This is a genomic window from Enterobacter sp. BIDMC 29 (assembly GCF_019378755.1).
GTDB lineage: Bacteria > Pseudomonadota > Gammaproteobacteria > Enterobacterales > Enterobacteriaceae > Enterobacter > Enterobacter ludwigii.
Genome location: NZ_CP080000.1, coordinates 1,299,440 through 1,355,337, shown reverse-complemented (window position 1 = coordinate 1,355,337; position 55,898 = coordinate 1,299,440). Strand labels below are relative to the sequence as shown.

The following is a 55,898-nucleotide window of genomic DNA, read 5'->3' as shown; positions in this document are numbered from 1 at the left end:
CTGGTGATTCCGGCCCTCAGCGGCAAGCTGAAAGGCCACGCCCAGCGCGTACCGGTGAAAACCGGTTCAGTGACCGAGCTGGTCTCGATTCTGGGTAAAAAGGTCACCGTTGAGGAGATCAACGCCGCGCTGAAAAAAGCGACACAGGGGAATAAATCTTTTGGTTATACCGATGAAGAGATTGTTTCGTCTGATGTGATCGGCTCCCACTTTGGATCTGTCTTTGACGCCACACAGACCGAAGTTTCAGAGGCTGGCGATCTGCAACTGGTGAAAACCGTCGCCTGGTATGACAACGAATACGGTTTCGTCACCCAGCTGATGCGCACGCTGGACAAATTCGCCTCGCTGTAATGCCTGTCCCCTCTCCGCGGAGAGGGGAAAACCGCAAACGGCCTCTGCTCAGAGAAGCGACCGGTGATTCAGGGCATCCGTAAGCACAGGATCCTGCTTTAACCGTGCCCACGCTGCAGTCACCTCGTCGGGGAATTCAACGTGTGCAATAAAATCACGCCCGGCCGGGCCATAGCCGTTCATGTCATCACAGAGTCGCGGAAGCTCGCCTAAAATGAGCGAGAGATAACGCTCTACCGGCCAGAGGCCAGCGCTCTCCCCGCTGAACACCAGCCCGTTTTCGCCATTTTTCAGCACCGGTGTATAGCCCGGGTGGCTGACCCACTGCGGCGAAGCAGACTCGTCACGGCACACGCGGGCAAAGGTTGCCATCGTGCGGCGTTGCATGGTCGGATCCTGCACGACCAGCACGCGCCCGGACGTCTGATGATGCTGTTTGAGCATGTTCCAGCTAAAACGCGCGTTTTCTCCGCAGTTGGTTGATTGATCGTCAACCCACACGTGCGCATCAGGGATCTGCCAGAACTGGCGGGCAATATCGGCCAGAATGCTTGCTTCCGCTCGCCCCGTTACCGGGACAGTGTGATAACGCGGATGCTGAGCGATGGCCGCATACAAAAACGCGGTCGAATGGCCAATCCCTCCGCTAATCAGTAACGGAACGTCGTGTTCAGCGGCAATACGGCAGGCAGCGTCGATGGTCGGCATCACCGCGTTTCCGGCCAGAATAACCCTGTCAACCGCCGCCACGTCGCGGGTATCGCCCAAATCATCCTGTGCCAGCCACTGGCCGACCGTGTTGATTGCCGCCAGGGTTGACTCCGGCAGAAGGGGAAAATGCGTCTGAACCATGGTGATGTCCTCAGTTGCTCAGGTTCAGATTAACGACTTCAGATCGACAAAACAACGGCCTTCCGGGCCGCTCTTTTTCCTTAACCTGTTCTTCAACATTTGATTAACCTGCGAAAATCATATTCACTTGAATTATCATTTGCGGCAAACGTAGAATCGTTAGCCCACTCATTATTCAATTTTTTCTAAGGTAAAAGACGTTATGCGCCTGCCCGAACGCGACCCTTATGCTCCTCGCGAGTGGCAGCCTCATGAGAAACCCGCCCTCTTGGGTTCGCCCTCCACGCCAGAACACAGCACGCCAAAACGGATTGCCTACGGGGTTGTCGGTCTGCTGGTGTGCCTGACGGGGGCGCTGGGTAATGCGGTGGTCACCGCCAATCTGCAAAATCTGCAGGGAACCTTCGGGGCCTGGTCGACAGAAATCGCCTGGCTCCCGGCGGTGTATGTGATGACCAACATCTCCATCAACCTGCTGCTGGTGAAATTCCGCCAGCAGTATGGTTTGCGCGCCTTCACGGAAGGTTTTCTGGTGCTGTATGTGCTGGTCACCTTTTTCCACCTGTTTGTAAACGATCTCAGCTCCGCGCTGATGGTGCGTGCCGCACACGGGATGGTGGCCGCCGCGCTCAGCTCCCTCGGTATTTACTACCAGATACAGGCCTGGCCCGCGAAACACCGTCTGAAGGCGCTGACCATCGGGATTACCGGGTCATCGCTCGCCATCCCCCTCGCCCGCCTCTTTTCGACCGAGCTGCTGCAGCTTGACGAGTGGCGCGGGCTTTACTTCTTTGAGCTCGGGCTGGCGCTCATTTCACTGGCCTGCGTGATAGCGTTGAAACTGCCTCCTGGCGACCGGCGCAAGGTCTTCGAGAAAAAAGACTTCATCACCTTCTTTTTACTGGCCCCGGGGATGGCGCTGCTCTGCGCGGTGCTCTCCTTAGGCCGTCTTTACTGGTGGTTTGAAGCGCCGTGGATCGGCTGGTCGCTGGCATTAGCGCTGGTATTAATCGTGTCTGCGATCGTGTTTGAACATAACCGTTCTAACCCGTTGCTGAATACCCGCTGGTTGTCGAGCGGCAGCATCGTGCGTCTCGGGCTCATTATGCTGCTGATCCGCATCGTGCTGGCGGAGCAAAACACAGGCGTTATCGGCTGGCTGCAGTATGTCGGCCTGCAGAATGAGCAGATGACCCACCTGGCGTGGTCTATTTTTGCCGGTATTGTCTGCGGGATTGTGACCAGCTGTTTGACCATCAAGCCCACAAAACTGGCGTGGCCGATCATTACCTCGCTGGCGCTCATGATTGTTGCCTCCCTGCTGGACAGCCAGTCGAACAACCTGACCCGCCCGGACCAGCTGATGCTCAGCCAGTTCCTGCTGGGCTTCGGCAGCGCCTTCTTCCTCGCGCCCGCCATGCTGGCCGCCATTGGCGGGGTTATCGCCGATCCGCGCAACCTGGTAAGCTTCTCGGTGATGTTTGGCATGAGCCAGAACCTCGGCGGCCTGCTCGGCTCTGCCATCCTGGGGACCTTCCAGACCTGGCGCGAGAAATACCACTCCAGCATGCTGGCCGATCAGCTCACAACCCTGAACCCGCTGGTGAATGACCGTATTCAGGCTTACACCGGGTTGTACCGGAGCCTGATTGGCGACAGCTCGCTGCTGGGCACCCAGGCCATCACCCAGCTGCAAACGGTTTCATCGCTTGAGGCAAATATTCTGGCTTATAACGATACTTATTTACTGACGGCGAGCATTGCCGCCGCCACCCTGGTCTGGATTTTATGGCGCTTGCTGCGCCTGCGCCTGACTGCCCGTATGGCCCTGAAGAAGGCAACAGGCAACAAGTAATGAATATGAAAATGATTTCTCTGGAGATGTTATGAGTCAGCAGGATGCCGCTAAAGAGCAGGCCAACACCCGTAAAAATGTCCGTATCGTTTCGGTTTTCACCGCGGCGGCAATCGGTATTGTCGGCGTACTGGTGATCCTCTACGCCTGGCAGCTACCCCCGTTTACCCGCCACTCGCAGTTTACTGATAATGCCTACGTGCGCGGACAGACGACCTTTATCAGCCCGCAGGTTAACGGCTATATCACTGAGGTGAAGGTGCAGGATTTCGACCGGGTCAAAAAGGGCGAGCTGCTGCTGCAGATTGATGACCGTATCTACCGCCAGCGGGTGCATCAGGCTGAGGCACAGCTGGCGATGAAGATTGCCGCCCTGAACAACAATCTGCAACAGCGCAAAAGCGCCGAAGCGGTGATCGCCAAAAACGAAGCGGCTCTGAAAAATGCCCGCGCCCAGAGTCTGAAATCCCAGGCGGATTTGAAACGCGTAAAGGACCTGACGGCGGATGGTTCACTGTCTATCCGTGAGCGCGACGCCGCGCTGGCAAGCGCAGCCCAGGGCAGCGCCGACATTGATCAGGCGAAAGCCACGCTGGAAATGTCGCGCCAGGATCTGCAAACGGTGATCGTCAATCGCGGCGCGCTGGAGGCGGATGTGGAAAACGCCAAAGCGGCGCTGGAGCTGGCGCAAATTGACCTGCAAAACACGCGCATTGTAGCGCCACGCGACGGCCAGCTTGGTCAGATCGCCGTTCGTCTGGGAGCTTATGTTACCGCCGGAACCCACCTCACCACCCTCGTGCCGCCTCAGCACTGGGTGATCGCCAATATTAAAGAGACGCAGCTGGCGGAGCTTCGGGTGGGTCAGCCGGTGAAATTCACCGTCGATGCATTAAATGATAAAGCCTATCAGGGCCGCGTGGAGAGCATCTCTCCTGCAACCGGCGTTGAGTTCAGCGCCATCACGCCGGATAACGCCACGGGTAACTTTGTCAAAATTGCCCAGCGTATTCCGGTGCGAATTGAAGTATTGGGTGACCAGGAAGCCTATCAGCTTCTGCGTCCGGGCATGTCGGTGCAGGTGACCATTGATACGCGGGAGGCGAAGCAATGACCCTTCGCCCGATAGCCGTTCTGATGATCATGACCGTGCTGGCCGGTTGCCAGTCGGTTGACGTGAAACCGGCGCAGCCGTCGCTGCACATCCCCACGCAATGGCGAGCAACAGCAGGCCCGGCAAGCCCTGCAGAACAGCTCTGGTGGCGTAATTTCCACGACAATAATCTGAACCGCTATGTGGACCAGGCGCTTAAGAACAACAGCGACGTGCTGATTGCCCGCGAACGGATTAACGAGTATCAGGCGCGGGTCTACGCGGCCGACGGCAGCCTGTTTCCGTCGCTGAATGCTGGCGTCACGGGCACCCGCGCGCGGACACAATCTGCTGCCACCGGTCTGCCGATCTACAGCAGCCTGTATAAAGGCAGCCTCACCGCCAGCTATGATGTCGATATCTGGGGCGTAAACCGCAGCACCGCGAATGCGGCTGAAGCCTCGCTGGACGCGCAGAAAGCCGCGGCGGCGGCAGCAGATCTTACCGTGGCGTCCTCGGTCGCCTCCGGCTATATCACCCTGCTGTCCCTCGATGAACAGCTTCGCGTCACCCGCTCCACGCTGAAGTCCCGGGAAGAGGCATTCACTCTCGCTAAACGCCAGTTTGAAACGGGCTACAGTTCACGCCTGGAACTGATGCAGTCCGACTCCGAACTGCGCTCCACGCGGGCGCAGGTTCCCCTGCTGCAGCATCAGATTGCACAGCAGGAGAACGCCCTGAGCCTGCTGCTGGGGAGCAACCCGGGCGAGGTCGCGCGCAGTGAAAGCTTTGCGGCCCTGACGCCCCTGACATTGCCCTCGCAACTGCCCTCCTCGCTGCTTAATCGCCGTCCGGATATTGTGCAGGCTGAAAAGCAACTGGTTGCGGCTGATGCCTCGCTGGCTGCCTCTCGTGCCAGCCTGCTGCCGTCGATCAACCTGACCGCAACCGGATCAATACAGGATCGCACGCTCTCCGGCTTACTCGACAACCCGCTGCAGCTCTGGAGCGTCGGCGGCAGCATTCTTGCTCCGCTGCTCAACCGCCAGGCGCTGAACGCACAGGTGGATATTTCGCAGTCCCAGCGCAACCAGGCGCTTTACAGTTATGAAAAAACCGTCCGTAACGCCTTTGCCGAGGTCAATAACAGTCTTGATGCCATCACGCGCTATCAGGAACAACTGACGGAGCTGCTTGCCCAACAAGATGTGGCGCAAGAGACGCTGCGCATAGCGCAAAACCGCTATCGCAACGGCTATTCGTCGTACCTGGATGTGCTGGATGCCCAGCGCACGCTGTTCTCGGTACAAACCAGCGTCGTGCAGGTCAAAAATAACCTGCTGCTGGCGCAGGTTGATTTGTACAGAGCACTGGGCGGAGGCTGGAGCAACGCGTGACCTGATACCCCACAAGCCCTCTCCGGCATGGAGAGGGCGAAAACCGGATCGCAGCGCAACCCGGTGTTTGCCACTCAGGAGTCAATCTATGCAACAACAGTGGTCTGCAGTCGATAATTACATGATCTCTTCACTCATTCCCGAGGATGATATCCTCCAGCGGGTGCTGGAAAACAACCAGCGAGCTGGTTTACCCGAACACGATGTCGCAGCCAATCAGGGGCAGCTGCTGGCGCTTTTTGTCCGCATGACGCAGGCACGGCGGATCCTTGAAATCGGCACGCTGGGCGCCTACAGCACTATCTGGATGGCGCGTGCGCTGCCACCTGACGGGAAGTTGATCACCCTCGAAGCGGACCCCATCCATGCCCGCGTTGCACGGCAGAATATCCAGCTGGCGGGGCTCAGCGATCGGATTGAGCTCATTGAAGGCCCGGCGCTGCACTCTCTTGAACACATCGGTGATATTCCGCCGTTCGACCTAATTTTTATCGATGCCGATAAACCAAACAATCCGGGGTATCTGGAGTGGGCACTGTACTACTCACGCCCGGGAACGCTGATCGTCGGAGATAATGTGGTTCGGGACGGCGAAGTGATTAACGCGCAAAGCGACGATGCCCGCGTACAGGGCGTCAAACGATTTATTGAGATGATCGGGGATAACCCGCGCCTGACGGCGACCGCGCTACAAACGGTGGGCAGTAAAGGATGGGATGGCTTTACCCTGGCCGTGGTGAATCGCTAAACGCAGATGCCCTCTCTCACAGAGAGAGGGCGAACACCCGACGTTACGCCGAAATCTGCTCCATTGCCTGCAAAATACGCTTATCCGAAATGGGATACGGCGTACCGAGCTGCTGGGCAAAGAAGCTGACGCGCAGCTCTTCGATCATCCAGCGGATCGCCTGCACGTCTTCATCGTCACGGCGCGCTGGCGGCAATTTGTTGAGCCACTGCTGCCATGCCTTCTGCACGCTTTCCACTTTCAGCATCTGCGCGCGGTCACGATGCGGATCGATAGCCATTTTCTCCAGACGTTTTTCGATCGCCTGCAGATAACGCAACGTATCGCCAAGGCGTTTGAAGCCGTTGCCGGTAACGAATCCACGGTACACTAACCCGGCCATCTGCGCTTTCACGTCCGACAGCCCCAGCGCCATGGTCATATCCACGCGCCCTTTCAGGCGTTTGTTGATATTGAACACGGTGGTGAGGATCTGCTCGACCTGTTTCGCAATGTCGACCACGGTGTCGTTCAGTTCTGCCCTGACTTTCTCATGCAGTACCGCAAACTCCGCTTCTGACCAGACCGGACCGCCCGCCTCGTGAATAAGCTTGTCCACGCCACAGGAGATGCAGTCGTCAATCAGATCCAGCACTTTACCGTACGGGTTAAAGTAGAGGCCAAGCTTGGCTTTGTTCGGTAACTTCTCGTGCAGATATTTAATCGGTGACGGAATATTAAGCAGCAGCAAACGACGCAGACCACGCCACATCATCTGCTGTTGTTCCTGTGGATTATCAAAGAGTTTGATGGCCACGCTGTCACGCTCATCCACCAGTGCAGGCCAGGCCTTCACCCTGTAGTTGCCGCGTTTTTGCTCGTAGCTTTCCGGAAGCGCGCCAAAGCTCCAGATGTGCAATCCGCTCTGCTCGATACCATCATCAGCCACCGCAGAAAGCGTCTCCTGGACTTTGCCTTTCAGCGCCTCTTTCAGTTCGGTCAGCGATCGGCCTTCCTGCAGCTTTTTGTTTTTGTCGTCCACCACGCGGAAGCTGATTTTCAGGTGATCGGGCACCTGATCCCAGTGCCAGTCGTCGCGGTCGACGGTTACGCCCGTCATGCGCCTGAGCTCACGCTCCAGCGAATCCAGCAGCGGCAACTCCAGCGGCGTTACGCGGCCTAAAAACGCTTCGGCATAGTTTGGCGCAGGCACAAAGTTACGACGCACCGGTTTTGGCAGCGATTTGATCAGCGCAATCACCAGCTCGCGACGCAGCCCCGGAATTTGCCACTCGAATCCGCTCTCTTCGACCTGGTTTAACAGCGGTAGCGGAATGTGTACGGTGACGCCATCCGCATCCGCGCCCGGCTCAAACTGATAGGTCAGACGCAGCTTGAGAGAGCCCTGATGCCAGAAGTTCGGGTAATCGAGTTTGCTGACCGACTCCGCTCCCTCTTTGATCAACATGCTCTTTTCAAAGTTGAGCAGGTCCGGGGTCTCTTTGCTGGCCTTCTTCCACCAGCTGTCGAAGTGGCGGGCAGAAATCACATCGTGGCTGATACGCTGGTCGTAAAACTCAAACAGCGCCTCGTCGTCGACCAGAATGTCGCGGCGACGGGATTTATGCTCAAGCTCTTCCACTTCGGCACGCAGTTTGAGGTTTTCACGGAAGAACGCATGACGCGTCTGCCAGTCGCCCTCCACCAGCGCGTGACGAATAAACAACTCGCGGCACAACGCGGGGTCTATCTGGCTGTAGTTAACCTTGCGCGCGCCAACCACCGGCAAACCGTAAACGGTCACTTTTTCGGTCGCCATCACCGCGCCCTGCGCGCGCTCCCAGTGCGGTTCACTGTATGAGCGCTTCAGCAGGTGCTGGGCAACAGGTTCAACCCATTCGGGATCAATGCGCGCCGCAATGCGGCCCCACAGGCGGCTGGTTTCCACCAGTTCGGCCACCATGGTCCATTTAGGCGGTTTCTTGAATAAACCGGACCCCGGGAAGATGGAGAAACGGGCGTTACGCGCCCCAGTATACTCCTGCTTGTCGGCATCCTTCATCCCGATATGGGAGAGCAGACCGGTCAGCAACGCAATGTGAATTTCGCGGTACTCCGCCGGTTCACTGTTAACCGGAATGCCCAGCTCTTTCACCACCTGACGCAGCTGCGTGTAGATATCCTGCCACTCGCGCACGCGCAGATAATTGAGGAAATCGACGCGGCACTGGCGGCGGAACTGGTTCGACGACAGCGCTTTCTGCTGCTCGCCGAGGTAGTTCCACAGGTTCACAAAGGCGAGGAAGTCGGACTCTTTATCGTGGAACCGACGGTGTTTTTCATCAGACGCCTGCTGCTTGTCCATCGGACGCTCGCGCGGATCCTGAATCGAGAGCGCGGAGGTAATGATCATCGCTTCACGCACACAGCCGTGTTTCTGTGCTTCCAGCACCATGCGCGCCAGCCGCGGGTCAACCGGCAGCTGGCTGAGCTGACGGCCCAGCGGCGTCAGTTTGTAGGCGCTAGCCTGCTCGTCGGTGGTGATGGCACCCAGCTCTTCCAGCAGGCGCACGCCGTCCTGAATATTGCGCTTGTCCGGCGCTTCGACAAACGGGAACGCGGCGATGTCGCCAAGCCCTAGCGCAGTCATCTGCAGGATGACCGACGCCAGGTTGGTGCGCAGAATTTCCGGGTCAGTAAACTCCGGTCGCGACAGGAAATCGTCCTCGGAATAGAGGCGAATACAGATCCCTTCCGACACACGGCCGCAGCGGCCTTTACGCTGATTAGCGGAAGCCTGAGAAACCGGCTCAATTGGCAGGCGCTGCACTTTGGTGCGGTAGCTGTAGCGGCTGATACGCGCCGTACCCGGGTCAATCACATATTTGATGCCCGGCACGGTAAGCGAGGTTTCCGCCACGTTGGTGGCCAGCACAATACGACGTCCGCTGTGCGGCTGGAACACGCGGTTTTGTTCGCTGTTTGACAGGCGCGCATACAGCGGAAGAATTTCGGTATGGCGAAGATCGCGCTTGCTGAGGGCGTCAGCGGTATCGCGAATTTCTCGTTCGCCGCTCAGGAAAATCAGAATGTCGCCCGCGCTTTCATTTCCCAGCTCGTCGACGGCATCAAAGATGGCCTGCAGCTGGTCGCGCTCGGTATCGTCCGCGTCTTCCACTATCGGGCGATAGCGCACCTCCACCGGATACGTTCGGCCAGAGACCTCGATAATCGGCGCATTGTTGAAATGCTTTGAGAAACGCTCCGGATCGATGGTGGCGGAGGTGATGATAATTTTCAGGTCCGGGCGACGCGGTAACAGTTCTTTCAGATACCCGAGCAGGAAGTCGATATTCAGGCTGCGTTCGTGCGCTTCATCGATAATGATCGTGTCGTACTGCATCAGCAGACGATCCTGCTGGATTTCCGCCAGCAGAATACCGTCAGTCATCAGCTTAACCATGGTGTTATCGCTAACGTGGTCGCTGAATCGCACCTTATACCCAATGCAGCCGCCGGGCTGCGTTTGCAGCTCTTCGGCAATACGGTTCGCCACGGTACGCGCCGCCAGACGACGCGGCTGGGTGTGACCAATCAGCCCTTTCACCCCACGCCCCAGCTCCATACAAATTTTCGGCAGCTGAGTGGTTTTCCCTGAACCGGTTTCCCCTGCAACAATCACCACCTGGTGGTCGCGCACGGCGTCAAGAATGTCCTGTTTTTTCTGACTGACCGGCAGGTTTTCCGGGTAGGTAATCTCCGGACGTGCAGCTTCGCGCAGCACGACTTTCCCTGCCGCCTGTTCAATCTCTTTCGCCATCTCCTGATAAATGGCCTGTTGTGCATCAGGATTTTTAACCTTCTTCACCCCGTGCAGACGGCGGGCAAACCGCTGTTTATCACGCAGCATCAGTGAATCAAGCTGTTGCAGGAGCATCGGGAAGGTTAATTTTTGTTGTTCTGTCATAGCGTTAACGGGCAGTGCACTGCCGGGTAAAATCTCTTTTTAATGATTGCTATAGAGTATCACATTGGCGCTTTAAGTGCCTTATTCAAAAAATTCGAACATAGACTTCGATATATTGCGCTATCCCTGCGACAGGATTGTGAATAGAGTGTCAACAAGCAACGGGGCAACCCCCTTCAATCAAATGCAAAAACAGGAATCACCCATGAGCAAAGTATTAGTATTGAAATCCAGTATTCTGGCAGGGTACTCACAGTCTGGTCAGCTCTCTGACTACTTCGTTGAACAGTGGCGTGAACAGCATTCTGCTGATGAAATAACCGTGCGTGACCTGGCTGCAAACCCGATTCCTGTGCTGGATGGCGAACTGGTTGGCGCGCTGCGTCCAGGCGACGCTCCCCTGACGCCACGTCAGCAGGAAGCCCTGGCCCTCTCTGACGAGCTGATTGCTGAACTGCAGGCGCACGACGTTATCGTGATCAACGCGCCAATGTACAACTTCAACATCCCTACTCAGCTGAAGAACTATTTCGACCTGGTTGCCCGTGCCGGCGTAACCTTCCGTTACACTGAAAACGGTCCTGAAGGTCTGGTGAAAGGTAAGCGTGCGATTGTACTGACCAGCCGTGGTGGTATTCACAAAGACACCCCAACTGACCTGGTTGCACCGTACCTGACTCTGTTCCTGGGCTTCATCGGTATCACCGACGTGAATTTCGTGTTTGCTGAAGGTATTGCCTACGGCCCGGAAGTTGCGACCAAAGCGCAGACTGACGCGAAAGCCGCTATCGACAGCCTCGTAGCCGCTTAATCATCCCCCTCTCACCGCCTGGTGGGAGGGTTTCTTACTGTCCCCACCGCTAAAAATTCGCTATCATCCGCACCCACTCTTCTGTCGGGCCGTCTGATGTCTGCGATTATAGATTCTTTTATTGCCCCACCGTGTCACGACGAGATCGAGATCCTCTGGCAGGACGAACATCTGGTCCTGATTAATAAGCCTTCCGGTCTGCTCAGCCTTTCAGGCAAAAATCCGCAAAACCGCGATTCCGTGCATTATCGACTGGTACAGACGTTTCCCGGCTGCACGCTGGTGCATCGTCTGGATTTCGGTACATCCGGGCTGATGGTGATTGCGCGCAATAAAGCGATTAACGCCGCCCTCTGTCACCAGTTTAGCCAGCGCGCCGTGCGAAAGGTATACAGCGCCCTGCTTTGCGGGCATGTGGAACACGACGAGGGCGTGATTGATGCCCCGATTGCTAAAGATCCGGCGCTGTTTCCGCTGATGTCGATTTGTGCAATTACCGGCAAACCCGCACGCTCACGCTATCAGGTGATGGACCGGTTTTATGATGCGGCACTGCCGTTAACGCGGGTCAGACTGACCCCGGAGACCGGGCGAACCCACCAGCTGCGTATTCACTGCCAGCAGTTGGGCTACCCTATTTTAGGCTGCGATCTGTATGGTGGTCTTGCACTGCCGGGCACCGAACAGATACCGCGGCTGATGCTGCACGCCAGCGAGCTGGATTTTGTGCATCCGGTGAGCGCAGAGGCAATTAACGCCCGTCACGCCGCACCGTTTTAAGCGCGACTTACCACATCAAATCGTCAGGAATTTTGAAATCTGCGTACGGATCGTCTTCATCCTGCTCTTCCTGACTCAGGGCGCTGTTTAACACGATACTCTCGGCATCGCGCTGGGCGATTTTATCGGCCACCACTGCCGGGATAATCGCATAGTCGCAGTCGCCATTGGCATTAATCACCAGACGCGCAATCGCCAGGCGGCCATTGATCAGCTGGGCCTGCGTCTGCTTGTCGACCTCGATTTTTTTGATGAGATTGCCGTCGGTAAAGTTAAAGGCGATGGTGCCTCTGGTCACGGTGATGCGGTTCATTTCGATCAGCTGCTTGACCTGCGCTTTAAACTCTTTCGCCAGCGTCGCCTGCTTCTGCTGCTCGCTCAGCTGCTTGTCACGCTCGAGCTGCGCTTTTTTATTCTCTTCTACTGCTTCCCTTGCTTCACGGGCCTGAACGCGCGATTTCTTGGCCGTGCGCTGAACTTTAGCCATCTTCTTACTGCTGACTAAGCCTGCTTTCAGCATCTGCTCTTGTAGGGTGAGTTTTGTCATGATCGTTTCTAAACCGTATTGAAATTTTGGGGATTATACCTGGAAAGGCGCTGTTCATGAAGATAGCTCATGTTGCAGTGAAATTAAGTCACTTCCCCTCCGTCACGGGCTCAGGCATAAATTATGCATTGGTAACTTCTTAGCAACAAGAACTTAGGATGTATAACGACGATGAGTAATGCTTTTACATTTAGCCTTAAGCGTAGTTGCTTTGATGAAAATTATAACCCTTCAGAAAATACGCGTACCACCACCAACTTCGCCAACCTGGCCCGTGGCGAAAAACGCCAGCAAAACCTGCGAAATACGCTGGTGATGATGAATAACCGTTTTAACGCGTTAGCGCGCTGGGATAACCCAAAAGCCGATCGCTATGCGCTCGAACTGGACATTATTTCTGTGGATTTGCATATCGGCGCTGAGAAGCCCTTCCCGGCTATCGAAATATTGCAGACAACGATCGTTGATAAAAAGACCCATGAGCGCATCGACGGTATCGTTGGAAATAATTTCTCGTCCTATGTCCGCGATTATGATTTCAGCGTCTTGCTGCCGGAGCACAATAAAAATCAGTCCCGCTTCGCGATCCCGGATAATTTTGGTGAGCTGCACGGCACTATTTTCCGGCATTTCGTTAACTCACCTGAATACAAAGAGAACTTCAAAAAGGCACCGGTGATCTGCCTGAGCGTCTCCAGCAAAGACACCTACCGCCGCACAGGCAACCAGCACCCGGTGCTGGGCATCGAGTATCGTCCGGACGGTACATCCTTAACCGAGCAGTACTTCGGGAAAATGGGTCTGCAGGTTCGTTACTTTATGCCTGAGAATAGCGCAGCGCCGTTTGCGTTTTATTTCACTGGCGATTTATTACGGGATTACACCAACCTGGAGTTGATTAGCACCATCAGCACCATGGAGACTTTCCAGAAAATTTATCGCCCTGAAATTTACAATGCGAACTCGACCGCCGGAGAATGCTACCAGCCCGATCTGAATCATGAGGATCATTCATTAACAAAAATTGTTTATGACCGCGAAGAACGCAGCCGGCTGGCAATTGAACAGGGCAAATTTACGGAAGCGTATTTCATCAAGCCCTATAAACCTCTTCTTGAGCAGTGGTCAGGTCACAACACGCTTTAATTAATCGATAATAAAGGTCTTCTACTATGAAAACATTGCTCCCGACTTCAACGGCTGGCAGTTTGCCTAAGCCAACCTGGCTTGCGCAACCCGAAACGCTCTGGTCGCCATGGAAATTGCAGGATCAGGAATTACTTGCCGGTAAACAGGATGCGCTGCGTTTATCTCTGGATGAGCAGATCCGTGCGGGCATTGATATTGTCAGCGACGGCGAACAGACTCGTCAGCACTTCGTCACCACCTTTATTGAACACCTCAGCGGCGTTGATTTTGAGAACCGCCAGACCGTGCGAATTCGTAACCGCTATGACGCGAGCGTGCCGACCGTGGTGGATGCCGTCGCGCGTCAAAAACCGGTGTTCGTTGATGACGCAAAGTATTTACGCCAGCTCACGGATAAACCGATCAAGTGGGCTCTGCCCGGCCCGATGACCATGATCGACACCCTCTATGACGCTCACTATAAAAGCCGCGAAAAGCTGGCCTGGGAATTTGCCAAAATTCTCAACCAGGAAGCGAGGGAGTTAGAAGCGGCAGGCGTTGATATCATCCAGTTTGATGAACCGGCCTTTAACGTGTTTTTTGATGAGGTGAACGACTGGGGTATTGCCGCGCTGGAACGTGCCATCGAAGGTTTGCGCTGCCAGACCGCGGTCCATATCTGCTACGGGTATGGCATCAAAGCCAATACCGACTGGAAAAAAACGCTCGGTTCAGAATGGCGGCAGTATGAAGAAGCCTTCCCTAAACTGCAGACGTCCAATATCGACATCATCTCGCTGGAGTGCCACAACTCCCGCGTACCGATGGACCTGCTGGAACTGATCCGCGGCAAAAAGGTGATGGTGGGTGCCATTGACGTGGCGACCAATACCATTGAGACGCCAGAGGAAGTGGCCGATACGCTGCGTAAAGCGCTGCAGTTTGTCGATGCCGACAAGCTGTGGCCATCAACAAACTGCGGGATGGCCCCGCTCTCACGTCAGGTAGCCAACGGAAAGCTCAACGCCCTGAGCGCCGGCGCCGACATTATCCGTAAAGAACTCGGCGCGTAATCGCTACGTCTGCCAGTAAGGCGGGGTGCCGAAAAGCGCCACGTAATGATCAATCACCGCCCTGACGTTCAGGGGCGGATGACGGGCGTGAGGATAGATCGCCGCAATGTTCAGCGGCTCGGTGTTTATGGCGCACTCCCGTTCCGCGAGGAGTGCGACCAGTTCCCCCTTCTGCAGTCTGTCGCCAATCAGCCAGTCCGGAAACAGCACGATCCCCATCCCGCCCAGCGCGGCAATGAGCAGCGACTCCGCATTATTGGAGGTCATCAGCGGCACCACGGGGTAATGCACCCAGGCTTCCCCCTGACCTCGCACCAGCCAGCGATTGGGACCTGACGACCCGCGGTAGACCAGGCACTGGTGGCGACTGAGGTCATCCGGCCCGTCTGGCACACCGTGTTTTCGCAAATAGTCCGGCGACGCGGCCAGATGGTAACGCTGCTGGCCAAAAACCCGCGCGTGAAAGGTTGAATCCGTCAGCATGCCGATGCGAAAGATAACGTCGGCGGCATCTTTGTGCGGGTCGATAAAGTCATCGGTCAGCGTCAGCTCTATATTCAGCCGGGGATACCGCGCCGCCAGTGCAGGCAGACCAGGGGCAACGTGTCGCTGCCCAAAGTACACCGGGCCATTTATGCGCAGCGTGCCGGAAGGCTCCGTCGAACGCTCATCCAGCTCACGACGCGCCTCCTCCAGGCTTTCCACCATCGCTCTGGCGTAGCGGATAAAAAGGTGGCCGCTTTCCGTTGGGATCACCGCCCGGGTATTACGATAGAAAAGTTGCTGGCCGAGCGCGTCCTCAAGCTGATGGATAACGCGTGAAACCTGCGAGGCAGACATCCCCTCCCGCCGGGCGACCACAGAAAAGTTTTGCGCTTCGTAAACCGCAATAAAAACCCGCAGCGAGCGGATATTCATATTTCCGGCATCAACCATTAGTGCATTTCCTGCAAAGGTGTTTCCTGCATTATGGCATTTTTCTCATCGATGTTCAGGGCTAGTCTGTTTCGCCTTCAGAACGTAGAGATAATGAATATGCAATGGATGTTAATTTTACTGGTTATTCTCGGCGGCATGGGCCTCTCCGTAGAGGCTGGCTTGCTGGGGCCACTGGGTGGGGAAGTCGGCGATTTATGGGCCACGTTCAGTATTTTCGGTACAGGTGCCGCGCTGACGTTTCTGCTGATGCTGTTTTTCAGCCCGCGTAACAGTCCGTCGTTTTTCGCACAGCCCGCATGGCAACTGCTCGGCGGCGTACTCGGGCCCGTTTACGTCGTCATTTTGACCCTCGCCACGCCGGCCATCGGCATTGCCCTGACGATGATTGGCATTCTGGCAGGTCAGGTCTTTAAGAGTCTTATCATTGACCACTATGGGTTGCTGGGCACCACGCCCAGAAAGATTAACGGTAAACGCATCATCGCGCTGCTTTTCATCATTGCCGCGCTGGTTCTGGTTGCACAGGGGTAACAAAATGACACTGATTATGATTATGTTGGCAGTGTGTGGCGGTGCGACGCTGAGCATCCAGGCCGCCATCAACGGACAGCTGGGAAGCAGCGTGGGCGTCTTTAAAAGCGCGTTTCTGACGTTTTCCGTTGGTGCGCTGGTCACCGCCCTGCTGATCTTCTTCTTTGAACCCAAACAGGCCGTTACCCTGATGGACGTGCCCAAATGGCAGCTGCTCGGTGCCCTGTTCGGCGTGCCCTACATTGTGATAATGGTACTGGCGGTACAACGCATCGGTACCGCCGTTGCCACGGTCGCGGTGATCTTCGGCCAGCTCACCATGAGCATGTTGATTGACAGCTTTGGCTGGCTGGGTAACGCCGTCATTCCGTTTTCGCTGAGCCGTCTCGGGGCCATCGTCTGCCTGGCCATTGCGCTGATCTTCATCTACCTCAGCAGCAAAACCCCCGCCGAACCGGCACCCAGGAGCGAGTAACGTCACGCCTTGCGGGTAAAGAACAGCGTCACCGTGGCGACGGTGACGCCCAGTTTCTTCAGCTCTGTTTTATTGAACAGATGGGTTTCATCCTGCAGGTACATCCAGTCGTCAAAGTGCAGCAGCCAGGTGCTGCCATTGGCTTTCACCTGCATGCTGTAATGCCAGTTGAAGGCGTTTCCCGCCGCCTGCCCGGTCGCCACCCCTTCGATATCCCCTGCCGTGCCTTCGTAGCGATCGCCCCCCATCCGTCGGATATGCCATACCCGCTGCTGCTTTTCGCCGTCGTCATAGACGAAATGTTCATTGAGCGTCAGCGTATCGCCGATAACGTCCCCGGCAATCTCAACGTGAAACCGGCGCAACTGTTTACCGCTGCGATCCTGCACCATGCCCCACGCTTCGGTTTTCCCCTGAAAATAGTGGAAGATATCCAGCTTCGGCTGCTGCTGACGGTATTCCGTCACCTCTGTACTGCAGCCGGCCAGCAGCATCGTTACCGCCAGCGCGATGACCAGAATACGTTTCATTGTTGCCCTCCTGTCAGCTGCTGACGCAGCGCGGGATATTGCGTGCGGGGACTGAGCCAGATTGCCAGAAAGCGCGTGCTGAACGCGGCGGACTGACGTGGTCCCAGTGGAATAAAGTTTTTCTGCGCCGCCGAAGCGCGGTACCAGAACTGCCCCTGCCTGTCGGTGACCACAAACGCCAGCTGGCTGCCCGGCCCAACATCGGGCCAGAGCGACTGGAGCATATGTAGCCAGGCTTCGCTTTGGGGCTCCTGCTCGAGGATCCCCTGCGCCTGCCACTGATCGCGAGTTGCCTCAACCAGGTCGTCACGGTCGATTTCACGCGCGTAAGTGATGATCAGCGCCCGATCTCCGTTCTCCCCGCTGTAAAGCCCCTCCGGCGTGCGAAGCTGTGAGGTATAGACGGTGAACGGCCCCCAGGTCAGCGTGGCGTCACCGACCTTGCGCCAGGTCAGCCAGTCGGCAGCCTGAGCCACGGGGGACAGGATTATCAGGCAGAGAAGCAGTGCCGCAGCTCTCATTTTTGTCTCCCCACCAGCAGATGGAAAAACAGCATCAATACCAGCCAGCCCGGTGCCATCCAGCTGATGACAATAAAAGTCGGCTCCAGAAAAGTAATGGCGCCAAGCCGTTCGCCAATCAGATAGGCGACAGGCCCGCCCACGGTTGCCAGCAGGGTCAGCAGCCAGCCGGGTAATGTTGTTGTGCGCGTCAGCTGAGTCCAGACGGTGGCGAACATCAGCCACAGTGCCACCATCCACAGCGGCAGTAGTGACTCACCCGTAAACGCAATCAGGCCCGTCAACGCCCAGAGCGCATCCAGCAGGCTCCCTGCCGCGGCCAGCGCAATGGCGTAAAGTCGGTACGCGGACGGCAACAGCAGGCAGGCCACAACCGCCAGCACGATCCAGATAATCAGGCCCTGCTCGCGAAAGAGCACCACCAGCGCCCAGTAAAAATCGAACGCGATAGCCAGCAGAAAGACCTGCAAATAATGTTTCATACGCGCTCGGCGGTCAGCTGCACCACGCTGATGGTGCGGGCGTTAAACCCGGCTTCGCAGTAACCGAGGTAGTACAGCCACATCCGACGAAACCGCTCATCGAACCCAAGCTTTTCAATCTCCTGCCATGCATGCACGAAGCGCTGGCGCCAGAGAGCCAGCGTGCGGGCATAGTCGGGCCCCATATCAAAGAGATTGCGCATCACGAAATCGGTGTGGCGCGTCATAAGCTCATTCATGGCGGTGATGCTTGGTAAAAAACCGCCGGGAAAAATGTAGCGCTGGATAAAGTCGACGCTTTTGCTGTAGTCGCGATAGCGCTGGTCCTGAATGGTGATGGCCTGTATTGCCATACGACCTCCCGGTCGCAGCCTGGCCTGACAGGTGCGGAAGAAGGTTGGCAGATAGCGCTGCCCCACGGCCTCAATCATCTCTATCGAGACCAGCTTGTCGTACTCTCCGGTGAGGTCGCGGTAATCGCACAGCAGTACCTCAACGCGATCCTGCAACCCGGCGCGGACAATCCGTTCTTTCGCCCAGAGATACTGCTCCTGCGACAGCGTCGTGGTGGTCACCCGACAGCCATAATGACGGGCGGCATATTCCGCCATCGCGCCCCAGCCGGTGCCAATTTCCAGCAGGTGATCATTGGCGTTCAGCGCCAGCTGATCGCACAGGCGAGCCATTTTGGCCTGTTGAGCCGCCGTGAGATCCTGCTCATCTGCGGTGAACAGCGCACTGGAGTAAAGCAACTCGTTGTCCAGAAAATGGGCATAGAAGGTGTTACCCAGATCGTAATGCGCGGCAATATTTTCGCGGGCCTGGGCGCGTGAGTTTCGCCGCGTCCAGTGACGAAGCCGTTCAAGTGGCCTGCTGAACAGACGAAATCCCTTTTCCAGCCGGCCAAGCACCTGCCCGTTAAGCGCCAGGATCTCAAGCAATGGTGTGAGCTGTGTGGTTTCCCATTCGCCATCCATCCAGGCCTCAGCGGCGGCGAGGCTGCCCCCCGTTAAGACACGCCAGTACACGCCCGGGCTCAGGATCTGAACGTCCGCATGCAGCGCAGCGGATGTCTCGCCGAAATGGAACGTCTGAGCACCCTCACGCAGGGTCAGCGAGCCGCCGCGGATACCGCTTAACAGACGAAACAGCAGCCAGCGCGCGATGCGGACGTTGCGCGGGATATCGGGTTCAAGCGCAAAGACGGGATCGGTCATGAGCGTTCACTCCTGCTGACGGGATGGTTATACAGCGGCACGCGCTTGAGCCACAGCCGCAGCGCCTGCCAGTAAATAGCGAAAACGGTTTTGAGGGTCATCAGTGGAATGCGCAGCAGCAGCGACCGCAGTGCCGCCCGGGTAAGCGGCTCCCGGCGTAGCGCCAGCGTGGCGTCAAACACCTTCGCTTCCTGATGGTTTTCAATGTGCATATGCAACGAGTCGTCAGGCGGGTTAAAGCGCCAGTGGTAGACCATGTCCATCGGGTTAAAAGGGGAAACATGAAACGCTTTTTCTGTGGGACGCGCATCCTGCCCATTCACCGCGTAGTAATGACGCTCATTCCACGGGGTATTGCGAACTTCCGCCAGCACCCAGCGCAGCGTCTCCGCCCGGTCATAGCAGTAGTAAAAGTTGACCGGATTAAAATGGAATCCGAAGTAGCGCAGCTGCGTCAGGAGCATAACCCGCCCCTGCGGCCGTTCTCCGGTCAGGCTTTCAAGCCTGGTGAGGACGTTCTCTTTAAGTGGCGTGCCCAGCGGATAATCCGCATCATGGAACGAAGCGGCGGCAACGCGATTGCGACGTACCCCGACCGCGGGCAACGTCTCCAGCTCATCGAGATCGAGCCAGGCCATAAAGACGCTGTAGCGGAACTGGTGCGCTTTCGGCCGGAAGCGACGATGGCGTAAGACACCGTGATAGAGGCAGCTGTTCATTTCAGTTCCCCTCCCCGGCGGCTATCGCATTCACCACGTCCAGCGCACTGCGCACGCCATCTTCATGAAAGCCGTTGTACCAGTAAGCGCCGCAGAACCAGCTACGCTGGTGGCCGTTAATCTCACCGCGACGCGCCTGTGCACGCCAGCTTTTGGGGTTAAACAGCGGGTGTTCATAGACAAAGCGTTTCAGAACGAAGCGTTCATCCACGGGGATGTCCGGATTAAGGGTGACGCAGAACAGCGGGCTACCCGCAGGCAACCCCTGCAAAATATTCATGTTGTAGGTGACGCAGGCGCTGGCCTGATCCTGCTGGCTCAGACGGTAGTTCCAGCTCGCCCAGGCACGCTGACGTACCGGTAGCCAGCGCGGATCGCTGTGAAGCACCACCTCATTACGCTGCCAGCCGATATCGCCCAGCACGTCCTGCTCAGCCGCGCTCGGCGCGTCAAGCATCGCCAGCGCCTGCCCGGAGTGACAGGCAAAAATCACCTGATCAACGCTGTGGCTCGCGTTGTCGAGCTGGATCGTTACCCCATTCTGCTGACGAATCACCCGCTGCACCGGGGCGTTGAGGTGCAGCGTCAGGCGGTCACCGAGTTTATCCATCATGGCGCGGATGTATTCCCGCGAACCTCCGGGCACGACGTACCACTGCGGACGATGCGTCACATCCAGCAGGCCGTGATTGTCAAAGAAACGCAAAAAGAGCGGCAACGGAAAACGTTTCATCTCCTGCAACGACGATGACCAGATGGCCGCCCCCATCGGCAGAATGTAGTGACGCGCGAAAAACGGCGTAAAGCGGTGTCTCTCCAGAAACGTCTGCAGCGTCGCGTGCGGGTCTGGCTCGCTCTCCAGCGCCTGTTTCGCCAGGCGATTAAAGCGGACAATCTCCCCGAGCAGCCGCCAGAACGACGGGTTCACCAGGTTTCGACGCTGGGCAAATAACGAGGTCAGGGTGTGTCCGTTGTACTCCAGCCCGGTTTGCGGGTTATGCACCGAAAAGCTCATCTGCGTCTTTTGCCCGCTGATACCCAGCTCGCTCAGCAGGCCCATAAATCGCGGGTAGGTACGGTCGTTGTAGACGATAAAACCGGTATCGATGGCGAAAGTGCCCTGTGGCGTCGGCACGTCAACCGTCGCGGTATGCCCGCCGGGAGTGGCCCCCGCTTCGAACAGCGTCACCTCATGATGACCGGCAAGACGCCAGGCACAGGTCAACCCGGCGATGCCGCTGCCGATAATGGCAATCTTCATGAACGCACCATCCTGCGCAGCAGTGTGCGCTGAAGAAACGCGGGAAGCCCTGAGAGCAACCGCAAGATAAGGCCAAACCCCACCGGAAACGCAATTTGCATTTTCCCTTTGGCCAGCCCGGTCCGAATGGCCTGCACGGCCTCCTCAACGCTCACCCTGCCCGGCATGGCAAAGTCATTTTTTCGCGTCAGCGGCGTATCAACGAAGCCCGGAAATACCACCGTCACGGCGATCCCTTTCGGCTCCCAGTCGAGCCGCAGACTGTCGGCAAACCAGCTCAGCGCCGCTTTGGACGCGCCGTAAGCCTCTGCGCGCGGGAACGTCAGCCAGTGCGCCATGGAGCTGACCAGCACCACGCGGTTGCCTGAAACCAGCTGCGGCTGTAACGCGGCGAGACAGTTCACCGGCCCGAGGAAATTGGTGGTCATCACCCGCTCTACCAGCGCTGCATCCACCACGCCCTGCTCAAGGTATTCGCAGGTACCGGCGCAGAGAATAACCAGGTCGGCATAGCAGCCCGTCAGCGCCTGGCGACAGGCGTCCCTGTCTGTCATATCGAACAGGCGAACCGTGATAGTGGGGCTGTGCTGATGCAGGGCGTCCAGACGCGCCGGATCGCGCCCGCAGGCGATAACCGTGTGGCCGTCAGCAGCGAAGGATTTCGCCAGCCCGGCGCCGATGCCCGAACTTGCTCCGGTAATCAAAACCGTGCTCATGCGTTCACCCTCCGCTTCACGCCGCGCACTGCCCAACCGAGCAGCGGAAGGTGTTCGTAGATCATCTCTCCGGCGTCGTAATAGTCACGCTGGCGAGTAATCAACCCATGCTCGGTCTCCACCACCGAACATCCCGGCAGGTCGAGCGGCTCGCCTCCGGCAATGCGCGGATGCGACCAGTGCATAATCCACGTGACAACGAAACGGCGGTCACCGAACAGCGGAGGATCAATGGTAAAACGGCAATTTTCTACATTGGCCAGCAGATGGGTGAAATAGCGCTGGAGCGCGAAAATCCCGTCATGCTCGCCGAACGGATCGATAAGCGTGGCATCCGAATGATAAAGCCCGACCAGCGCTGAGGGCGGCTGGCTATCCAGTGCGGTGTAGTACTCAACAAACCGACTCACGACAGAGGGCAAAGTGCTCATGGGTCACATCCTGGCGGTAAACAACGTGGCGTAATCGCATAATTAAAACTTACACAATTAACGTTATTTGTCCAAGTTTGTGTAAAACTATTTTTTATTTATATTATTTTTCAAAAAGTTACACCTTTCTTGTCGATGGTTTTTTCAGAACATTTTCTGACGCACATGTTTCCCGTTTTGCTTTTCAGTTTTACCTTAAGGCGAATTTCCCCTTCTTCTTCCAGACTTATCCTTTTTAATCATAAGGATGAGGAAACCCCGCGATGAAACGTTTCTTTCTGTCACTTTTCTCCAGTCCGGAATCATTGCTCCAGGTGATGAGCCAGCAGGAAATTATCGAAGCCGTGGAGGATGGCGATCGCATCATCATCGACCAGGACGGGAACGCCTCGGTAAACTACAAGAGCAACGAGGTACGACAGGATTTCCTGCGTCATGTTAACGCGCTGAAGAGGGCCTGATATGGGAACGGCTATCTTTATGGTGCTGATGGTCTGTGGGTACTGGTACACCAGCCGTGACCTGTCGACCCGTTTTAAAATCAAGCGATCTTTCGGCTGGGATGTCTATTTTCTCGTTGCCCTGTATGGCTGTATCTTCGTTCTGCAAGGGGTGATCGCCACGGGGCTGCTCTGGCTGTTGCTCTATGCACTTTCTGCCGCCGACAACACCTTCCACTTCACGGCGCAGACCTATGCCGACTGGCAAATAGATTTTATGAACTGGAGCTTTTTAGGTATTCAGGCACCGGTTGTCGTCATGCTGGCCTTCGCCATCCTGTTTTGTCTTTATCGTTCTAACTGGGCAGGCAGCGCCAGGCTGGACGGAGAAGGCAGGAAGAAGCTCTACAAACGTCTCGCGCAGTCGAGCGGTATCGAACAACTGCTGTATCAGTGTATGGAGCAAGGGGAGCTGGCGCAGGTGACGCTGCGCTCGAGACGGATTTATGTCGGCATGATCCACACCGCAACGCTCGAGTATGAAAAAACCGCCAATATCGTGCTGATCCCTATGCTAAGCGGCTATCGCGATGAAAAGACAATGCGGATCTGCATCGAAAATAATTACAGCAAATGGTATGCCCGCCACGACATTACTCTGGATTCAGAACCCGGAAGTGCGATGGACTTCAGAAAGGTGATCATGCTGAATCAGATTGAGAGTATTTCCCTGTTTGATCCGGCCAGTGCCAGCTCGCTGGCGCTGGCTGAACGGGCAGAAAATGATGACTAAAGGCAGGAGCCTGGCATTCACTGCCAGGCTCAGCGCCAGCCCCTCCATGCTAAGCGTATTTCGTCGACGGCCGATCGTGCCCCGGGTCAGGCGGCGTTTTCTGTCAGCCGTTCTACTCCCTTTTTCAATGAGCTTATGACCTCATCCGCTGCGATCCCCATTTGCGCATGAATAATCGCGCCGTCGATCAGCATCATGATTTCATTAACGGTTTTCTCATCGGTTATGCCGGTCAGGGACGCTATTTTTGCCTTTGTTTCGGCTTTATGATTGCGGCAAATATCTTTTATTTCGCGTTCATTTTCTTCAGATTTTGCTTCTGCGCTGGCATTAATAAAGGCGCACCCATGGAATAACGGCGAAACAAACCATTCATACAGCGTGTCTGATAATGCACTGGCCGGGGTTTTGCCCGCAGCAAGATGTCGACGCAGCGTGCTTTCAAACCAGTCAATCCATATTTCGTGTCGATAGTGGAGATAGGCAACAATCAGTAAACTTTTTCCCGGAAAATGGCGATAAAACGTCACTTTAGTGACTTTAGCCTGCTTGATAATGGTATCCACGCCCGTTGCTTTAAATCCGCTGGAATAAAACAGATCGTGCGCGGTCAGCAAGATTTTTTCCCTCACACTGAATGTTTTATCGTTATTCAAGTTGACTCTATTCACAGATCGACGGCCTCAATTGACAGGTTGACAGCGTTATTTTACAGGCCTAGATTAACACCAGTAGACAGACCTGTCTACCTAATACCAACCAGAGGTAGCCGAAATGAACACACGCCCCCCTTTACCGCCTTTTACGCGTGAAAGTGCCATCGAAAAAGTCAGACTGGCAGAAGATGGCTGGAACAGTCGCGACCCGGCCAAAATCGCACTTGCCTATTCGCTGGATACCCAGTGGCGAAACCGCGCGGAGTTTGCCACTAACCGTCAGGAAGCACAGGCATTCCTGGAGCGCAAATGGAAAAAAGAGCTGGATTATCGTCTGATCAAAGAGCTGTGGGCATTTACGGAAAACCGTATCGCCGTGCGCTATGCCTATGAATGGCATGATGATTCTGGCAGCTGGTATCGCTCTTACGGTAATGAAAACTGGGAATTCGAGCCGGATGGTCTGATGAAGCGCCGCTTCGCCTGCATCAACGATATGCCGATAAAAGCGTCTGAGCGCCTGTTTCACTGGCCGCTGGGCAGACGTCCTGATGACCACCCTTCACTGAGCGACCTGGGGCTGTAGGTTTCGTCAGGATCATGCTTCGCCATTACGGGGGGTCATACGCTCCGGGTAACCTTTCGGTTACCCGGGCGGGCTTATCTTTTACACCATGAAAAAGAGGCAGACTATTATTTAAATCACACCCAACTGTTTCATCAGCGTCAGGTTATCTTCAATATGCCAGTTGGAAACTATTTTACCGTTGCCGATCTCATAGATATCCGTCGCGATAAAATCAACGTTCTGACCCTGCCCTTTTATTTTGCCAAATGTCCCGCTGAAATGGCCGTGGAAATGCAAATGGGAGACGACACGATTACCCGTAACGATCATTTGTTCCACCTCGCAGCGTAAATCCGGCACCGCGGTACGAAATACCCTTGAGGCCATAATGGCGCCCTCCGGCCCCTGTTTACGGCCTTCCGGTGGGGTTTTATCCACAAAATTAACCGCCAGCGCTTCCCGCGCCAGAGACTCTTTGCCGGTATCCCAGAACGTGGCATACGTAACGGCCGCATGTTCGCTCGCCGTTAATTGCGTTTGCGACAGCGTGTTATCCACGATAAGAAGATTCGGTTTCACCCGGTCGCTCTGGGCCGAATAAGCCACACCGGATACGCCAGCCAGAATTAACGCCAGCACAGCTGGACGTGCATATGTTGAATATTGCATAAACGCTTACAACCTGAGATTACGTTTTCCGCCAGCATGTTCACTGCCGGAATCAATTCGGATCAACACGGGGTCAGTTAAGTAATGCCCCGCCCTCAATATCAATCACCGAGCCCGTAACAAAGGCATTATCGATGGCAAAGAGATAGCCCTGAGCAACATCTTCCGCTCGTCCCCACGCTTTAGCGGGCAACGTTTGTGCTGCAACAGTCAGCATTTTTTCCCGCGCAGCCGCATCCATCCCGGCGTGGGCTTCGGTATCGGTCAGACCCGGGCTGATGACGTTTACGCGACGCGGTGAAAGTTCTTTTGCCAGCACTTTTGTTGCCGCCTCGATGGCGGCGTTCATGGTGGTTTTGACTATGGCACCGGCTACCACGCGGCGCGCGACAAATCCGCTGGTCAGCGTCAGCGTACCGCGGAGCGAAATATTCCCGCTCAAATACCTGGCGACATGCATGCTGCCCCAAAATTTGGTATCAAAAGCCAGTTTCGCCGCGCCAGAGTCGAGGCTGGAAAGCGGCCCTCCCGGTGCCTGAGAGCCGGCCGTGACAATAATATTGTCGACCTCACCCAGCGTTTCGCTTAACGCGATCACCTCTGCTTCATTGCTAATATCGAGGACGAGGGTCTCAACAGAGGCGGGAGATGGACTCAGCCGCGCGCGGGCAGCGTTCAGTTTCTCTTTATTGCGTCCCGCGAGAATAATGGCGTCGCCGCGTGCTGCCAGGGCACGGGCTACAGCAAAACCAATACCGGACGCGCCGCCAATAATTAACGTTTTACGGGTCATCATTTTTCCTCACACAGGTTGTAGGTGGGGTAATCGGTATACCCCACCGCTGTACCACCAAAGAGCGTGGCGGGATCGCTGACGTCATTCAGCGGCCAGTGATGCGCCAGCCGCTGTGGTAAATCGGGGTTGGCAATAAACGGGCGTCCAAACGCAATCAAATCGGCATACCCTGCTGCGAGGATTTTTTCCGCCTTTTCGGGGGTATAATTTCCTGCCACGATCAGGGTGCCACGGAATGTTTCGCGCAGTTTTTTGCGGAAACTCTCCGGAACCTGTGGCGCATCATCCCAGTCGGCTTCCGCCAGGTGAATAAACGCAATGCCTCGTTGCTGGCACCAGGCCGCGAGGGCGAGAATGGCTTCGATGACCTGCGGATCGTTCATTCCCCGCTGTGTAATAAACGGCGAAAGCCGGATACCGGTGCGCTCAGCGCCAATGGCCTCTGCAATGGCATCGAGCACCTCCTGCGCGAAGCGGATCCGGTTCACGAGACTGCCGCCATACTCATCCGTACGGATGTTTGACGTGGATCTCAGGAACTGATCAATCAGATAGCCGTTTCCGCCGTGCACCTCCACGCCATCAAACCCGGCCTGAACGGCATTAAGCGCCGCCTGTCGGTACTGATCGACGACGCGCACGATCTCTTTTCGCGACAGCACGCGTGGCGTCGGGCAGTCAACCATTTGACCTTCGCCATGTTCATTCACCACCCATACTTTCGCATCGGGTGCCAGCGCGGAGGGCGCGACGGGCAGTCCGTCTTCGTGAAAACGGGCATGAGACATCCGCCCCACGTGCCAGAGCTGGGAAAAAATCACCCCTCCCGCCTGATGGACCGCACCGGTAGTGAGTTGCCATCCCGCAACCTGCTCTGGCGTATGGATCCCCGGAGTCCATGAATAGCCCTGGCCCTGAGGCGAAATCTGCGTGGCTTCGGTGATGATTAAGCCCGCACTGGCCCGCTGTCGGTAATATTCAGCCATCAGCGTCGAGGGAATATTTCCCGGCTGATGAGCGCGGGCACGGGTCATGGGTGCCATGACGATGCGATTTTTCAGGTTGAGATCCTCTAACCTGTAGCGTTCAAAAAGTGAGGTCTGGTTCATCTGGACGTCCCTTGTGGTTACGATGAAATCACTTTACAGGCGGCATCTGATTTTGATAATTACACTAAAATCAGATGCACTTTTCGGTAAATATGAATAATGGGTAAACTCGAAGATATGGCGCTGCTGGTTGAAGTGGCCGAGGCTGGCGGGCTTTCCGCCGCTGGCCGCCGCCTGTCACTTTCCCCGGCCACCATGACCGCCCGCCTCAAGGCGATTGAAGAACGCTACCAGACGCGCCTGTTTCACCGTTCCACGCGGGCTATATCCCTCACCCGGGCGGGCGAAGAGTTTTACCATGCGGCACTGCGCGTGCTGGAAGAGATGCATCATGCCGAGTCGTTACTGGCACAAAAAGAGGGCGTGCTCAGCGGCAACATTCGTCTTTCCGCCCCCTCTGACTTTGGCAGGCAGTATCTCAGCCCCGCCGTCATGGCATTTTCCCGCCTGCATCCGGAAATCAAATTTTTCATTTACTTAAGAGAACACGTAGAGGATCTGGTCGCTAACCGGCTGGATATGAGCATTCGCTTCGGCAACCTGCCAGACAGCAGCCTGGTGGTCAGAAATATCCGTCCCAATCACCGGGTGCTGGTCGCGTCAGCAGCGTATCTTAACGACCAGGGTATCCCTGCCTCCTGTGACGCGCTGACGGACCACCGCTGTCTGGCGCTGGAGTCGCAAGGGGTGGTGATGAATGAATGGCGGTTTGAGGTTGAGGGGAAAGAGCGCGTCGTTCGCGTAGAGCCTGCCATGGTCTGTGATGACGGGGCGCTGCTTCGTCAGTGGGCCCTCGACGGGGCTGGCATTGCGGGCAAATCGTGGTGGGACGTGAAGGACGATGTCGAGAAAGGTAGGCTGAAAGTGTTGCTTGCCGGGAGCTTCACCGGCTTTAGCCGGTTTGATCGCAAAGATGTCGGGCTACAGTTTGTCTACCCGCAACGGAAACTCCAGCCGCTTCAGGTCACCGCATTTAGCCAGTTTTTTATCGACTGGCTTAAAAAGACTGAACGCGGTGAGCTGATGACGTCGTGAAGCCGCCGGTTGCGTTAAACGGCCCCCGTCGGCCGGTTAAAATACATCAACACACGGCTGACCGACTTTATGAAGGGCATCGGTCAAGCGGGTCCGAAGTTCATTCAGCGCCGCTTCTTTCTCCGCCAGTTGCGCCAGTTTGCGCCGCAAAGCGGCCTGTTTTTCCTCCGCGGTAAAGCGGTCATCAACCCAGACCGCCAGAACATCGGCGATTTCAGCCAGGGTAAACCCCAGCATTTTGGCATGCCCGATCAGCTTCAGCCGTTGTAAATCCACAGCCGAGTAGACTTTGTAGTTATTACTGCCGTTTGGCTGCGGAATTTTTTCCAGCAAGCCCGCCCTTTCATAATAACGCACCGTCTCTTTCGATAACCCAGTTCTGGCACACAGCTCGCCGATCCTCATCGCGTCGTTCTCACCTTGTAAAAATCACGCTTGACCGTGTACCTGAGTACACGGTTTATCCTGTGCCGCACAGACAGGGAAAACGGGATTTATGTTATGAATTCTTTTGATTATACAGGAAAAACAGCACTGGTTACCGGTGCATCCTCGGGCATCGGACGGGAGTTCGCCCGCCAGCTCGCGGCCCGTGGCGTGGGGTTGATCCTGGTTGCCCGCTCCGAGGCAACGCTGCAGGCGCTTGCGGCTGAGCTTCAGAAAACGCACAGCGTATCACTCACCGTTATCGTGCAGGACTTAACGCTGCCTGAGGCCATTACCCACATTGTGGAACGGCTGGAAGCGTTACGGCTTTATCCCGATATTTTGATTAATAGCGCGGGGTTTGCCACCTACGGGCGATTTGAAAAGCTATCTCTGGCGCGCCAGCGTGAAGAGATCAACGTCAACTGCGTCGCTCCCGTGGCGCTCGCGCACGCCCTGCTGCCCGCGATGCTGCGTAAAGGTTCAGGCGTGATGATTAACGTGGCCTCAACCGCTGCCATGCAACCGGATCCGTATATGGCAATTTATGGGGCAACAAAGGCATTTTTACTCTCCTTTTCGAACGCGCTGTGGGGAGAATACCGCGCTCACGGCATCCGCGTGCTGGCGCTTTGCCCCGGCGCAACGGATACCGCCTTTTTTGAGGTGGTGAACGCCGAGGAAGCGTCAGTGGGCAAAAGAATGCCAGCGCAGAACGTGGTCGCGCAGGCGTTACGGGCCGTGGATACGCAACGCAATACGCTGATCCCCGGCTGCGGCAACTGGCTGCTGGGCCAGTTACACCGGTTTGTCACCCGCCGACGTCTGGCGATCATTGCTGAAAAAGTATTACGACCTAAGCCCGCCGGTCAGGGGACGCGCTCAGACGCATAATCCCGTTCGGGCCAAAGCGTGACGTTTCAGTGCCGCGCAATTGCACTGAAACGCGCGCAACCTCTCGCAAAGACTGACAATATCCCGCGAAAAACAGTGATACACTTAGCCGACCTGGTTGATGATGCAGTCTTTACGGCTCAGGGCTAACGAGTATTATCCCTCGGGTTCCACAGACGACTGTGCATGTGCCATCTGCCCACTCAACCATGTGACCTAATTACCAAATGGTCACACGTTGTCAATCGGAGCCTGTCACGCTAAGCTGAAATAATGACTAAAGACATGAACACCCCATCCACACGTGGTCCACTCGATCACACGGTCCGAGAGCAAATCGTCGAAGCTGCGTATGAGCACTTCGGCCATTACGGCTATGAAAAAACCACCGTCGCTGAACTTGCCAAAGCCATCGGTTTTTCAAAAGCCTATATCTATAAATTTTTTGATTCCAAGCAGGCAATCGGCGAGGTCATCTGCGCGAACCGTCTTGATATGATCATGGCGGCGGTCAATGCAGCCATCGCTGATGCGCCATCCGCAAGCGAAAAGCTGCGTCGTCTGTTCAGGGCGCTCACCGAGGCGGGAAGTGAACTGTTTTTCCATGAGCGTAAACTCTACGACATCGCCGCCGTTGCCGCGCGGGACAAGTGGCCTTCAACCGAAAGGTATTCCGAACGTCTGCTGAAGCTGATTGAGAGCATTGTTGTCGAGGGCAGAAAAGCCGGTGAGTTCGAGAGAAAAACCCCTCTGGACGAAGCTACACTGGCCATCTATATGGTCATGTGCCCTTTCATTAACCCTGTTCAGCTGCAGTACAACCTCGAAGCCGCCCCGACCGCGGCGGTTGTCCTCTCCTCTCTGATTTTGAGAAGCCTCGCCCCCTGATTAGTGACCATTGACTTTATTGGTCACTAGAATGAGAATGCGGATACCGTCCTGTTAATGTAATAAGGGTTCCCATGCTCAGGCTTCATTCAGCCCGCCTCGCCGTATGCCTCCTGCCGTTTGCCCTGGTGGCATGCGGCGATAACCACGCCAGTGACGATCCGCGCACACAGCCACCGCTTGTCAGGTCTGCGTCCGTGATCCCTGCGAACGAGACGTCACGCGCCTTTACCGGCGTGGTGGTGGCAAGAACGCAAAGTGATTTAGGCTTCAGGGTGCAGGGCAAAATTCTCGAACGTCTTGTCGATACGGGTCAGACCGTTAAGCAGGGCCAGCCTTTAATGCGTCTGGATCCTGTTGATCTGAAATTACAGGCGCAGGCCCAGCAGCGAGCGGTGGATGCTGCCCAGGCGCGCGCACGTAAAGCGTCCAGCGATGAGGCGCGTTATCGCGGCCTTGTGGCATCCGGTGCAGTGTCGGCGTCAGAGTACGACCAGATTAAAGCCGCAGCCGACAGCGCCAGAGCGGAGCTCAGCGCTGCCCGGGCACAGGCAGGCGTGGCGCAAAACGCCACCGGTTATGCCGTGCTACTTGCCGATTCAGACGGCGTGGTGATGGAGACGCTTGCCGAGCCTGGACAGGTGGTCAGCGCCGGGCAGGCAGTGATCCGTCTGGCCCGCGCGGGGCAGCGCGAGGCGCTGGTCCAGTTGCCGGAAACCCTGCGCCCTGCCGTGGGAAGTACAGCCCTGGCAACGCTCTACGGTAACGAAAAGCAGCCCGTTAGCGCGAAGCTGCGCCTGCTGTCTGATTCAGCCGATGCGACCACCCGTACCTTTGAGGCCCGATACGTGCTGGATGGCGCGCTGGCGAACGCGCCGCTGGGGGCGACCGTGACGCTGAGCATCGAACACGGCAAAGGCGACAGCCGGGTAATGCAGGTTCCTCTGGCGTCTCTCTACGATGCGGGGAAAGGGCCTGGCGTCTGGCGTATTTCCGCTCAGCCGACAAAAGTCGTCTGGCAGCCTGTCAGGGTGCTTAGCGTAGGGGATGATATCGCCAGAGTAACCGGCGGCGTGCAGCCCGGAGAAAAGATTGTTGCGTTAGGCGTCCATCTTCTGCACGAAGGCGAAGCGGTCCGGCTGGCGGAACAGCGCGATGCCACTCAGGCGGGGATGACACCATGAGTGGAGGTCGTTTCAACCTGTCAGCGCTTGCGGTACGCGAGCGCTCGGTCACGCTGTTCTTGATTATTCTGGTTACCCTTGCCGGTATTTTCTCGTTTTTTGGCCTTGGCCGCGCGGAAGATCCCCCCTTCACGGTTAAGCAAATGACGGTTATCACCGTCTGGCCCGGGGCAACCGCACAGGAAATTCAGGATCAGGTCGCCGAGCCGCTGGAAAAACGTCTGCAGGAACTCAAATGGTATGACCGCACGGAAACGTATACTCGCCCCGGTATGGCGTTTATCACGTTGTCATTGCAGGACAAAACCCCGCCTTCTCAGGTTCAGGAAGAGTTTTACCAGGCGCGAAAGAAACTGGGGGATGAAACCAAAAACCTTCCGGCGGGCGTCATGGGGCCGATGATCAATGACGAGTTTTCCGATGTCACCTTTGCCCTTTTTGCACTGAAAGCGAAAGGCGAACCACAGCGTCTGTTAGTGCGTGACGCCGAAGCCCTGCGCCAGCAGCTTTTGCACGTTCCAGGTGTAAAGAAAGTGAACATCATCGGGGAACAGGCCGAGCGGATTTACATCTCCTTCTCGCATGACCGTCTGGCAACACTGGGGCTCTCCCCGCAGGATATTTTCACTACGCTCAACAGCCAGAACGCATTAACCGCGGCGGGCTCGATTGAAACGCGCGGGGCGCAAATCTTTATCCGCCTCGACGGCGCTTTCGATAAATTGCAGAAGATCCGCGATACGCCCCTGATCGCGCAGGGCAAAACGCTCCGGCTGTCCGACGTGGCAACGGTTGAACGGGGGTATGAAGATCCACCGACCCTGCAGATCCGTAACCAGCAAGAACCCACCCTCCTGCTCGGTATTGTCATGCGTGAAGGCTGGAACGGCCTGGCGCTGGGTAAAGCGCTGGATGCTGAAACGGCAAACATCAATGCGAATATGCCTCTGGGGATGACCTTAACGAAAGTCACCGATCAGTCGGTGAATATCCGCTCGTCGGTCGATGAGTTCATGATCAAGTTCTTCGTCGCCCTGCTGGTGGTGATGGTGGTATGTTTTGTCAGTATGGGGTGGCGCGTGGGCATCGTTGTCGCGGCGGCAGTGCCGCTGACGCTGGCGGTCGTTTTTGTCGTGATGGAAGCCTCCGGTATAAACTTCGACCGCGTTACCCTGGGCTCCCTTATTCTCGCCCTCGGCTTACTGGTTGATGATGCCATTATCGCCATCGAAATGATGGTGGTAAAAATGGAGGAAGGCTACGACAGAATCAAAGCCTCCGCCTACGCCTGGAGCCATACCGCCGCGCCAATGCTGGCCGGAACCCTGGTGACAGCCATCGGGTTTATGCCGAATGGTTTTGCGCAGTCAACCGCCGGGGAGTACACCAGCAATATGTTCTGGGTAGTCGGCCTCGCCCTGATAGCTTCGTGGTTTGTGGCGGTGGTGTTCACCCCTTATCTGGGCGTCAAAATCCTGCCGGACATCGCAAAAGTCGAAGGCGGTCATGCCGCCATCTATGACACCCCGCGCTATAACCGTTTTCGTCATACGCTGAGCCGCGTGATCGCCCGAAAATGGATCGTCGCCGCGTCCGTCGTGGCCATCTTCACCCTCGCAGTACTGGGGATGGGGCTGGTTAAAAAACAGTTTTTCCCGACGTCCGACCGCCCCGAGGTGCTGGTGGAAGTGCAGATGCCGTATGGCACATCGATTGAGCAAACCAGCGCCGCCACCGCGAAAATCGAAGCGTGGCTGCGCAAACAGCCTGAAGCCAGCATCGTCACCGCCTACATTGGCCAAGGTTCGCCGCGCTTTTATCTGGCGATGGCCCCTGAGTTGCCCGATCCCTCTTTCGCGAAGGTTGTCGTCATGACGGACAGCGAGAAGTCACGCGAGGCGCTTAAGTTCCGCCTTCGCGAAGCGGTAGCCCGCGGGCTGGCTCCGGAGGCACGCGTGCGGGTCACGCAGCTGGTGTTCGGGCCTTATTCTCCCTTCCCGGTCGCCTGGCGAGTAATGGGACCGGATGTCGATAAACTGCGTGATATTGCAGATAACGTTAAAGGTGTGCTGCAGGCCAGTCCGATGATGAGAACCGTCAATACCGACTGGGGTTCACGCGTACCGACCCTGCATTTCACCCTCGATCAGAACCGCCTGCAGGCTACCGGTTTAACGTCGAACGCCGTTGCCCAGCAACTTCAGTTCCTGCTGTCGGGCGTTCCCATCACCTCCGTGCGGGAAGATATTCGCTCGGTACAGGTTACGGGCCGCGCCGCGGGTGATATCCGCCTTGATCCGGCGAAGATAGAGGGCTTTACCCTGGTGGGTAACGCCGGGCAACGCGTTCCGCTGTCACAAATCGGGGAGATTGAGATCCGAATGGAAGATCCGCTGTTGCGCCGTCGCGATCGTACGCCCACGATTACCGTGCGGGGAGACATTGCCGAAAACCTTCAGCCCCCGGATGTGTCAACCGCCATCATGAAACAGCTGCAACCCATTATTGATTCGCTTCCACCTGGCTATCGCATCGAAATGGCGGGATCGATTGAGGAATCCGGCAAAGCCACCCAGGCCATGGCCCCGCTGTTCCCCATCATGATTGCCCTGACGCTGCTGATAATCATTCTGCAGGTGCGTTCACTCTCGGCCATGGTCATGGTATTCCTGACCGCACCGCTGGGGCTTATTGGTGTGGTTCCTACACTGCTGCTTTTCAATCAGCCGTTTGGCATCAATGCCCTCGTCGGCCTGATCGCGCTTTCGGGGATCCTGATGCGAAACACGCTGATTCTCATTGGTCAAATCGATCACAACCAGAAGGACGGTCTCGATCCGTTCCATGCCGTGGTTGAGGCGACCGTACAGCGCGCGAGGCCGGTCTTACTGACGGCCATGGCCGCCGTGCTGGCGTTCATTCCCCTGACACACTCCGTGTTCTGGGGAACGCTGGCCTACACGCTGATTGGCGGAACGCTAGGGGGAACCATTATTACCCTCGTCTTCCTGCCTGCGATGTATGCGATCTGGTTTCGGATCAAGCCCGCCGCCTGACGGTGCCGGGCTGGCGTCCGGGATAAGCCCGGCAATCCAGTCTGCAAAGGCACGCACTGCGGGAGAGAGAAAACGCTGATGGGGATAAAGCAACGTGACGGGCACCGAAGGCGGTTGCCAGTCAGCCAGAACCTCAACCAGCCTTCCCTCCCGCAGATGCGCTGAGACAATACTCTCAGCCAGCTGCGCCAGCCCGAAACCCTCAAGGCACATGTTGATATAAAGCCCGGTGGCATTTACGGCCGCTTCGCCGCGGACAGGGATGGAGACCGTCTCTGTCCCGCGGACAAAGCGTAACGCATCCGCCCGTCGGGTCTGATCGGAAAAATAGTGTATCGCCCGATGCTGTGATAAGTCGTCTGGCGAGCGGGGAGTACCGAACTTCCTGAGATAGTCCGGTGAGGCACAGGTCACCCAGCGAAACCGGCCCAGAGGACGGGCAACAAGAGTCGAGTTATTCAGATCCCCCGTTCGGATCACACAGTCCACCCCCTCCTGCACCAGATCAACCTGCCGATCGTTGACGCCCAGCATCAGGTAGATATCCGGATAAAGCCGGTAAAAATCTTTCAGGTGAGGCATCACGATGAAATCCGCGATCCCGCCCGGCATATCCACCCGCAAGCGTCCCTGCGGGCGCCGGACTGACGCCGTCAGGCTCGTTTCCGCATGCTCGATTAACGCCAGTATTTCCTGGCATTGCGCCAGATACTGCACACCTTCAGCGGTGAGGCTCACCCGCCTTGTCGTTCTGTTAAGCAGGCGCACCTGGAGGTAATTCTCCAGATTTTTTATGCTGCTGGTGACCGTTGACGAAGGCAGAGAAAGCGTTTCGGCTGCGCGGACAAAGCTTCCAGCCTGCGCTACCCGCATGAAGATCTGCATTGCCTGAATACGATCCATTTTTTCTCCCCCGACCGTCGCTCACATTATTCTTCGTAGATTATGAATAATGAAAACACGTTAAGCATCTTTTTCGCCGTAATCGGGTGGCGTAATTTCTCACCCATGAAGAGACAAAGGACAAGAAGATGAGCGATTACCTGAGAAATATGATTAACAATCAAAGCATAACTCCACCCGCCACGTTGATTAAGGGCGCAACCCTGCTCAGCATGGATGACAGGGTGGGTAATTTTGAACGCGGCGATATCCTTATCGAAGGCGCAAAGATCGTCGCCATTGGTGAAAATCTGGCAGCAGAAGGCGCCCGCATAATAGATGCCACACATATGATTGCCATGCCGGGACTGGTGGATACCCATCGCCATGCCTGGGAGGGACAACTGCGCCGCATTAACCCCGACGCCAAAACGCTTGAAGATTACTGCAACGCCACGCACTTCTCATTCGCCAGGTATTATCGCCCTGCCGATATTTATATCGGCAACCTGCTCACCGCCCTGGGGTGTATTGATGCCGGTATCACCACGGTGATTGATAATTCCCATAACAGCCGCACCGCTGCGCATTCGGACGCGGCCGTTGAGGCCCTGCTGGATGCGGGGATCCGCGCCGTACACGCTTCCGGTGCACCGGTGTCCGGAGAATGGGACCGCGCGCACTGGCCCGGTAACTGGCAGCGCCTGCAAGAAAAGTATTTCCAGAATAACCCTGAAAGTCTTGTTTCGCTGGCAGTCATGGTCCAGCTGGAACCGGAGAGATGGCTGGAGGCCCGCAGGCTGGGGTTGCCAATCGTGACCGAATTCTTTGGGGGTGAAATGGCGTCGCAGCTTGAGGCGCTGCATCAGCAGGGGCTTCTGGGACCGGACAATATTTTTAATCACTGCACCGCACTGCCGGACGACGGATGGAAAATCCTGCGGGATGCGGGCGTACGCGTGAACGTCTGCCCCCGTTCCGATGCGCACTATGGGATTGAAGACGGCATGTTTGCCCTTCAGTCCGCGCTGCGCCACGGCATCAGCCCCGGCCTCAGCGTTGACAATGAAACGTCGTACAGCGGCGACATGTTTATGGAAATGCGCGTGGCTTTTTACCTCCAGCGCGTCATGGGCATGCATCAGCAGCACTGCTGTGGTTCAGCGCACACCGTAAATACGCTTCATACCCAACAGCTCCTGAAAGCAGCCACCGTCGATGGTGCGGCCTGTGCAGGGTTACAGGAGAGCATCGGCAGCCTGACGCCGGGTAAACAGGCCGACCTGGTGCTTATTAGCGCCGGCGATCTCAACCTCTATCCGTCCGGCAATGCATTTGGCACGGTGGTCCATGCGGCAGAGCGCAGCAACATCCATACCGTCATGATTGCCGGACGAATCGTGAAGCAAGACGGCAACGTGCTGGGGGTCGACATCACCCGCCTTCGCGAGGCCATTGATGAATCACGTCATCATCTCTTTACCTCAGCCGGGTATGAGCCGGACATATTTGCTGACGCCTTCCTGCCGCTGGCGCAGGATTAAGCCCCTTCAACCACAACAAATGTCCCGCTTGCCGCCCCCGCGCGCAGCTTTCTGGCGGCCACGTACCCGGGACTGTTATAAAAACGTTTGGCCTCAGCATACGAATCAAACTCTAAAACGACATGGCGTTCATGCGCCTCCCCTTCGAGATTTTCATATTCCCCGGACCAGACGATGACCCGGGGGTTGAACCCCTGCAGCGCTTCCCCGGCAGCGTTCGCATATTCTGCATAGGCAGCAGGATCTGTGACGGTCACGTGGGCGATTAAATAACCTTTATTCATCTTCTTTATCCTTCCTGAGGACTGTTGCCGGTGGTGTAAAGCGCATCAACCTGTTTGACAGCGTTACGCGGTATGAAGACACTCTATTAGTCATCAATAAGGGAATAAATCACCCAAAAAATAACGCACTGTTACCCGGAAGGTGAACAATGAAAAACCTGCATGCACTGACTATTTTTGCGCGCGTCGCAGAAATGCAGAGCTTTACTCAGGCGGCAGAGAGCCTGGGCATTAAGAAAGGCCGCGTTTCAACGGTCGTACGTGAGCTTGAGCATGACCTCGGGACGACGTTGTTGCACCGGACTACCCGCGCGGTACAGCTGACCGAAGACGGTCGGGCTTTTTATTCGCGCGCCCGGGATTTGTTATCAGATGCTGAAGATCTGCAGTCCATGTTCGCGCCTGGCGGCATGTCACTGCGGGGACGTTTACGCGTCGATATGCCAGCAGTGTTGGCCCAAAGCGTAGTGATTCCCGCCCTGCCACAACTGCTGGACGCGCATCCTGAACTTGAAATAGAACTTTCAAGCACAGACCGGCGAGTCGATCTGGTTCAGGAAGGCTTTGACTGCGTCATTCGTTTTGGGCCCATTGTTGATGAGACCCTCATTGCCCGACCGCTGGGTCAGTTACGGATGATTAACGCCGCCAGCCCACGCTACCTGGAGCGCGTCGGGGTGCCCGAGACGATCGACGACCTGCTTCGTCAGGGACACCGAATGGTGCATTACATGCGAAATTTTGGTGCCCGGCCTGATGGCTGGCAGTACCCGGACGGTGATGGCTACCGGTCCGTCATGTTACCCGGCGCCGCGCGGGTCAACAGCGTACCGGCCTATCATGAAGCCGGGCTGGCGGGTCTGGGCTTAATTCAGGGCGGGTATTCCGCGCTGGCGCCCCATATCCAGCGCGGCGCGCTGGTTGAAGTGCTTCCCCATTTGCCTCCTGAACCGCTTAATGCCGCTTTTGTGGTCGCCCATCGGCGCAATTTATCGCAGCGTGTCAGAGCTTTTATGCACTGGACGGAAGTCATTTTAAAACCGTACTTTGATTAATATCCTGCTAAAGATATTCACGCTAATTGTCGGAGGCCGGACGGCAATATTATCTCGTTCAGGGACGTTTCTTGTGAAAGGAATATACAGCGCAAATGCGAATAATGACTAAAACTGGCAGTTGATTGTTATTTGTGTGGCTTTTAAAATTTAATTGCAAGGTATTTATTAAATTTTAATTAGGGAAATAAAAATGACAAGAAATACGCTTTTACTGACGATGATGGCCGCCTTTTCAGGCACAGTATACGCAGGGGAAACGCAATTTACGCCGAATTTCTCACCTGACAGCGTCACCGTTTCAGCCTCGGGCGGGATGCTCAGCGGGAAATCCCATGAAATGGTGTATGACGACGTCACAGGCAGAAAAATCAGCCAGCTGGACTGGAAAATTAAAAACGTCGCCATCCTGAAAGGCGATATTTCCTGGGATGCATACCCTTTCCTGACCCTGAACGCACGCGGCTGGACCTCGCTGGCATCCGGGTCGGGTCATATGGATGACTATGACTGGATGAACGAAAGACAATCCAGCTGGACAGATCATTCGACGCATCCGGCAACTAACGTCAATTATGCCAATGAATACGATCTCAATGTAAAAGGCTGGATATTGCAGGGCGAAAGCTATAAAGCGGGCGTGACTGCTGGTTATCAGGAAACCCGTTTTAGCTGGACGGCGACCGGTGGCTCTTATAATTATGATAACGGTACCAACACGGGGAATTTCCCGGCGGGTGAACGCGGCATTGGTTATAGCCAGCGCTTCTCAATGCCTTATATTGGGCTTGTGGGGCAGTATCGTATTAATAATTTCGAATTTAATGGCCTGTTTAAATTCAGCGACTGGGTGCGCGCTCATGATAACGACGAGCACTATATGCGCGACCTGACCTTCCGCGAGAAAACCTCAGACTCTCGCTATTATGGTGCGTCAGTGGATGCAGGATATTACGTCACGCCACACGCCAAAGTTTTTGCCGAGTTCGCGTATAGCCGTTACAAAGAGGGCAAAGGCGGCACGCAGATTATTGATACAAACACGGGCGAATCCGGGTCAATTGGCGGTGATGCGGCGGGCATTTCCAACAAAAACTATACCGTTACCGCCGGTCTGCAATACCGGTTCTGATTTCGCGCAACGCATCAGGCCAGCGTAAACATGCACAGGCCCCTGACGGGGCCTTTTTCGATGCGCTGCTTTGACATTAGCAGGTGCGCGCCCCTTCATGACGCCGATTTTGGTCGCAGATCCTCGTCAAACTCCAGACGTTTTCGACCGGGCTCTACTTCGCGCAGGGGTTCGACCTGATGCAGGGTCAGCTTGCAGCGATCCACCAGCACCTGATACTCACGCGTGCCCTGCTTCTTCCAGGCAATTTCCTGCTCGCTCAGCACACGTATCGCTTTTGCCGGACTGCCAATGATCAAATGGTTGGCGGGCATCTCCGCTTTCGCTTTCACAAAGGCCGCCGCGCCGACAATGCTGTTTTCGCCAATCACCGCGCCGTCCATGACCACTGCGTTCATCCCTACCAGGGCGTTACGGCGGATAATACAGCCGTGCAGAATCGCGCTGTGGCCGATATGTCCGTCCTCTTCCACCACCGTGTCCTGCTCCGGGAAACCGTGCATGACGCAGTTATCCTGAATGTTCGCGCCGTCTTTCACCACAATCCGGCCAAAATCGCCGCGCAGGCTGGCATTCGGGCCAACATACACGCCTTTGCCCAGGATCACGTCGCCGATGAGCACCGCCGTCGGGTGAACGTAGCTCTCATCAGGCACCACCGGCGTCAGACCGTCAATTTGATAAACGGGCATCTCCACTCCTTATACGATAGTAAGACCACCAAAGCGTTGATAGTAGAGCGTGCCGGGCACAGGCAGTTCGCCGACGGAGGTTTCACCTTTCTCGCTGACAAACGCCAGCGCCCCCGGTGCCACACGCTGATAAATATTAATGCACAGCTGTCGCGCACTTTGTCCGGCCCAGTGTGCGGGCAATAACTCCTCCGGCAACAGCGGGTCTTTCAGCACCACGCGCCGGTAAAAATGGATCAGCAACAGCTGGATCTGGAAGCAGCGTTCCGGCGTTAATTCGTCCGGCGCGGCCTCTTTCAGCAGCGGCAGAAGAGGACGGAACGAGTGGATAAACGTCTCGTACATCGCGTTCTGTTCGGTCAACTGCCAGCACTCCTCGACCCGGGCACGCAGCGCCGCGCGGGACAGCGCCAGCGGCGAATGGGCCTCGAAGAAGATGACGTTTTCCGCCACGCCTGCGTCGTGTAAAAGCGACTGCACATCCGCCAGATGCTGCGACGGGGAGGCCATCAGGCTGGGAGCCAGGGTGCCAAAACCCTGCCAGATCAGCTGCTTCTTGACGTCAGCAAGGGTGGTTTTATCCAGACCTTCCGAGAGCAGCAACAGCCACTTGCCGTCCCATGCGGGGAGTTCAGCACGGTAGATTTTACTCTCCGCGCGGCGGGTCAAACGCAGCCCTTTGTCGCTCAGCCGGTAAAAGCTGCGTCGTCCGATGCGCGACACATCCAGCCAGCCCTCTTTGTTAAGACGAAACAGCGCAGTGCGCACAAAGCGCTCGCCAAACCCCATGCCTTCCAGTAAGGCGGCGAGGCTGCCAAGCCAAATCTCGCCACCGCGATGTGAAAGCGCGTCACCGTATAATGAGGAGATAAGCGACGTTCCGCTAACGGGAACCGAGCTAACCGCGTGCTGGATAAAGGCATCGAGTTTATTCATGTGATTCATTCTGTTGTTATTTTTGGTCTGGATGAATCATAGCATATTCCCCTCACCCCGGCCCTCTCCCAAAGTGAGAGGGGGACAACGTCCCTTCTCCCCTCCGGGGAGAAGGTTAGGATGAGGGGGTGAGGGAAACTCAACCGTTAGCCGCAACTTTACGCAAATCAAACACCCGACAGGCTTTGCCCTCTGAGCGCGGGATACTGCCGCAGTTGACAATCATCACGTCGGTGGAGATCCCGACCATCGATTTAATCCGATGGCGCAGCTGATGGCACACCTGGCAGCGCTGCTCGTGGGTCAGGGTCAGACTGCTCTCTTTGAGCTCCACCTTCACGGAAAGTGAATCAAGATGGCCGCGGCGGTTGACCTCCAGCTGATAGTGCGGGGAGAGGTGTTCGAACTTCACGATCTCCTCTTCCAGCTGGGACGGGAAGACGTTGACGCCGCGGATGATGAGCATATCGTCACTGCGACCGCTGATCCTGTCCATACGACGCATGGTGCGGGCGGTCCCAGGAAGCAGGCGCGTCAGGTCGCGGGTGCGATAACGAATCACCGGCAGCGCCTCCTTGGTCAGCGTGGTGAACAGCAGTTCGCCCTGCTCGCCATCATTAAGCGGCGTGCCATCGTTCGGGTTGACGATCTCCGGATAGAAATGATCTTCCCAGATGGTCGGACCGTCGGCGGTTTCGATACACTCCATCGCCACGCCTGGCCCCATGACCTCGGAAAGCCCATAGATATCCAGCGCGGTGATCCCCAGACGTTTCTCGATTTCGCGGCGCATGGCCTGCGTCCACGGCTCTGCGCCAAATACCCCCACACGCAGGGAGCAGGCGCTGGCATCGCCTCCCATCTGACGTTCCAGCTCTTCGATCAGATTGAGGCAGTAGGATGGTGTTACCATGATCATGTCCGGCTGGAAATCGCGGATCAGTTGCGCCTGTTTCTCCGTCTGGCCGCCGGACATCGGGATAACGGTCGCCCCTAAACGCTCTGCGCCATAGTGCGCGCCCAGCCCACCGGTAAACAGGCCATACCCATAGGCCACATGAATTTTGTCTTTCGCACTGCCGCCCGCGGCGCGCAGAGAACGGGCCACCAGGTTGGCCCAGTTGTCGATGTCATGTTGGGTATAACCGACGACGGTTGGCTTTCCGGTGGTGCCGGAAGAGGCGTGAATACGCACCACCTGCTCCATCGGTACGGCAAAGGTATCGAACGGATAGTTATCACGCAGGTCCTGCTTGGTGGTACACGGAAACTTACGGATGTCTTCCAGCGTTTTAAAATCGTCAGGGTGAACGCCCGCAGCGTCAAACTTGCGTTTGTACATCGGAACGTTGTTATAGGCGTGATGCAGCGTCCATTTCAGACGCTCGGTTTGCAGCGCCTGTAATTCGTCAATGGAGGCCGTTTCGATCGGATCAAGCTTTGTTGTATTTGTCATTGTAGGGTACTCACACTGTTATTCGCTCAAACACGCTCAAGGATCATGGCAATGCCCTGACCCACACCGATGCACATCGTACACAGCGCATAGCGCCCGTTGCGTCGATGCAATTCATTGCTCGCGGCCAACGCCAGTCTGGCACCGCTCATGCCCAGCGGGTGGCCCAACGCAATGGCCCCTCCGTTCGGGTTGACGTGTTCAGCGTCATCCGGCAATCCCAGCTGACGTAACACGCCCAGCGCCTGAGAAGCGAAAGCTTCGTTAAGCTCAATCACGTCCATATCGTTGATGCTGAGCCCGGCACGTTCCAGCACTTTGAGGGTGGCTGGCACCGGTCCTAAGCCCATCAGACGTGGCTCCACGCCAGCGGTAGCCATCGCCACGATCCGCGTGCGCGGGACAAGCCCTTGCGCGTGCGCCATCGACTCGCTGGCGATAATCAGCGCCGCAGCGCCATCGTTTACACCGGAGGCGTTACCCGCCGTCACGACACCGTTCTTGCGAAACGGTGTTTTCAGCGCGGCAAGTTGTTCAAGCGTGGTATCAGCACGGGGATGCTCATCTACCGAAACTTCCGTAACCGTTCCTTTTTTGCCGGGCACCTGCACCGGCACAATCTCCTGCGCCAGAATGCCGTTCTGCTGTGCCTGAGCAGTACGCTGCTGGCTGCGCAGCGCGAAAGCATCCTGATCGGCCCGGCTGATATTTAACAATTCAGCTACATTCTCTGCCGTTTCCGGCATGCTGTCAGTTCCGAATTGCTGATGCATGAGCGGATTCACAAATCGCCAGCCGAGGGTGGTGTCGAAAATCTCCGCCTGACGCTGGAACGCCGCCGTGGCTTTACCCATCACAAACGGCGCCCGGGACATTGACTCGACGCCGCCTGCAAGCAGCATGTCGCCATCGCCCGCCCTGATCGCCCGTGCGGCAAAGCCAATCGCGTCCAGACCCGAACCGCACAGGCGGTTCAGCGTGGTGCCCGAGACCGTCTGAGGCAGTCCGGCCAGCAGCAGCGACATACGCGCCACGTTGCGGTTATCTTCCCCCGCCTGGTTGGCGCAGCCGAAGATCACATCATCAATCCGCTCGAGGTCGAGCTGCGGATAACGGGCCAGCAGCGCACGCAGCGGCACCGCGCCGAGATCGTCGGCGCGAACGCTGGCCAGCGCCCCGCCATAGCGCCCCACCGGGGTTCGAACGCCATCACAAATAAAAGCGTCACGCATCAGGCTTCTCCTGTCACACTGCCGCCGATGCGGTGAGATTTTCCGCGAAACAGGGCAACGGTTTTCTGTTGTTGGTTCTGAATTTCAATGTCATACACGCCGGTCAGTTTGCCCTGATGCTTAACCCGCGCGGTGGCGGTCAGCGTGTCGCCGGCAAACCCCGGGCGCAGAAAATCGATTGAACAGCCTGACGCCACTGCCGCCAGCCCCTGGCTGTTGCAGGCGTAGGCAAAAGCGGTATCGGCCAGTGAAAACAGCTGTCCTCCGTGGCAGGTTTTGTGGCCGTTGAGCATCTGCGGGGTGATGGTCATCGTCACTACCGCGTAGCCATCGTCCATGTCGATGATGTCGATCCCCAGCGCCTGGGCGCAGGCGTCCTGTTCATACATAGTGCGGGCGTTATGCCAGGCGTTATGACTCATAGCTACTCTCCAGAAGCGCACGCTGGCGCAGCAGTGAACAAGGGCGATAGCGTTCTTCGCCGTAATGGCGTTGCAAATTCTCCAGCAGCGTTAACAGCCGTTGCCAGCCCAGACGCTCACCCCAGGCAATGGGCCCGTTCGGGTAATTCACGCCGAGGCGCATGGCGGTGTCGATATCCTTCTCGCTGGCCACCCCTTTTTGCAGCGCATCCAGCGCTTCGTTGGCGATCATCGCCACCGTCCGCCAGACCAGCAGGCCGGGGTAATCGGCAATGTGCAGTACCCGGTGTCCCTGCTGCTGCAGGTACCAGACGGCTTTTTGCGTGGCGGTATGCGGGTTATCCGATGCGGCTGCGATCACCGCCACGTCGCGTTCAATGCGGTCAATCACCACGACCGGACAGTGAAAACGCCGGGCCAGCGCCTGAGCGGTCTCCCCCTGGGTTTCAATCAACAGGAGCTCATCAATTTCCGTGACGCCGTCACCTCTTCGCTGCACGCGCATGGGTGTAACGCTGGCGTTTACTGCATCAAGCCACGGCACAGCCGGTTTCTCACCGTGCCAGTCGTAAACGCCCTTCCCGCTTTTTTTGCCCAGTCGCCCCGCCAGCACCAGTTCCTGCTGCACCAGCGACGGCAGGAAACGACGTTCCTGCCAGAAAGCATTGAACACGGAACAGGTCACCGCAAAGTTGACGTCCTGACCAATCATGTCGGTCAACTCCAGCGGTCCCATCGGGAAACCGCCGCCGTCGCGCAGGGCGGCATCAATCACTTCTGGCGCGGCGACCTGCTCTTCCAGGGCGCGCCAGGCTTCAGAATAGAACGGACGCGCAACGCGGTTGACGATGAACCCTGGCGTTGACTGACAGCGAACGGGCTGTTTCCCCCAGTTCAGCGCCAGCTCGCACAGCGCATCGGCCACTTCGGGCGATGTCGCCAGCCCGCTCACCACCTCGACCAGCTTCATGACCGGTGCAGGATTAAAGAAATGCAGCCCCGCGACGCGCTCCGGATGGTGAACATCCGCCGCAATCGCCGTAACAGAAATGGAGGAGGTATTGCTGGTCAGCAAGGTCTGCGGCGGGCAAATCTGAGCCAGTTGCGCAAACAGCGCTTTTTTGACGTCGATACGCTCAGACGCGGCTTCAATCACCAGATCTGCCGCGGCGAGCGCTTCGATATCCGTTACCGGCAGCAGCCTGGCAAGAATCTGGCTGCCAGCATCGGCGGAAAGTTTTCCGCGAGTCACCCGGGAGGCGAGACGCTGGCGGATCCCGTCAATCGCGCGTGAAATCGCGTCCGAAGCAATGTCATACATCAGAACCTGATGCCCATGACTCGCCGCGACTTCCGCAATTCCCGCGCCCATCGTGCCGCTTCCAATGACGGCGACAGTACGAACCGTGATCGCCATCTTATTTCCCCGTGAATGTCGGTGCGCGTTTGGCAAGGAAGGCGCTGACCCCTTCCCGGTAGTCGTCGCTGCGACCGGCCAGACGTTGATAATCGCGCTCCAGGTCAAGCTGGGCGTCGAGGGTGTTGGTCTCTGCCGCGTTAATCGCCTGCTTAATCAGCCCCAGACCAAAGGTGGGCTGAGAAGCAAAGTGCAGCGCCATCTGCTGGGCCGTGGCGGAGAGGTGTTCGTCATCCACCACCTGCCAGATCATCCCCCAGGCGTGAGCCTGTTCGGCGCTGAGTTTGTCTCCGAGTAACGCCAGCCCCATTGCGCGGGCGCGCCCGGCGACGCGCGGCAGGAACCATGTTCCCCCGCAGTCCGGCACTAATCCGAGCTTGCTGAAGGCCATCACAAAGGTGGCAGAACGGGCGGCAATGACCATGTCACACCCCAGTGCCAGGGTGGCCCCGGCCCCGGCGGCCACGCCGTTGACCGCGCAAATCACCGGTTTCGGCAACGTCGCAAGACGGCGAACCAGCGGGTTGTAGAACGTCTCCACGGACATTCCCAGATCCGGCGCCGGACCGTTAGGGTCGACGTTGCGGTCATTAAGATCCTGACCCGCGCAGAAGCCGCGCCCCGCCCCGGTAATAAGCAGACAGCGGATGGTGTCATCGCGCTCGGCCTGCTTCAGGCACTCAGCGAGTTGCTGATGCATCACGTCGTTAAAGCTGTTCAGACGCTCCGGACGGTTCAGCGTCAGGGTCATCACGCCTTGTTCTACATGACTGAGAATAAATTCCACGATTAGCGTCCTTTAAAGTCGGGGGTACGTTTCTGTAAGAATGCGTCGATGCCTTCTCGCCGGTCTTCGGTCGCTGAAAGCAGCGTAAACAGCTGTCGCTCCTGGACCAGTCCGGCCTGCAGGGAAACCTCCTGAGACTGGCGCAGCGCCTGCTTTGCCGCCTGGAGCGCCAGCGGTGAGTGTCGAGCCATCAGCGCCGCCTGTTTCAGGGCATATTCCAGCGTCAATGAAGCCGGGAACACATCGCTGACCAGCCCGGCGCGCTGCGCCTGCTGCGCGGTAATGCTCTCCCCGGTCAGCACCATTTTGCTGGCCAGCGATTTGCCCACGCTACGAATCAGGCGCTGCGTACCGCCCGCCCCGGGCATGATCCCGAGCGTAATTTCCGGCAGACCAAAACGGGCGTTATCCCCGGCAATCACCATGTCGCACAGCAGCGCAAGCTCGCAGCCCGCGCCCAGCGCGAAGCCGTTGACGGCGGCAATCAGGGGTTTGTTGAAGGCGTTGATCCGGGCCCACAGCTGGGGACGGATATCGTTCAGGGTGGCAGGCAGGTCTTTCTCCGCCATTTCGTTGAGATCTGCGCCGGCAGCAAAGCAGCGTGCGTTGCCGTAAATCACGCAAACGGAGAGATCGCGATCGGCCGCAGCGGCGTCGAGCGCATCAGCAATCTGCTCTAACAGGGCGTTATTCAGCGCGTTACGTGCCGCCGGACGGTTAAGCGTCAGCTGCAGGACACGACCATGACGGGTGACCATCAGTTCGCTCATGCCATCCCCCTGGAGTCGAAATCAACGATCACGTCAGCGGTTAACGGCAGCGACTGACAGCTCAGCACATACCCGGCCGCCAGTTCGTCTGGCTCAAGGCTGTAGTTCGTCGCCATATCAACTTTGCCACGCAGCACTTTGCATTTGCAGGTCGCGCATACGCCGCCCTTGCAGGCATACGGCAGGTCGGCGCCCTGACGCAGGGCGGCATCAAGAATGCTTTCATCGTTTGCCGTGAGGGTAATTTCCCGGTCACGACCGTCCTGACGCACGGTGACTTTCTGCCCTTCAGCCTGCACGCTGACCGTGCGTTTGCCGGTCGAGCCTGGCGTATTAAAACGCTCAAGGTGAATCGATTTCTCTGGCATCCCCAGCGCTTTCAGCGCCGCTTCCGCGTCGTCCATCATGGCGGACGGGCCACAAATAAAGGCTTCGTCGTACTGGCGGAAGTTGATCAGGGTTTTCGCCAGCGCCTGCAGCTTCTCACCGTCGATACGTCCATGCAGCAGATCGCTGTCGAGCACCTCCTGGCTGAAGATGGCGACCAGCTGCAGACGCTGCGGGTATTTGTCTTTCAGATCGGCAAGCGCCTCGCGAAACATCATGCTCTGGCTGCTGCGGTTGCCGTAGATCAGGGTGAAATGACTGTTCGGCTCGGTGGCGAGCGTGGCGGACAAGATGGCCAGCATTGGGGTAATGCCTGAACCCGCGGCAATGGCCAGATAGTGCCCTTCCCGGTCGGCGCGAGGCTGGTAACCAAACTGGCCCTGCGGCACCATGACCTCCAGCGCCATGCCCTGTTTGATCTCATCCCGGGCATAGCGGGAAAAACGTCCGCCCTCGATGGCTTTCACCGCTACGCTGATCTCACCCGGCGCGGTACTGCGGCAGATAGAGTAGCAGCGACGCAGCTCATCCTCACCCAGCTTCGCTTTCAGGGTCAGGTGTTGTCCGGGACGAAAGCGATAGGCGTCCTGCAACTCCTGCGGTACCGCGAAAGTGATGGTCACCGCGTCGCGGGTTTCGGGTTCCACTTTTGCCACTGTTAATGAATGAAACGTTGTCATGGCAACCTCAAATACATTTGAAATAGTCGAAAGGCTCACGGCAGTCGTTGCAGCGATAAAGCGCTTTGCAGGCCGTCGAACCAAATTCACTGATAAGCGAGGTATGTGTGCTGGCACAGCGTGGGCAACTCACCTCGACCGGGGCATGCGCGTGGCAGCTGTGGCCCACCGGTGGGCTGATGCCATATGCGCGCAGGCGTTCACGCGCATCCGCCGTCATCCAGTCGGTGGTCCAGGCCGGTTCGAGCTGAAGCACAATATGCACTGGCGTAAAGCCGTGTGCGGTCATCGCCTCGCGAATCGCGCCAAGCAAATGTTCCGTCGCCGGGCAGCCTGAATAGGTTGGCGTAAAACCAATGACCCAGCCTTCGCCCTGCGGCGATACGCTACGCACCATGCCTAAATCGGTGATGGTTAACACCGGCACTTCCGGGTCCGGGATCTGGCTTAACAGCGACCAGATTTGAGGGATCTCCGCGGGTGCAATCCCGGCAAAACGCTGCATCTTCACCTCCGTACTTACCACTGCTGACCCGGATGGGCACGCTGGAGATACTGCATTTCTGCCAGCATTGGGCCGAGATGTTCGGTATGCAGCCCGCGCTTGCCCCCCGTGCGATACGCCACTTCCGACGGCACGCTCAGGGTGGCCTCCTGCAAACCGGAAAACACTTCCTGCTCCCACGGCTGACGAAGCTCGCGCGGATCAACCGCGACGCCGGAGGCAATCAACGCCAGCTCGACGTCATCGGCTTCAAACAGCTCGGCCGTAAACCGCCACAGGGTGTCGACCGCCTGCTGCATACGCTGTGAAGATATTTCCGTTCCGTCGCCCAGACGCACCAGCCAGCCACGACTGAAGCGCAGGTGGTAGCGCGCCTCTTTAATGGCTTTCGCGGCGATGGCGGCAAGCTGGCTGTCGCTGCTGTGGGTCAGGCGTTCATACAGCGCTACGTTCCAGGCATCCATAAAGTACTGGCGCGCGAGCGTGTCGGCGAAACTGCCGTTAGGCTGTTCCACCAGCAACACGTTGTGAAACTGGCGCTCATCACGCCCAAACGCCAGGGTGTCTTCATCGCCCTTACCTTCCAGCTCTGCGGCATAGGTCAGGAAATTGCGCGCCTGCCCCAGCAAGTCGAGGCCGATGTTGGCGAGCGCGAGATCGATTTCCAGCTCCGGCGCGTGACCACACCAGGCGCCCAGACGCTGGGAGAGCACCAGACCGTTGTCGCCCAGACGCAGGGCATATGCGGATAATGTTTTCATCACTGACCTCACATGTGCTCGATGCCATCAGGGATGGTGTAAAACGTAGGATGGCGGTAAACCTTACTTTCCGCCGGGTCGAAGAACTCGCCGCTCTCTTCCGGTTGAGAGGCGACAATCTCGCTCGCCTTCACCACCCAGATAGAGCAGCCTTCACTGCGACGGGTATAGGCATCACGCGCATTTTCCAGCGCCATGCGATCGTCGGCGGCATGAAGACTTCCCACATGACGGTGGGACAACCCTTGTTTGCTGCGTACGAACACTTCGTACAGCGGCCAGTAGACATTGCTCATCGTGTTTCCTCTTAAGCCACTTTGCGGGCGTGTTGTTTTTCCGCGTGCGCCAGTGCGGCTTCACGCACCCACGCCCCGTCTTCCCAGGCTTTACGTTTGGCAGCCAGACGTTCGTGGTTACAGATACCGCGCCCGTTAATGACCTCATCAAACTCGTGCCAGTCGATCTCGCCAAAGCGGTAGTGACCGCTCTCTTCGTCAAAACACAGGTCAGGATCCGGAACCGTCATGCCCAGCATTTCTACCTGCGGAACCGTGTTGTCGACAAAGCGCTGGCGAAGTTCATCATTGCCGAAGCGTTTGATTTTCCAGGCGAGGCTGCGGGCGCTGTTCGGCGAGTTGTCATCGTTTGGGCCGAACATCATCAGAGCGGGCCACCAGAAGCGGTTAATGGCGTCCTGCAGCATCTCGCGCTGGGCGTCACTCCCCTGCGCAAGCGCCATACAGGCTTCAAAGCCCTGACGCTGGTGGAAACTCTCTTCTTTACAGATTTTCACCATTGCGCGGGCATAGGGGCCATATGAGGTACGGCACAGCGCCACCTGGTTGACGATGGCCGCACCGTCCACCAGCCAGCCGATCACCCCGATATCCGCCCAGCTCAGGGTCGGGTAGTTGAAGATGGAGGAGTATTTCATCTTGCCGTCGAGCATCTTCTGGTAGATGTCTTCCCGCGCGCAGCCCAGCGTCTCGGCCGCGCTGTAGAGGTACAAACCGTGCCCGGCTTCGTCCTGCACTTTCGCCAGCAGGATCGCTTTGCGGCGCAGCGTCGGCGCGCGGGTGATCCAGTTTCCTTCCGGCAACATGCCGACAATTTCGGAGTGCGCGTGCTGACCAATCTGGCGGATCAACGTCTTACGATAGGCATCAGGCATCCAGTCCTGAGGCTCAATCGCCGTCTCCTGCGCTATGCGCTGCTCAAAGCGTTGTTCTTGCGTCACGTCATCACCTTTATGATTCGATTATTTACCACCTAAAGTGAAATACTGAATCACTTCATTTTTTAAAAGTTACACAAAGGTTAAATATAACCCCAAGAAATGTTTCCCCATTTTGTGATGGTGCTCGCAAGGCTTTTTGCAAAAGGCCTGCGCAACGGGGCTTCCGGCCTTCCACTTCATTACGCTGGATCACAATGTTAACAATTCATTAAAACTCAGCTTGCTTTTTATGATTCATGATTAAACTATTGATAGTGAAATTACGTAACACTTGGAGATAAGCGATGCAGCAGTTAGCCAGCTTCTTGTCCGGCACCTGGCAGTCTGGCCGGGGCCGCGAACGTACTATCCATCACGCCATCAGTGGCGAAGCGCTGTGGTCCGTGACCAGCGAAGGTCTGGACATGGCGGATGCACGTCGCTATGCGATCGCGCGTGGCGGCGAAGCCCTGCGCGCCATGACCTTTATCGACCGTGCCGCCATGCTGAAGGCGGTGGCGAAACATCTGCTTAGTGAGAAAGAGACGTTCTATGCCCTGTCTGCCCAGACCGGGGCGACCCGAGCAGACAGCTGGGTGGATATTGAGGGTGGGATCGGGACGCTGTTCACCTATGCCAGCCTGGGGAGCCGCGAGCTGCCTGATGACACACTCTGGCCGGAAGATGAGCTGATCCCGTTGTCGAAGGAAGGCGGCTTTGCTGCGCGTCACGTACTGACGTCAAAATCGGGCGTGGCGGTCCATATCAACGCCTTTAATTTCCCGTGCTGGGGAATGCTGGAAAAACTGGCGCCCACCTGGCTTGCGGGGATGCCTGCCATTATCAAACCCGCCACCGCCACCGCGCAGGTCGCGCAGGCGATGGTGAAAGCGATTGTGGAGAGCGGTCTGGTGCCGGACGGTGCTATCAGCCTTGTCTGCGGCGGCGCGGGCGATCTGCTGAATCATCTCGACAGCCAGGATGTGGTGACCTTTACCGGCTCCGCCAGCACCGGCCAGAGCCTGCGCATTCACCCGAATATCGTGGCTAACTCCATTCCCTTTACCATGGAAGCCGACTCCCTCAACTGCTGCGTTCTGGGTGAGGATGTGACGCCGGAACAGCCAGAATTCGCGCTGTTTATTCGCGAAGTGGTACGCGAAATGACCGCCAAGGCAGGGCAAAAATGTACCGCCATCCGCCGCATAATTGTGCCTCAGGATCGGATGGATGCCGTCAGCCAGGCGCTGATCGCGCGGCTGCAAAACGTGGTCGTCGGCGACCCGGCAGAGGACGGGGTGAAGATGGGCGCGCTGGTGAACGGCGAGCAACGCGCGGACGTGCAGGAGAAAGTCGATCTGTTGATTGCGGCGGGTTGCCAGGTCAGACTCGGCGGAAAAGCCGATCTGCAGGCTGCGGGGGCATTCTTCCCGCCGACGCTGCTTTTCTGCCCACAGCCAGATGAAACCCCCGCCGTGCATTGCACCGAAGCCTTCGGGCCGGTCGCCACGCTGATGCCCTCCCGCAATTCAGACCACGCGATGCAGCTGGCACGGGCGGGTGGCGGGAGTCTGGCCGGTACGCTGGTCACCGCCGACCCGGCTATCGCCCGCCAGTTTATTGCCGGCGCGGCGCGGGCGCACGGACGAATTCAGATCCTTAACGCCGAATCCGCCAGGGAGTCCACCGGACACGGCTCTCCGCTGCCGCAGCTGGTGCACGGCGGTCCTGGCCGCGCAGGTGGCGGTGAAGAGCTGGGAGGACTGCGTGCGGTGAAGCACTATCTGCAGCGCACCGCCATTCAGGGCAGCCCGACCATGCTTGCCACCATCGGCAAACAGTGGGTACGGGGTGCTGCGGTTCAGGAAGATCGCGTTCATCCGTTCCGGAAATACTTTGAAGAACTGCAGCCGGGCGACAGCCTGCTGACCCCGCGCCGCACCCTGACGGAAGCCGATATCGTTAACTTTGCCTGCCTGAGCGGCGATCACTTCTACGCCCATATGGACAAAATCGGCGCGGCAGAATCCATCTTTGGCGAACGGGTGGTACACGGTTACTTCCTGATCTCTGCCGCGGCGGGTCTGTTTGTTGATGCCGGCGTTGGGCCGGTGATTGCCAACTACGGCATGGAAAACCTGCGCTTTATCGAACCGGTTAAGCCGGGCGATACCATTCAGGTGCGCCTCACCTGTAAACGTAAAACGCTGAAGAAACAACGGACCGCCGATGAGAAGCCAACCGGCGTGGTCGAATGGGCCGTTGAGATCTTTAACCAGCACCAGCAGGCGGTCGCGCTCTACTCCATCCTGACGCTGGTGGCGCGCCAGCACGGCGACTTCTGACACGTTCCTCTCTCGCACGTTGACCGGGGTGTGATATCGCCCCGGTCTTTTTTTAACCTGGCAAGACCAACAAATAACCTGGCAGATGCAGGCAAACGCTTTTCTCAAGCGCCTGTCAGGATAAGGCTGTCACAACACAATAAACACAACAAGATGAGGTCTACGATGGGAAGCAATTCTTCTTTTTCTGCCCGTAGAACGGCACTGGCTATGGCCGTTGCGCTGTGTTGCGCCTGGCAATCACCTGTTTTCGCACACGGCAGTGAGGCGCATATGGTCCCGATGGACAAAACGCTGCAGGCGTTTGGCGCCGATGTGCAGTGGGATGATTACGCACAGATGTTCACCATTGCGAAGGACGGGGCATATGTGAAGGTCAAGCCCGGCGCGAAAACCGCTATTGTGAACGGCAAAACCCTCACGCTGCAGGTGCCGGTGGTCATGAAAGGCAAAAAAGCGTTCATCTCCGAGACCTTCATCAACGACGTTTTCCAGTCTGGTCTCGACCAGACCTTCCAGGTTGAAAAACGCCCTCACCCGTTAAACGCGCTAACGGCTGACGAAATTAAGCAAGCCGTGGAGATTGTGAAAGGCTCTGCGGATTTTAAACCGAACACCCGCTTCACCCAGATAGCCCTGGCCGAACCCGAGAAAGCCAAAGTGTGGGACTTTGTGCTCAACGGCACGGCGGTGGACTCTCCCCGCCAGGCGAACATCACCATGCTGGACGGGAAACACGTTATTGAAAGTCTGGTGGACCTGAAGGATAAAAAGATCCTGCGCTGGGACGCCATTAAAGATGCCCACGGCATGGTGCTGCTGGATGATTTTGCGACCGTTCAGCAGATCATCAACGAGAGTGCAGAGTTTGCCGAGGTTCTGAAAAAGCGCGGCATTACCGATACGAAGAAAGTGATCACCACGCCACTGACCGTCGGCTATTTCGACGGCAAAGATGGCCTGAAACAGGAAGACCGGTTGCTGAAAGTGGTGAGCTATCTGGACGTGGGCGACGGCAACTACTGGGCGCACCCGATTGAGAACCTGGTGGCAGTGGTCGACCTTGAGCAGAAGAAGATTCAGAAGATTGAAGAAGGTGCCGTTGTGCCGGTGCCGATGACGCCGCGTCCGTATGATGGACGTGACCGCATCAACACGCCGAAAAAGCCGCTCGACATCATTGAGCCGGAAGGCAAAAACTACACCATCACCGGCGATATGATTCACTGGCAGAACTGGGATTTCCATCTGAGTCTGGATTCCCGCGTGGGCCCAATGATTTCTACCGTCACCTACAATGACAACGGCAAAAAACGCCAGATTATGTATCAGGGCTCCCTGGGCGGGATGATCGTCCCTTACGGTGACCCTGACGTGGGCTGGTACTTCAAAGCCTATCTGGATTCCGGCGATTACGGCATGGGCACCCTGACCTCTCCGCTGGTGCGCGGCAAAGACGTGCCGTCCAACGCCGTGATGCTCAATGAAACCATTGCCGATTATACCGGTGCGCCGATGGAGATCCCCCGCGCCATCGCCATTTTTGAACGCTACGCAGGACCGGAATATAAACACCAGGAGATGGGTCAGCCTAACGTCAGTACCGAGCGGCGCGAGCTGGTGGTTCGCTGGGTGAGCACCGTTGGCAACTACGACTACATTTTCGACTGGGTATTCCACGAAAATGGCACCATCGGGATTGATGCTGGTGCAACGGGGATTGAGGCGGTGAAAGGCGTACAGGCGAAAACGATGCATGACCCTACTGCCAAAGACGATACCCGATACGGCACATTAATTGATCACAACATCGTCGGGACCACCCACCAGCACATCTATAACTTCCGTCTCGATATGGATGTGGATGGCATCAACAACACGCTGGTGGCAATGGATCCACAGGTGAAACCGAACACCGCCGGCGGCCCGCGAACCAGCACCATGCAGATCAATCAGTACGCTATTGATACCGAGCAGCAGGCGGCGCAGAAATTTGACCCGGGCACCATTCGTCTGCTGAGCAACACCAGTAAAGAGAACCGCATGGGGAACCCAATTTCGTATCAGATAATCCCTTACGCCGGGGGGACGCACCCGGTGGCGACCGGCGCGAAGTTCGCCCCGGACGAGTGGATCTATCACCGCCTGAGCTTTATGGATAAACAGCTGTGGGTCACGCGTTACCATCCGGATGAGATGTACCCGGAGGGCAAATTCCCAAACCGCTCAACCCACGATACGGGGCTTGGCAAATACAGCAAAGATAACGAGTCGCTAAACGATCAGGATGACGTCGTCTGGATGACCACCGGCACAACCCACGTCGCGCGCGCCGAAGAGTGGCCAATCATGCCAACGGAATGGGTGCATACCCTGCTCAAACCGTGGAACTTCTTCGACGAAACGCCGACACTCGGCAGGAAAAAAGACGAGCAGAAATAAAAACAGACCGGGCGTAATGCCCGGTTTTTTATT

The 55,898-nt window shown here is 57.0% G+C and carries 56 protein-coding genes (1 of these 56 cut by a window edge); 24 read left to right on the top strand and 32 right to left on the bottom strand.

Annotated elements, in window-relative coordinates; all coding sequences use genetic code 11:
* Positions 1-354: the 3' end of a type I glyceraldehyde-3-phosphate dehydrogenase gene (gene gap, locus JTA15_RS06130; RefSeq protein WP_219372977.1), read on the top strand. Its footprint begins 648 nt before the window's first position; only the last 354 of its 1,002 coding nucleotides appear in the window; the start codon falls outside the window, past its left edge; it ends in the stop codon at positions 352-354.
* Between the two features lie 48 nt (positions 355-402).
* On the opposite strand, the gene JTA15_RS06125 is transcribed toward gap, so the two are convergent.
* Positions 403-1,206, bottom strand: a complete 804-nt coding sequence (locus JTA15_RS06125; RefSeq protein ID WP_044866483.1) for a YdcF family protein — start codon at positions 1,204-1,206, stop codon at positions 403-405.
* Positions 1,207-1,408: 202 nt separating this feature from the next.
* On the opposite strand from JTA15_RS06125, the gene JTA15_RS06120 reads away from it, so the two are divergent.
* The 4 genes from JTA15_RS06120 to JTA15_RS06105 all read left to right on the top strand — a co-directional run bounded on the left by JTA15_RS06120 (position 1,409) and on the right by JTA15_RS06105 (position 6,299).
* The gene (locus tag JTA15_RS06120) at positions 1,409-3,061 is read left to right on the top strand and encodes an MFS transporter (RefSeq protein WP_032681063.1); all 1,653 of its coding nucleotides are present in this window, start codon (positions 1,409-1,411) and stop codon (positions 3,059-3,061) included.
* A gap of 31 nt (positions 3,062-3,092) precedes the next feature.
* Positions 3,093-4,175: an HlyD family secretion protein gene (locus tag JTA15_RS06115; RefSeq protein ID WP_014169974.1), complete on the top strand. Its 1,083-nt coding sequence runs from the start codon at positions 3,093-3,095 to the stop codon at positions 4,173-4,175.
* A complete protein-coding gene (locus JTA15_RS06110; protein ID WP_219372976.1) occupies positions 4,172-5,551 on the top strand; it encodes an efflux transporter outer membrane subunit in 1,380 nt (459 codons plus the stop codon). Before JTA15_RS06115 ends, JTA15_RS06110 begins: the two co-directional genes overlap by 4 nt.
* 88 nt (positions 5,552-5,639) lie before the next feature.
* Positions 5,640-6,299 carry an O-methyltransferase gene (locus JTA15_RS06105; RefSeq protein WP_219372975.1) on the top strand — a complete coding sequence of 220 codons (660 nt, stop codon included), beginning with the start codon at positions 5,640-5,642 and terminating at the stop codon, positions 6,297-6,299.
* 43 nt (positions 6,300-6,342) lie between these two features.
* Here JTA15_RS06105 and hrpA read toward each other — a convergent pair whose 3' ends face one another.
* Complete coding sequence (hrpA, locus tag JTA15_RS06100) at positions 6,343-10,245, bottom strand: ATP-dependent RNA helicase HrpA (RefSeq protein ID WP_032678113.1); 3,903 nt, start codon at positions 10,243-10,245, stop codon at positions 6,343-6,345.
* 205 nt (positions 10,246-10,450) lie between these two features.
* Between hrpA and azoR the strand changes: the two genes are divergently transcribed.
* A complete protein-coding gene (gene azoR / locus JTA15_RS06095; protein ID WP_025204253.1) occupies positions 10,451-11,056 on the top strand; it encodes an FMN-dependent NADH-azoreductase in 606 nt (201 codons plus the stop codon).
* A 96-nt stretch (positions 11,057-11,152) separates the two neighbouring features.
* Complete coding sequence (locus JTA15_RS06090; protein WP_032678112.1) at positions 11,153-11,836, top strand: RluA family pseudouridine synthase; 684 nt, start codon at positions 11,153-11,155, stop codon at positions 11,834-11,836.
* A 7-nt stretch (positions 11,837-11,843) separates the two neighbouring features.
* Here the strand turns inward: JTA15_RS06090 and JTA15_RS06085 are convergent, their stop codons facing one another.
* A complete protein-coding gene (locus tag JTA15_RS06085) occupies positions 11,844-12,383 on the bottom strand; it encodes a DUF2058 domain-containing protein (protein ID WP_014169968.1) in 540 nt (179 codons plus the stop codon).
* A gap of 171 nt (positions 12,384-12,554) precedes the next feature.
* Here JTA15_RS06085 and JTA15_RS06080 point away from each other — a divergent pair, with 171 nt between their 5' ends.
* The gene (locus tag JTA15_RS06080) at positions 12,555-13,529 is read left to right on the top strand and encodes a DUF1852 domain-containing protein (RefSeq protein WP_014169967.1); all 975 of its coding nucleotides are present in this window, start codon (positions 12,555-12,557) and stop codon (positions 13,527-13,529) included.
* Positions 13,530-13,555: 26 nt separating this feature from the next.
* Positions 13,556-14,584 carry a methionine synthase gene (locus JTA15_RS06075; protein WP_025204256.1) on the top strand — a complete coding sequence of 343 codons (1,029 nt, stop codon included), beginning with the start codon at positions 13,556-13,558 and terminating at the stop codon, positions 14,582-14,584.
* A gap of 3 nt (positions 14,585-14,587) precedes the next feature.
* Here JTA15_RS06075 and JTA15_RS06070 read toward each other — a convergent pair whose 3' ends face one another.
* Positions 14,588-15,520, bottom strand: a complete 933-nt coding sequence (locus JTA15_RS06070) for a LysR family transcriptional regulator (RefSeq protein ID WP_063156018.1) — start codon at positions 15,518-15,520, stop codon at positions 14,588-14,590.
* A 99-nt stretch (positions 15,521-15,619) separates the two neighbouring features.
* On the opposite strand from JTA15_RS06070, the gene JTA15_RS06065 reads away from it, so the two are divergent.
* A complete protein-coding gene (locus tag JTA15_RS06065) occupies positions 15,620-16,054 on the top strand; it encodes a DMT family transporter (RefSeq protein ID WP_025204258.1) in 435 nt (144 codons plus the stop codon).
* Between the two features lie 4 nt (positions 16,055-16,058).
* Positions 16,059-16,529 carry a DMT family transporter gene (locus JTA15_RS06060; RefSeq protein ID WP_025204259.1) on the top strand — a complete coding sequence of 157 codons (471 nt, stop codon included), beginning with the start codon at positions 16,059-16,061 and terminating at the stop codon, positions 16,527-16,529.
* Between the two features lie 2 nt (positions 16,530-16,531).
* On the opposite strand, the gene JTA15_RS06055 is transcribed toward JTA15_RS06060, so the two are convergent.
* Genes JTA15_RS06055 through JTA15_RS06020 form a run of 8 tightly spaced genes read right to left on the bottom strand, consistent with a single transcriptional unit; the run spans position 16,532 to position 22,406 of the window.
* The gene (locus JTA15_RS06055; protein WP_032678108.1) at positions 16,532-17,059 is read right to left on the bottom strand and encodes a DUF3833 domain-containing protein; all 528 of its coding nucleotides are present in this window, start codon (positions 17,057-17,059) and stop codon (positions 16,532-16,534) included.
* Complete coding sequence (locus tag JTA15_RS06050) at positions 17,056-17,580, bottom strand: chalcone isomerase family protein (RefSeq protein WP_219372974.1); 525 nt, start codon at positions 17,578-17,580, stop codon at positions 17,056-17,058. Before JTA15_RS06050 ends, JTA15_RS06055 begins: the two co-directional genes overlap by 4 nt.
* Entirely contained in the window at positions 17,577-18,062 is a 486-nt protein-coding gene (locus tag JTA15_RS06045; protein WP_032678106.1) for a DUF2878 domain-containing protein, read from the bottom strand. The genes JTA15_RS06050 and JTA15_RS06045 overlap by 4 nt, the downstream gene beginning before the upstream one ends.
* Positions 18,059-19,279 (bottom strand): cyclopropane-fatty-acyl-phospholipid synthase family protein, encoded by a 1,221-nt coding sequence (locus tag JTA15_RS06040; protein WP_047744609.1) that lies wholly within the window; start codon positions 19,277-19,279, stop codon positions 18,059-18,061. The genes JTA15_RS06045 and JTA15_RS06040 overlap by 4 nt, the downstream gene beginning before the upstream one ends.
* Positions 19,276-19,998 (bottom strand): DUF1365 domain-containing protein, encoded by a 723-nt coding sequence (locus JTA15_RS06035; RefSeq protein WP_014169958.1) that lies wholly within the window; start codon positions 19,996-19,998, stop codon positions 19,276-19,278. Before JTA15_RS06035 ends, JTA15_RS06040 begins: the two co-directional genes overlap by 4 nt.
* 1 nt (position 19,999) lies before the next feature.
* Positions 20,000-21,259, bottom strand: coding sequence for an NAD(P)/FAD-dependent oxidoreductase (locus JTA15_RS06030; protein ID WP_219372973.1), 1,260 nt, complete (start codon positions 21,257-21,259; stop codon positions 20,000-20,002).
* Positions 21,256-21,975 carry an SDR family NAD(P)-dependent oxidoreductase gene (locus JTA15_RS06025; RefSeq protein ID WP_047744606.1) on the bottom strand — a complete coding sequence of 240 codons (720 nt, stop codon included), beginning with the start codon at positions 21,973-21,975 and terminating at the stop codon, positions 21,256-21,258. Before JTA15_RS06025 ends, JTA15_RS06030 begins: the two co-directional genes overlap by 4 nt.
* Positions 21,972-22,406: a nuclear transport factor 2 family protein gene (locus JTA15_RS06020; RefSeq protein WP_014169955.1), complete on the bottom strand. Its 435-nt coding sequence runs from the start codon at positions 22,404-22,406 to the stop codon at positions 21,972-21,974. Before JTA15_RS06020 ends, JTA15_RS06025 begins: the two co-directional genes overlap by 4 nt.
* 263 nt (positions 22,407-22,669) lie before the next feature.
* Between JTA15_RS06020 and JTA15_RS06015 the strand changes: the two genes are divergently transcribed.
* Complete coding sequence (locus JTA15_RS06015) at positions 22,670-22,867, top strand: hypothetical protein (protein ID WP_008502331.1); 198 nt, start codon at positions 22,670-22,672, stop codon at positions 22,865-22,867.
* 1 nt (position 22,868) lies between these two features.
* On the top strand, positions 22,869-23,639 hold the full coding sequence (locus tag JTA15_RS06010; protein WP_219372972.1) for a hypothetical protein: 771 nt from the start codon (positions 22,869-22,871) through the stop codon (positions 23,637-23,639).
* An 86-nt stretch (positions 23,640-23,725) separates the two neighbouring features.
* Here the strand turns inward: JTA15_RS06010 and JTA15_RS06005 are convergent, their stop codons facing one another.
* Positions 23,726-24,310 (bottom strand): TetR/AcrR family transcriptional regulator, encoded by a 585-nt coding sequence (locus tag JTA15_RS06005; protein ID WP_219372971.1) that lies wholly within the window; start codon positions 24,308-24,310, stop codon positions 23,726-23,728.
* A gap of 103 nt (positions 24,311-24,413) precedes the next feature.
* Here JTA15_RS06005 and JTA15_RS06000 point away from each other — a divergent pair, with 103 nt between their 5' ends.
* Complete coding sequence (locus JTA15_RS06000) at positions 24,414-24,881, top strand: DUF1348 family protein (RefSeq protein WP_219372970.1); 468 nt, start codon at positions 24,414-24,416, stop codon at positions 24,879-24,881.
* Between the two features lie 111 nt (positions 24,882-24,992).
* Here JTA15_RS06000 and JTA15_RS05995 read toward each other — a convergent pair whose 3' ends face one another.
* From JTA15_RS05995 to JTA15_RS05985, 3 genes are all read right to left on the bottom strand, one after another.
* Entirely contained in the window at positions 24,993-25,532 is a 540-nt protein-coding gene (locus JTA15_RS05995) for an ester cyclase (protein ID WP_044868496.1), read from the bottom strand.
* 73 nt (positions 25,533-25,605) lie between these two features.
* On the bottom strand, positions 25,606-26,328 hold the full coding sequence (locus JTA15_RS05990; protein ID WP_014169949.1) for an SDR family oxidoreductase: 723 nt from the start codon (positions 26,326-26,328) through the stop codon (positions 25,606-25,608).
* Entirely contained in the window at positions 26,325-27,437 is a 1,113-nt protein-coding gene (locus JTA15_RS05985) for an alkene reductase (RefSeq protein WP_086463402.1), read from the bottom strand. Before JTA15_RS05985 ends, JTA15_RS05990 begins: the two co-directional genes overlap by 4 nt.
* 99 nt (positions 27,438-27,536) lie before the next feature.
* On the opposite strand from JTA15_RS05985, the gene JTA15_RS05980 reads away from it, so the two are divergent.
* A complete protein-coding gene (locus tag JTA15_RS05980) occupies positions 27,537-28,472 on the top strand; it encodes a LysR family transcriptional regulator (protein ID WP_014169947.1) in 936 nt (311 codons plus the stop codon).
* Positions 28,473-28,508: 36 nt separating this feature from the next.
* On the opposite strand, the gene JTA15_RS05975 is transcribed toward JTA15_RS05980, so the two are convergent.
* The gene (locus JTA15_RS05975; RefSeq protein ID WP_020884230.1) at positions 28,509-28,877 is read right to left on the bottom strand and encodes a MerR family transcriptional regulator; all 369 of its coding nucleotides are present in this window, start codon (positions 28,875-28,877) and stop codon (positions 28,509-28,511) included.
* Positions 28,878-28,973: 96 nt separating this feature from the next.
* Between JTA15_RS05975 and JTA15_RS05970 the strand changes: the two genes are divergently transcribed.
* The 4 genes from JTA15_RS05970 to JTA15_RS05955 all read left to right on the top strand — a co-directional run bounded on the left by JTA15_RS05970 (position 28,974) and on the right by JTA15_RS05955 (position 34,920).
* Positions 28,974-29,792, top strand: a complete 819-nt coding sequence (locus JTA15_RS05970; protein ID WP_041162588.1) for an SDR family oxidoreductase — start codon at positions 28,974-28,976, stop codon at positions 29,790-29,792.
* Positions 29,793-30,065: 273 nt separating this feature from the next.
* The gene (locus JTA15_RS05965) at positions 30,066-30,680 is read left to right on the top strand and encodes a TetR/AcrR family transcriptional regulator (protein WP_014169944.1); all 615 of its coding nucleotides are present in this window, start codon (positions 30,066-30,068) and stop codon (positions 30,678-30,680) included.
* Between the two features lie 74 nt (positions 30,681-30,754).
* Positions 30,755-31,864, top strand: a complete 1,110-nt coding sequence (locus tag JTA15_RS05960; protein ID WP_025204274.1) for an efflux RND transporter periplasmic adaptor subunit — start codon at positions 30,755-30,757, stop codon at positions 31,862-31,864.
* Entirely contained in the window at positions 31,861-34,920 is a 3,060-nt protein-coding gene (locus tag JTA15_RS05955; RefSeq protein WP_106504079.1) for an efflux RND transporter permease subunit, read from the top strand. Before JTA15_RS05960 ends, JTA15_RS05955 begins: the two co-directional genes overlap by 4 nt.
* Here JTA15_RS05955 and JTA15_RS05950 read toward each other — a convergent pair.
* Positions 34,843-35,823, bottom strand: coding sequence for a LysR family transcriptional regulator (locus tag JTA15_RS05950; RefSeq protein ID WP_181240567.1), 981 nt, complete (start codon positions 35,821-35,823; stop codon positions 34,843-34,845). The genes JTA15_RS05955 and JTA15_RS05950 overlap by 78 nt on opposite strands.
* 128 nt (positions 35,824-35,951) lie before the next feature.
* On the opposite strand from JTA15_RS05950, the gene JTA15_RS05945 reads away from it, so the two are divergent.
* Positions 35,952-37,346, top strand: a complete 1,395-nt coding sequence (locus JTA15_RS05945) for an amidohydrolase family protein (RefSeq protein ID WP_219372969.1) — start codon at positions 35,952-35,954, stop codon at positions 37,344-37,346.
* On the opposite strand, the gene JTA15_RS05940 is transcribed toward JTA15_RS05945, so the two are convergent.
* The gene (locus JTA15_RS05940; RefSeq protein WP_219372968.1) at positions 37,343-37,630 is read right to left on the bottom strand and encodes a DUF1330 domain-containing protein; all 288 of its coding nucleotides are present in this window, start codon (positions 37,628-37,630) and stop codon (positions 37,343-37,345) included. The genes JTA15_RS05945 and JTA15_RS05940 overlap by 4 nt on opposite strands.
* Before the next feature lie 149 nt (positions 37,631-37,779).
* Here JTA15_RS05940 and JTA15_RS05935 point away from each other — a divergent pair, with 149 nt between their 5' ends.
* Positions 37,780-38,685: a LysR family transcriptional regulator gene (locus JTA15_RS05935; RefSeq protein ID WP_014169938.1), complete on the top strand. Its 906-nt coding sequence runs from the start codon at positions 37,780-37,782 to the stop codon at positions 38,683-38,685.
* 193 nt (positions 38,686-38,878) lie between these two features.
* Positions 38,879-39,817 (top strand): omptin family outer membrane protease, encoded by a 939-nt coding sequence (locus tag JTA15_RS05930; RefSeq protein WP_014169937.1) that lies wholly within the window; start codon positions 38,879-38,881, stop codon positions 39,815-39,817.
* 95 nt (positions 39,818-39,912) lie between these two features.
* Here the strand turns inward: JTA15_RS05930 and paaY are convergent, their stop codons facing one another.
* From paaY to paaA, 13 genes are all read right to left on the bottom strand, one after another.
* Positions 39,913-40,509: a phenylacetic acid degradation protein PaaY gene (gene paaY / locus JTA15_RS05925; protein WP_020884237.1), complete on the bottom strand. Its 597-nt coding sequence runs from the start codon at positions 40,507-40,509 to the stop codon at positions 39,913-39,915.
* Positions 40,510-40,518: 9 nt separating this feature from the next.
* Complete coding sequence (gene paaX, locus JTA15_RS05920) at positions 40,519-41,454, bottom strand: phenylacetic acid degradation operon negative regulatory protein PaaX (protein WP_014169935.1); 936 nt, start codon at positions 41,452-41,454, stop codon at positions 40,519-40,521.
* Positions 41,455-41,584: 130 nt separating this feature from the next.
* The gene (paaK, locus tag JTA15_RS05915; protein WP_014169934.1) at positions 41,585-42,901 is read right to left on the bottom strand and encodes a phenylacetate--CoA ligase PaaK; all 1,317 of its coding nucleotides are present in this window, start codon (positions 42,899-42,901) and stop codon (positions 41,585-41,587) included.
* Between the two features lie 26 nt (positions 42,902-42,927).
* The gene (gene pcaF / locus JTA15_RS05910; RefSeq protein WP_047955554.1) at positions 42,928-44,133 is read right to left on the bottom strand and encodes a 3-oxoadipyl-CoA thiolase; all 1,206 of its coding nucleotides are present in this window, start codon (positions 44,131-44,133) and stop codon (positions 42,928-42,930) included.
* Positions 44,133-44,555 (bottom strand): hydroxyphenylacetyl-CoA thioesterase PaaI, encoded by a 423-nt coding sequence (paaI, locus tag JTA15_RS05905; RefSeq protein ID WP_020884240.1) that lies wholly within the window; start codon positions 44,553-44,555, stop codon positions 44,133-44,135. Before paaI ends, pcaF begins: the two co-directional genes overlap by 1 nt.
* Positions 44,545-45,972: a 3-hydroxyacyl-CoA dehydrogenase PaaH gene (gene paaH / locus JTA15_RS05900; RefSeq protein WP_219372967.1), complete on the bottom strand. Its 1,428-nt coding sequence runs from the start codon at positions 45,970-45,972 to the stop codon at positions 44,545-44,547. Before paaH ends, paaI begins: the two co-directional genes overlap by 11 nt.
* Before the next feature lies 1 nt (position 45,973).
* Positions 45,974-46,762, bottom strand: a complete 789-nt coding sequence (paaG, locus tag JTA15_RS05895) for a 2-(1,2-epoxy-1,2-dihydrophenyl)acetyl-CoA isomerase PaaG (protein WP_025204280.1) — start codon at positions 46,760-46,762, stop codon at positions 45,974-45,976.
* Positions 46,762-47,529, bottom strand: coding sequence for a 2,3-dehydroadipyl-CoA hydratase PaaF (gene paaF, locus JTA15_RS05890; RefSeq protein WP_181216502.1), 768 nt, complete (start codon positions 47,527-47,529; stop codon positions 46,762-46,764). Before paaF ends, paaG begins: the two co-directional genes overlap by 1 nt.
* Complete coding sequence (paaE, locus tag JTA15_RS05885) at positions 47,526-48,596, bottom strand: 1,2-phenylacetyl-CoA epoxidase subunit PaaE (protein WP_047356084.1); 1,071 nt, start codon at positions 48,594-48,596, stop codon at positions 47,526-47,528. Before paaE ends, paaF begins: the two co-directional genes overlap by 4 nt.
* Positions 48,597-48,603: 7 nt before the next feature.
* Positions 48,604-49,101: a 1,2-phenylacetyl-CoA epoxidase subunit PaaD gene (gene paaD / locus JTA15_RS05880; RefSeq protein WP_219372966.1), complete on the bottom strand. Its 498-nt coding sequence runs from the start codon at positions 49,099-49,101 to the stop codon at positions 48,604-48,606.
* A 14-nt stretch (positions 49,102-49,115) separates the two neighbouring features.
* Entirely contained in the window at positions 49,116-49,862 is a 747-nt protein-coding gene (gene paaC / locus JTA15_RS05875; RefSeq protein WP_219372965.1) for a 1,2-phenylacetyl-CoA epoxidase subunit PaaC, read from the bottom strand.
* 8 nt (positions 49,863-49,870) lie between these two features.
* On the bottom strand, positions 49,871-50,158 hold the full coding sequence (gene paaB, locus JTA15_RS05870; protein ID WP_003857353.1) for a 1,2-phenylacetyl-CoA epoxidase subunit PaaB: 288 nt from the start codon (positions 50,156-50,158) through the stop codon (positions 49,871-49,873).
* Between the two features lie 11 nt (positions 50,159-50,169).
* Positions 50,170-51,099, bottom strand: coding sequence for a 1,2-phenylacetyl-CoA epoxidase subunit PaaA (paaA, locus tag JTA15_RS05865; protein ID WP_219372964.1), 930 nt, complete (start codon positions 51,097-51,099; stop codon positions 50,170-50,172).
* Positions 51,100-51,383: 284 nt separating this feature from the next.
* Between paaA and paaZ the strand changes: the two genes are divergently transcribed.
* Together paaZ and tynA are read left to right on the top strand one after the other, a co-directional pair.
* Positions 51,384-53,423, top strand: a complete 2,040-nt coding sequence (gene paaZ, locus JTA15_RS05860; RefSeq protein ID WP_079231076.1) for a phenylacetic acid degradation bifunctional protein PaaZ — start codon at positions 51,384-51,386, stop codon at positions 53,421-53,423.
* Between the two features lie 165 nt (positions 53,424-53,588).
* On the top strand, positions 53,589-55,865 hold the full coding sequence (gene tynA, locus JTA15_RS05855; protein ID WP_163326803.1) for a primary-amine oxidase: 2,277 nt from the start codon (positions 53,589-53,591) through the stop codon (positions 55,863-55,865).
* The last annotated feature ends 33 nt before the right edge of the window (positions 55,866-55,898 follow it).

What these genes read in the sequence shown, in the direction of transcription:
- paaI (WP_020884240.1), bottom strand. Translation starts at nt 44,555, where the DNA reads ATGAGTCATAACGCCTGGCATAACGCCCGCACTATGTATGAACAGGAC.
- JTA15_RS06075 (WP_025204256.1), top strand. Translation starts at nt 13,556, where the DNA reads ATGAAAACATTGCTCCCGACTTCAACGGCTGGCAGTTTGCCTAAGCCA.
- JTA15_RS06000 (WP_219372970.1), top strand. Translation starts at nt 24,414, where the DNA reads ATGAACACACGCCCCCCTTTACCGCCTTTTACGCGTGAAAGTGCCATC.
- JTA15_RS06045 (WP_032678106.1), bottom strand. Translation starts at nt 18,062, where the DNA reads ATGAAACATTATTTGCAGGTCTTTCTGCTGGCTATCGCGTTCGATTTT.
- JTA15_RS05930 (WP_014169937.1), top strand. Translation starts at nt 38,879, where the DNA reads ATGACAAGAAATACGCTTTTACTGACGATGATGGCCGCCTTTTCAGGC.
- JTA15_RS05955 (WP_106504079.1), top strand. Translation starts at nt 31,861, where the DNA reads ATGAGTGGAGGTCGTTTCAACCTGTCAGCGCTTGCGGTACGCGAGCGC.
- JTA15_RS06125 (WP_044866483.1), bottom strand. Translation starts at nt 1,206, where the DNA reads ATGGTTCAGACGCATTTTCCCCTTCTGCCGGAGTCAACCCTGGCGGCA.
- pcaF (WP_047955554.1), bottom strand. Translation starts at nt 44,133, where the DNA reads ATGCGTGACGCTTTTATTTGTGATGGCGTTCGAACCCCGGTGGGGCGC.
- JTA15_RS05960 (WP_025204274.1), top strand. Translation starts at nt 30,755, where the DNA reads ATGCTCAGGCTTCATTCAGCCCGCCTCGCCGTATGCCTCCTGCCGTTT.
- JTA15_RS06060 (WP_025204259.1), top strand. Translation starts at nt 16,059, where the DNA reads ATGACACTGATTATGATTATGTTGGCAGTGTGTGGCGGTGCGACGCTG.
- JTA15_RS05945 (WP_219372969.1), top strand. Translation starts at nt 35,952, where the DNA reads ATGAGCGATTACCTGAGAAATATGATTAACAATCAAAGCATAACTCCA.
- JTA15_RS05980 (WP_014169947.1), top strand. Translation starts at nt 27,537, where the DNA reads ATGGGTAAACTCGAAGATATGGCGCTGCTGGTTGAAGTGGCCGAGGCT.
- paaX (WP_014169935.1), bottom strand. Translation starts at nt 41,454, where the DNA reads ATGAATCACATGAATAAACTCGATGCCTTTATCCAGCACGCGGTTAGC.
- JTA15_RS05935 (WP_014169938.1), top strand. Translation starts at nt 37,780, where the DNA reads ATGAAAAACCTGCATGCACTGACTATTTTTGCGCGCGTCGCAGAAATG.
- JTA15_RS06115 (WP_014169974.1), top strand. Translation starts at nt 3,093, where the DNA reads ATGAGTCAGCAGGATGCCGCTAAAGAGCAGGCCAACACCCGTAAAAAT.
- paaF (WP_181216502.1), bottom strand. Translation starts at nt 47,529, where the DNA reads ATGAGCGAACTGATGGTCACCCGTCATGGTCGTGTCCTGCAGCTGACG.
- paaH (WP_219372967.1), bottom strand. Translation starts at nt 45,972, where the DNA reads ATGGCGATCACGGTTCGTACTGTCGCCGTCATTGGAAGCGGCACGATG.
- paaY (WP_020884237.1), bottom strand. Translation starts at nt 40,509, where the DNA reads ATGCCCGTTTATCAAATTGACGGTCTGACGCCGGTGGTGCCTGATGAG.
- JTA15_RS06055 (WP_032678108.1), bottom strand. Translation starts at nt 17,059, where the DNA reads ATGAAACGTATTCTGGTCATCGCGCTGGCGGTAACGATGCTGCTGGCC.
- paaD (WP_219372966.1), bottom strand. Translation starts at nt 49,101, where the DNA reads ATGCAGCGTTTTGCCGGGATTGCACCCGCGGAGATCCCTCAAATCTGG.
- JTA15_RS05985 (WP_086463402.1), bottom strand. Translation starts at nt 27,437, where the DNA reads ATGAACCAGACCTCACTTTTTGAACGCTACAGGTTAGAGGATCTCAAC.
- JTA15_RS06025 (WP_047744606.1), bottom strand. Translation starts at nt 21,975, where the DNA reads ATGAGCACGGTTTTGATTACCGGAGCAAGTTCGGGCATCGGCGCCGGG.
- JTA15_RS05990 (WP_014169949.1), bottom strand. Translation starts at nt 26,328, where the DNA reads ATGATGACCCGTAAAACGTTAATTATTGGCGGCGCGTCCGGTATTGGT.
- paaE (WP_047356084.1), bottom strand. Translation starts at nt 48,596, where the DNA reads ATGACAACGTTTCATTCATTAACAGTGGCAAAAGTGGAACCCGAAACC.
- JTA15_RS06065 (WP_025204258.1), top strand. Translation starts at nt 15,620, where the DNA reads ATGCAATGGATGTTAATTTTACTGGTTATTCTCGGCGGCATGGGCCTC.
- JTA15_RS06035 (WP_014169958.1), bottom strand. Translation starts at nt 19,998, where the DNA reads ATGAACAGCTGCCTCTATCACGGTGTCTTACGCCATCGTCGCTTCCGG.
- paaC (WP_219372965.1), bottom strand. Translation starts at nt 49,862, where the DNA reads ATGAAAACATTATCCGCATATGCCCTGCGTCTGGGCGACAACGGTCTG.
- JTA15_RS06040 (WP_047744609.1), bottom strand. Translation starts at nt 19,279, where the DNA reads ATGACCGATCCCGTCTTTGCGCTTGAACCCGATATCCCGCGCAACGTC.
- JTA15_RS06050 (WP_219372974.1), bottom strand. Translation starts at nt 17,580, where the DNA reads ATGAGAGCTGCGGCACTGCTTCTCTGCCTGATAATCCTGTCCCCCGTG.
- paaB (WP_003857353.1), bottom strand. Translation starts at nt 50,158, where the DNA reads ATGAGCAATGTCTACTGGCCGCTGTACGAAGTGTTCGTACGCAGCAAA.
- JTA15_RS06090 (WP_032678112.1), top strand. Translation starts at nt 11,153, where the DNA reads ATGTCTGCGATTATAGATTCTTTTATTGCCCCACCGTGTCACGACGAG.
- azoR (WP_025204253.1), top strand. Translation starts at nt 10,451, where the DNA reads ATGAGCAAAGTATTAGTATTGAAATCCAGTATTCTGGCAGGGTACTCA.
- JTA15_RS06020 (WP_014169955.1), bottom strand. Translation starts at nt 22,406, where the DNA reads ATGAGCACTTTGCCCTCTGTCGTGAGTCGGTTTGTTGAGTACTACACC.
- JTA15_RS06015 (WP_008502331.1), top strand. Translation starts at nt 22,670, where the DNA reads ATGAAACGTTTCTTTCTGTCACTTTTCTCCAGTCCGGAATCATTGCTC.
- JTA15_RS05940 (WP_219372968.1), bottom strand. Translation starts at nt 37,630, where the DNA reads ATGAATAAAGGTTATTTAATCGCCCACGTGACCGTCACAGATCCTGCT.
- JTA15_RS05965 (WP_014169944.1), top strand. Translation starts at nt 30,066, where the DNA reads ATGACTAAAGACATGAACACCCCATCCACACGTGGTCCACTCGATCAC.
- JTA15_RS06105 (WP_219372975.1), top strand. Translation starts at nt 5,640, where the DNA reads ATGCAACAACAGTGGTCTGCAGTCGATAATTACATGATCTCTTCACTC.
- JTA15_RS06030 (WP_219372973.1), bottom strand. Translation starts at nt 21,259, where the DNA reads ATGAAGATTGCCATTATCGGCAGCGGCATCGCCGGGTTGACCTGTGCC.
- JTA15_RS06070 (WP_063156018.1), bottom strand. Translation starts at nt 15,520, where the DNA reads ATGGTTGATGCCGGAAATATGAATATCCGCTCGCTGCGGGTTTTTATT.
- hrpA (WP_032678113.1), bottom strand. Translation starts at nt 10,245, where the DNA reads ATGACAGAACAACAAAAATTAACCTTCCCGATGCTCCTGCAACAGCTT.
- paaK (WP_014169934.1), bottom strand. Translation starts at nt 42,901, where the DNA reads ATGACAAATACAACAAAGCTTGATCCGATCGAAACGGCCTCCATTGAC.
- paaZ (WP_079231076.1), top strand. Translation starts at nt 51,384, where the DNA reads ATGCAGCAGTTAGCCAGCTTCTTGTCCGGCACCTGGCAGTCTGGCCGG.
- JTA15_RS05975 (WP_020884230.1), bottom strand. Translation starts at nt 28,877, where the DNA reads ATGAGGATCGGCGAGCTGTGTGCCAGAACTGGGTTATCGAAAGAGACG.
- JTA15_RS06085 (WP_014169968.1), bottom strand. Translation starts at nt 12,383, where the DNA reads ATGACAAAACTCACCCTACAAGAGCAGATGCTGAAAGCAGGCTTAGTC.
- JTA15_RS05970 (WP_041162588.1), top strand. Translation starts at nt 28,974, where the DNA reads ATGAATTCTTTTGATTATACAGGAAAAACAGCACTGGTTACCGGTGCA.
- JTA15_RS06110 (WP_219372976.1), top strand. Translation starts at nt 4,172, where the DNA reads ATGACCCTTCGCCCGATAGCCGTTCTGATGATCATGACCGTGCTGGCC.
- JTA15_RS06080 (WP_014169967.1), top strand. Translation starts at nt 12,555, where the DNA reads ATGAGTAATGCTTTTACATTTAGCCTTAAGCGTAGTTGCTTTGATGAA.
- JTA15_RS06120 (WP_032681063.1), top strand. Translation starts at nt 1,409, where the DNA reads ATGCGCCTGCCCGAACGCGACCCTTATGCTCCTCGCGAGTGGCAGCCT.
- tynA (WP_163326803.1), top strand. Translation starts at nt 53,589, where the DNA reads ATGGGAAGCAATTCTTCTTTTTCTGCCCGTAGAACGGCACTGGCTATG.
- JTA15_RS05995 (WP_044868496.1), bottom strand. Translation starts at nt 25,532, where the DNA reads ATGCAATATTCAACATATGCACGTCCAGCTGTGCTGGCGTTAATTCTG.
- JTA15_RS06010 (WP_219372972.1), top strand. Translation starts at nt 22,869, where the DNA reads ATGGGAACGGCTATCTTTATGGTGCTGATGGTCTGTGGGTACTGGTAC.
- JTA15_RS05950 (WP_181240567.1), bottom strand. Translation starts at nt 35,823, where the DNA reads ATGGATCGTATTCAGGCAATGCAGATCTTCATGCGGGTAGCGCAGGCT.